The 57671-nt window shown below is 63.8% G+C and carries 52 protein-coding genes and 1 pseudogene (1 of these 53 only partly in view); 22 read left to right on the top strand and 31 right to left on the bottom strand.

Annotated features, from left to right (window positions below; genetic code table 11):
• A protein-coding gene (locus ACQP2D_RS27395) for a type IV secretory system conjugative DNA transfer family protein (protein ID WP_433678790.1) crosses the window boundary here: on the top strand, positions 1 to 813 show its 3' portion. The gene continues 1032 nt to the left of window position 1, outside the view; the window shows 813 of its 1845 coding nt (coding positions 1033–1845); its start codon lies beyond the left edge, outside the window; its stop codon occupies positions 811 to 813.
• Positions 810 to 1676, top strand: a complete 867-nt coding sequence (locus ACQP2D_RS27390; RefSeq protein WP_433678789.1) for a DUF4913 domain-containing protein — start codon at positions 810 to 812, stop codon at positions 1674 to 1676. Before ACQP2D_RS27395 ends, ACQP2D_RS27390 begins: the two co-directional genes overlap by 4 nt.
• Positions 1677 to 1823: 147 nt before the next feature.
• Here ACQP2D_RS27390 and ACQP2D_RS27385 read toward each other — a convergent pair whose 3' ends face one another.
• The 4 genes from ACQP2D_RS27385 to ACQP2D_RS27370 all read right to left on the bottom strand — a co-directional run bounded on the left by ACQP2D_RS27385 (position 1824) and on the right by ACQP2D_RS27370 (position 6185).
• Positions 1824 to 3863 (bottom strand): CHAT domain-containing protein, encoded by a 2040-nt coding sequence (locus tag ACQP2D_RS27385; RefSeq protein ID WP_433678788.1) that lies wholly within the window; start codon positions 3861 to 3863, stop codon positions 1824 to 1826.
• A 108-nt stretch (positions 3864 to 3971) separates the two neighbouring features.
• Complete coding sequence (locus ACQP2D_RS27380) at positions 3972 to 4319, bottom strand: hypothetical protein (protein ID WP_433678787.1); 348 nt, start codon at positions 4317 to 4319, stop codon at positions 3972 to 3974.
• A 59-nt stretch (positions 4320 to 4378) separates the two neighbouring features.
• Positions 4379 to 4816: a hypothetical protein gene (locus tag ACQP2D_RS27375; protein WP_433678786.1), complete on the bottom strand. Its 438-nt coding sequence runs from the start codon at positions 4814 to 4816 to the stop codon at positions 4379 to 4381.
• 724 nt (positions 4817 to 5540) lie between these two features.
• On the bottom strand, positions 5541 to 6185 hold the full coding sequence (locus ACQP2D_RS27370; RefSeq protein ID WP_433678785.1) for an IS110 family transposase: 645 nt from the start codon (positions 6183 to 6185) through the stop codon (positions 5541 to 5543).
• Positions 6186 to 6512: 327 nt separating this feature from the next.
• Here ACQP2D_RS27370 and ACQP2D_RS27365 point away from each other — a divergent pair, with 327 nt between their 5' ends.
• The 4 genes from ACQP2D_RS27365 (at position 6513) to ACQP2D_RS27350 (ending at position 7503) form a co-directional block, all read left to right on the top strand.
• The gene (locus ACQP2D_RS27365; protein ID WP_433678784.1) at positions 6513 to 6641 is read left to right on the top strand and encodes a hypothetical protein; all 129 of its coding nucleotides are present in this window, start codon (positions 6513 to 6515) and stop codon (positions 6639 to 6641) included.
• A 39-nt stretch (positions 6642 to 6680) separates the two neighbouring features.
• Positions 6681 to 6875, top strand: a complete 195-nt coding sequence (locus tag ACQP2D_RS27360) for a hypothetical protein (protein ID WP_433685780.1) — start codon at positions 6681 to 6683, stop codon at positions 6873 to 6875.
• On the top strand, positions 6796 to 7077 hold the full coding sequence (locus ACQP2D_RS27355; protein ID WP_433685779.1) for a hypothetical protein: 282 nt from the start codon (positions 6796 to 6798) through the stop codon (positions 7075 to 7077). The genes ACQP2D_RS27360 and ACQP2D_RS27355 overlap by 80 nt, the downstream gene beginning before the upstream one ends.
• 249 nt (positions 7078 to 7326) lie before the next feature.
• Entirely contained in the window at positions 7327 to 7503 is a 177-nt protein-coding gene (locus ACQP2D_RS27350) for a hypothetical protein (RefSeq protein ID WP_433678783.1), read from the top strand.
• Between the two features lie 43 nt (positions 7504 to 7546).
• Here ACQP2D_RS27350 and mobF read toward each other — a convergent pair whose 3' ends face one another.
• Positions 7547 to 13732 carry a MobF family relaxase gene (gene mobF, locus ACQP2D_RS27345; protein ID WP_433678782.1) on the bottom strand — a complete coding sequence of 2062 codons (6186 nt, stop codon included), beginning with the start codon at positions 13730 to 13732 and terminating at the stop codon, positions 7547 to 7549.
• A 449-nt stretch (positions 13733 to 14181) separates the two neighbouring features.
• Here mobF and ACQP2D_RS27340 point away from each other — a divergent pair, with 449 nt between their 5' ends.
• A complete protein-coding gene (locus tag ACQP2D_RS27340; protein WP_433678781.1) occupies positions 14182 to 14709 on the top strand; it encodes a hypothetical protein in 528 nt (175 codons plus the stop codon).
• 115 nt (positions 14710 to 14824) lie between these two features.
• Here ACQP2D_RS27340 and ACQP2D_RS27335 read toward each other — a convergent pair whose 3' ends face one another.
• The 3 genes and pseudogenes from ACQP2D_RS27335 to ACQP2D_RS27325 all read right to left on the bottom strand — a co-directional run.
• Positions 14825 to 15124, bottom strand: a complete 300-nt coding sequence (locus ACQP2D_RS27335) for a hypothetical protein (protein ID WP_433678780.1) — start codon at positions 15122 to 15124, stop codon at positions 14825 to 14827.
• Positions 15125 to 15201: 77 nt separating this feature from the next.
• A complete protein-coding gene (locus ACQP2D_RS27330; RefSeq protein WP_433678779.1) occupies positions 15202 to 16461 on the bottom strand; it encodes a hypothetical protein in 1260 nt (419 codons plus the stop codon).
• Between the two features lie 805 nt (positions 16462 to 17266).
• Positions 17267 to 17722, bottom strand: a pseudogene (locus ACQP2D_RS27325) (single-stranded DNA-binding protein); the annotation flags it as partial.
• A 215-nt stretch (positions 17723 to 17937) separates the two neighbouring features.
• On the opposite strand from ACQP2D_RS27325, the gene ACQP2D_RS27320 reads away from it, so the two are divergent.
• The 4 genes from ACQP2D_RS27320 to ACQP2D_RS27305 all read left to right on the top strand — a co-directional run bounded on the left by ACQP2D_RS27320 (position 17938) and on the right by ACQP2D_RS27305 (position 22097).
• Positions 17938 to 18978: a tyrosine-type recombinase/integrase gene (locus ACQP2D_RS27320; RefSeq protein ID WP_433678778.1), complete on the top strand. Its 1041-nt coding sequence runs from the start codon at positions 17938 to 17940 to the stop codon at positions 18976 to 18978.
• A gap of 22 nt (positions 18979 to 19000) precedes the next feature.
• On the top strand, positions 19001 to 19300 hold the full coding sequence (locus tag ACQP2D_RS27315) for a helix-turn-helix domain-containing protein (protein WP_433678777.1): 300 nt from the start codon (positions 19001 to 19003) through the stop codon (positions 19298 to 19300).
• 560 nt (positions 19301 to 19860) lie between these two features.
• Positions 19861 to 20763: an IS5 family transposase gene (locus tag ACQP2D_RS27310; RefSeq protein WP_433678776.1), complete on the top strand. Its 903-nt coding sequence runs from the start codon at positions 19861 to 19863 to the stop codon at positions 20761 to 20763.
• The gene (locus ACQP2D_RS27305) at positions 20745 to 22097 is read left to right on the top strand and encodes a hypothetical protein (protein WP_433678775.1); all 1353 of its coding nucleotides are present in this window, start codon (positions 20745 to 20747) and stop codon (positions 22095 to 22097) included. The genes ACQP2D_RS27310 and ACQP2D_RS27305 overlap by 19 nt, the downstream gene beginning before the upstream one ends.
• A gap of 12 nt (positions 22098 to 22109) precedes the next feature.
• Here ACQP2D_RS27305 and ACQP2D_RS27300 read toward each other — a convergent pair whose 3' ends face one another.
• The gene (locus ACQP2D_RS27300) at positions 22110 to 22601 is read right to left on the bottom strand and encodes a single-stranded DNA-binding protein (RefSeq protein ID WP_433685778.1); all 492 of its coding nucleotides are present in this window, start codon (positions 22599 to 22601) and stop codon (positions 22110 to 22112) included.
• A gap of 383 nt (positions 22602 to 22984) precedes the next feature.
• On the bottom strand, positions 22985 to 23218 hold the full coding sequence (locus ACQP2D_RS27295) for a DUF4314 domain-containing protein (protein ID WP_433678774.1): 234 nt from the start codon (positions 23216 to 23218) through the stop codon (positions 22985 to 22987).
• 1257 nt (positions 23219 to 24475) lie between these two features.
• Between ACQP2D_RS27295 and ACQP2D_RS27290 the strand changes: the two genes are divergently transcribed.
• Positions 24476 to 24856, top strand: coding sequence for a hypothetical protein (locus ACQP2D_RS27290; protein WP_433678773.1), 381 nt, complete (start codon positions 24476 to 24478; stop codon positions 24854 to 24856).
• Between the two features lie 144 nt (positions 24857 to 25000).
• Here the strand turns inward: ACQP2D_RS27290 and ACQP2D_RS27285 are convergent, their stop codons facing one another.
• From ACQP2D_RS27285 to ACQP2D_RS27205, 17 genes are all read right to left on the bottom strand, one after another.
• Complete coding sequence (locus ACQP2D_RS27285; RefSeq protein ID WP_433678772.1) at positions 25001 to 25555, bottom strand: AAA family ATPase; 555 nt, start codon at positions 25553 to 25555, stop codon at positions 25001 to 25003.
• Positions 25556 to 25792: 237 nt separating this feature from the next.
• Positions 25793 to 26029 (bottom strand): hypothetical protein, encoded by a 237-nt coding sequence (locus tag ACQP2D_RS27280; protein WP_433678771.1) that lies wholly within the window; start codon positions 26027 to 26029, stop codon positions 25793 to 25795.
• Positions 26030 to 26487: 458 nt separating this feature from the next.
• Complete coding sequence (locus tag ACQP2D_RS27275; RefSeq protein WP_433678770.1) at positions 26488 to 26763, bottom strand: hypothetical protein; 276 nt, start codon at positions 26761 to 26763, stop codon at positions 26488 to 26490.
• A 243-nt stretch (positions 26764 to 27006) separates the two neighbouring features.
• Complete coding sequence (locus ACQP2D_RS27270; RefSeq protein WP_433678769.1) at positions 27007 to 27948, bottom strand: bifunctional DNA primase/polymerase; 942 nt, start codon at positions 27946 to 27948, stop codon at positions 27007 to 27009.
• 370 nt (positions 27949 to 28318) lie between these two features.
• A complete protein-coding gene (locus ACQP2D_RS27265) occupies positions 28319 to 30238 on the bottom strand; it encodes a hypothetical protein (RefSeq protein WP_433678768.1) in 1920 nt (639 codons plus the stop codon).
• Positions 30239 to 30409: 171 nt separating this feature from the next.
• Entirely contained in the window at positions 30410 to 30580 is a 171-nt protein-coding gene (locus ACQP2D_RS27260; RefSeq protein WP_433678767.1) for a hypothetical protein, read from the bottom strand.
• A gap of 404 nt (positions 30581 to 30984) precedes the next feature.
• A complete protein-coding gene (locus ACQP2D_RS27255) occupies positions 30985 to 31251 on the bottom strand; it encodes a hypothetical protein (protein WP_433678766.1) in 267 nt (88 codons plus the stop codon).
• A complete protein-coding gene (locus ACQP2D_RS27250; RefSeq protein WP_433678765.1) occupies positions 31248 to 31643 on the bottom strand; it encodes a hypothetical protein in 396 nt (131 codons plus the stop codon). Before ACQP2D_RS27250 ends, ACQP2D_RS27255 begins: the two co-directional genes overlap by 4 nt.
• Before the next feature lie 5 nt (positions 31644 to 31648).
• On the bottom strand, positions 31649 to 32392 hold the full coding sequence (locus tag ACQP2D_RS27245; RefSeq protein WP_433678764.1) for a hypothetical protein: 744 nt from the start codon (positions 32390 to 32392) through the stop codon (positions 31649 to 31651).
• A 318-nt stretch (positions 32393 to 32710) separates the two neighbouring features.
• Positions 32711 to 33565, bottom strand: coding sequence for a hypothetical protein (locus tag ACQP2D_RS27240; protein ID WP_433678763.1), 855 nt, complete (start codon positions 33563 to 33565; stop codon positions 32711 to 32713).
• 286 nt (positions 33566 to 33851) lie between these two features.
• A complete protein-coding gene (locus tag ACQP2D_RS27235; RefSeq protein ID WP_433678762.1) occupies positions 33852 to 34484 on the bottom strand; it encodes a hypothetical protein in 633 nt (210 codons plus the stop codon).
• Between the two features lie 138 nt (positions 34485 to 34622).
• On the bottom strand, positions 34623 to 34805 hold the full coding sequence (locus ACQP2D_RS27230; RefSeq protein WP_433678761.1) for a hypothetical protein: 183 nt from the start codon (positions 34803 to 34805) through the stop codon (positions 34623 to 34625).
• Positions 34806 to 34911: 106 nt separating this feature from the next.
• Positions 34912 to 35112 carry a hypothetical protein gene (locus ACQP2D_RS27225; RefSeq protein WP_433678760.1) on the bottom strand — a complete coding sequence of 67 codons (201 nt, stop codon included), beginning with the start codon at positions 35110 to 35112 and terminating at the stop codon, positions 34912 to 34914.
• A 155-nt stretch (positions 35113 to 35267) separates the two neighbouring features.
• Entirely contained in the window at positions 35268 to 36320 is a 1053-nt protein-coding gene (locus ACQP2D_RS27220; RefSeq protein ID WP_433678759.1) for a hypothetical protein, read from the bottom strand.
• 353 nt (positions 36321 to 36673) lie between these two features.
• On the bottom strand, positions 36674 to 36955 hold the full coding sequence (locus ACQP2D_RS27215; protein WP_433678758.1) for a hypothetical protein: 282 nt from the start codon (positions 36953 to 36955) through the stop codon (positions 36674 to 36676).
• Positions 36956 to 36978: 23 nt separating this feature from the next.
• Complete coding sequence (locus tag ACQP2D_RS27210; RefSeq protein WP_433678757.1) at positions 36979 to 37200, bottom strand: hypothetical protein; 222 nt, start codon at positions 37198 to 37200, stop codon at positions 36979 to 36981.
• A 241-nt stretch (positions 37201 to 37441) separates the two neighbouring features.
• Positions 37442 to 39739, bottom strand: a complete 2298-nt coding sequence (locus tag ACQP2D_RS27205) for an N-6 DNA methylase (protein ID WP_433678756.1) — start codon at positions 39737 to 39739, stop codon at positions 37442 to 37444.
• Between the two features lie 335 nt (positions 39740 to 40074).
• Here ACQP2D_RS27205 and ACQP2D_RS27200 point away from each other — a divergent pair, with 335 nt between their 5' ends.
• The gene (locus ACQP2D_RS27200; protein WP_433678755.1) at positions 40075 to 40461 is read left to right on the top strand and encodes a hypothetical protein; all 387 of its coding nucleotides are present in this window, start codon (positions 40075 to 40077) and stop codon (positions 40459 to 40461) included.
• A 245-nt stretch (positions 40462 to 40706) separates the two neighbouring features.
• On the opposite strand, the gene ACQP2D_RS27195 is transcribed toward ACQP2D_RS27200, so the two are convergent.
• Entirely contained in the window at positions 40707 to 40961 is a 255-nt protein-coding gene (locus ACQP2D_RS27195; RefSeq protein WP_433678754.1) for a hypothetical protein, read from the bottom strand.
• A 210-nt stretch (positions 40962 to 41171) separates the two neighbouring features.
• Positions 41172 to 42104, bottom strand: a complete 933-nt coding sequence (locus tag ACQP2D_RS27190; RefSeq protein ID WP_433678753.1) for a hypothetical protein — start codon at positions 42102 to 42104, stop codon at positions 41172 to 41174.
• A gap of 873 nt (positions 42105 to 42977) precedes the next feature.
• Between ACQP2D_RS27190 and ACQP2D_RS27185 the strand changes: the two genes are divergently transcribed.
• The 5 genes from ACQP2D_RS27185 to ACQP2D_RS27165 all read left to right on the top strand — a co-directional run bounded on the left by ACQP2D_RS27185 (position 42978) and on the right by ACQP2D_RS27165 (position 49631).
• Positions 42978 to 43703, top strand: coding sequence for a tyrosine-type recombinase/integrase (locus ACQP2D_RS27185; protein WP_433678752.1), 726 nt, complete (start codon positions 42978 to 42980; stop codon positions 43701 to 43703).
• 90 nt (positions 43704 to 43793) lie between these two features.
• Positions 43794 to 45260, top strand: a complete 1467-nt coding sequence (locus tag ACQP2D_RS27180; RefSeq protein ID WP_433678751.1) for a tyrosine-type recombinase/integrase — start codon at positions 43794 to 43796, stop codon at positions 45258 to 45260.
• Positions 45260 to 46984 carry a hypothetical protein gene (locus tag ACQP2D_RS27175; RefSeq protein WP_433678750.1) on the top strand — a complete coding sequence of 575 codons (1725 nt, stop codon included), beginning with the start codon at positions 45260 to 45262 and terminating at the stop codon, positions 46982 to 46984. The genes ACQP2D_RS27180 and ACQP2D_RS27175 overlap by 1 nt, the downstream gene beginning before the upstream one ends.
• Positions 46981 to 49176, top strand: coding sequence for a site-specific integrase (locus tag ACQP2D_RS27170; RefSeq protein ID WP_433678749.1), 2196 nt, complete (start codon positions 46981 to 46983; stop codon positions 49174 to 49176). The genes ACQP2D_RS27175 and ACQP2D_RS27170 overlap by 4 nt, the downstream gene beginning before the upstream one ends.
• Complete coding sequence (locus ACQP2D_RS27165; RefSeq protein ID WP_433678748.1) at positions 49173 to 49631, top strand: hypothetical protein; 459 nt, start codon at positions 49173 to 49175, stop codon at positions 49629 to 49631. Before ACQP2D_RS27170 ends, ACQP2D_RS27165 begins: the two co-directional genes overlap by 4 nt.
• Before the next feature lie 26 nt (positions 49632 to 49657).
• Here the strand turns inward: ACQP2D_RS27165 and ACQP2D_RS27160 are convergent, their stop codons facing one another.
• Positions 49658 to 50212, bottom strand: coding sequence for a GrpB family protein (locus ACQP2D_RS27160; RefSeq protein ID WP_433678747.1), 555 nt, complete (start codon positions 50210 to 50212; stop codon positions 49658 to 49660).
• 170 nt (positions 50213 to 50382) lie between these two features.
• On the opposite strand from ACQP2D_RS27160, the gene ACQP2D_RS27155 reads away from it, so the two are divergent.
• From ACQP2D_RS27155 to ACQP2D_RS27145, 3 genes are all read left to right on the top strand, one after another.
• A complete protein-coding gene (locus ACQP2D_RS27155) occupies positions 50383 to 50628 on the top strand; it encodes a tyrosine-type recombinase/integrase (protein ID WP_433685777.1) in 246 nt (81 codons plus the stop codon).
• Positions 50625 to 50969: a helix-turn-helix domain-containing protein gene (locus ACQP2D_RS27150; RefSeq protein WP_433678746.1), complete on the top strand. Its 345-nt coding sequence runs from the start codon at positions 50625 to 50627 to the stop codon at positions 50967 to 50969. The genes ACQP2D_RS27155 and ACQP2D_RS27150 overlap by 4 nt, the downstream gene beginning before the upstream one ends.
• A 1496-nt stretch (positions 50970 to 52465) precedes the next feature.
• Positions 52466 to 53428 carry a hypothetical protein gene (locus tag ACQP2D_RS27145; RefSeq protein ID WP_433678745.1) on the top strand — a complete coding sequence of 321 codons (963 nt, stop codon included), beginning with the start codon at positions 52466 to 52468 and terminating at the stop codon, positions 53426 to 53428.
• On the opposite strand, the gene ACQP2D_RS27140 is transcribed toward ACQP2D_RS27145, so the two are convergent.
• Positions 53425 to 53964 (bottom strand): hypothetical protein, encoded by a 540-nt coding sequence (locus ACQP2D_RS27140; protein WP_433678744.1) that lies wholly within the window; start codon positions 53962 to 53964, stop codon positions 53425 to 53427. The two genes, ACQP2D_RS27145 and ACQP2D_RS27140, sit on opposite strands and share 4 nt — an antisense overlap.
• 679 nt (positions 53965 to 54643) lie before the next feature.
• On the opposite strand from ACQP2D_RS27140, the gene ACQP2D_RS27135 reads away from it, so the two are divergent.
• Positions 54644 to 57646, top strand: a complete 3003-nt coding sequence (locus ACQP2D_RS27135; RefSeq protein WP_433678743.1) for a M48 family metalloprotease — start codon at positions 54644 to 54646, stop codon at positions 57644 to 57646.
• Positions 57647 to 57671 lie beyond the last annotated feature (25 nt).

Below are 57671 nucleotides of genomic sequence, written 5' to 3'. Positions count from 1 at the left end.
GCCGCCTACGCGCGCATGGTGACCCCGCCGAGCCGACGGAGCATCAGCGCCCACGAAGGTCCCGACGAGCAGGTCATCGTTGAGATCGAACAAGCCGAGCCCACCCACGATCTGCCCGAGTTCGACCCACGCGCGTTCGTCCGGTCCACCGACACTTTGTATGCGTTGAGCATGGCTGGGCCGGACTCGGCGTCCCCGCTGACCGCGGCGCTGGTGGGACAGTTGCTGGAGTCCGCGCTCACCGTGGCGCGGGCGCGCCCGGATGGACGGCTGGCGGTGCCGATGCTGGGGGTGCTGGATGAGGCCGCAAATTGCTGCCCGATCGCGGCGCTGCCGGACTACTACACCTACGCCGGAGGACACGGCGTAGTGCTGCTGACCTTCCTGCAGGTCCTCGAACAAGGCAAGGACCTATGGGGCGAGAACGGACTACGGATCATCCGCGCGCAGTCCATCGAGGTCTACGGCGGCGGGATCGGTGACACCGAATTCCTCGGCCAATGGTCGGCGCTCAGCGACGAACACGATGTCGCCGACTACTCCCACAGCGTCGGCCCGGGCGGGATCAACCGCAGCCGCAGTTGGCGGGGCGAGCCGATCTTCAACGTGGCGGCGCTGGCGGCGTTGCCGAAAGATCGTGCGCTGGTGCGGCTGCCAGGGCACAAACCGGTACTCATCCGCAAGATCTGGTGGCAGAATACCGAATTCGCGGTGGTCATCCAACAATCCCTGGACCGATACGCCAAGGCCGCCTCATCGAAGGCAGCTGTGCTCACCGAGGTTGCCGCGCCGACCGGAGACGAGCCGCGATGACCGGCAAACAAAAGCGCACACCACCCCCGCCGAAGTACCGCGACTTCGTCACCTTCGCTCAAGCGTGGCTTTTGCCGGTTGTCAATGTGCGCTTGGCCGAAGGCAATCGGGAAGGCACCTACACATGGTGCCCGTTGTGGTGGAGCCATCGCGCGGTGTCGGTGCGGATCGCGCATCTACACCCGGCATTCGAAACCTCACGGGCCCGCACCGATGGGGGCGCGGTCAGCTCGTATCTGCTGCACCATGTCGACGCGCACTTCCGGGTGATCATGGACGCCGCCAACGGGCCCCTGCATCGCTGCACCCGCAAGACACATGTCGCGGTCCCCTCGCTCACAGCCGAACCGGTGCCGCCCGGCTGGTTCGGACTGGCGACACCCACGACACCGCCACCGCGACCGGCATCAGGTGAGGCCCCCGACCAACCGCCGCCATTGCGGTTCACCAGCTTCGTCGACTTCGTCGAACAATGGCTGCTGCCAGTGACATGCTTCCGCTTGGCGGGCAAGAACCGGGAGGGCAACCTCACCTGGTGTCGGCAGTGGTGGCGGCACAGAGCCGTTGCGGTGCGCTTCGCCGCACTGCACGCGGTATTCGAGGCCGCTCGCCGCAGCGACGACGGCACCGCGATGAGCAGCCTGTTCATCAACCACATAGACCTGCATATGCGCATGATCCTCGATGCGGCCAACGGGCCACTGTATCGATGCTCACCCGAACACCACAACGACATAGCCGCCTTGTCGTTCCGGACGGTACCCGAAGGGTGGTTCGGGATGCCCGGGGATGAGATCCCGGTCGAGGCGGCAGGATTCGGACCCGACTTCCGGATGCTCAGCGAGGCGTTCAGAACGTACTGAGTGAGCGTCCGAAAACTTCGGTCACGCCTGGGTGAGTCAGCGCGATCTCGTGATGGTGGTGGCGATGTGGTTCATTTCCTCGTGGTGGTCGGCCTGGACCTGTAGTCACGGATGCAGCGGCGGTGTTTGGTGATCCCCTGGTTGTTCTTACCAACGTCCGAACAGACACAGCCCGCCTGTCAAGGGGCGCAAGGCCGGGTCAAGCTGCATTGAGGCGGCCAGTACCGCTTGCGCGAACGAGTGGCCGTCTGCGTAGAGACAATATGCATCCGCGAGGAGGGCGCCGCTCGTGGCGTCATCGATCTCCCACATGCCTCCGAGTACTAGCGAGGCTCCGCCGGCGATGGTTGCTAGAGAAGCCGCGATGGAGTTGTTGTTCAGCGATGAGCGCCCAGACCAGCAGCAGCCGAGATTTACAACCGGGGGTAGCGGCAGTTCGAGAAAAGAAAGCAACGGGACTCGCGCGTGACCGAAATCGAACTCGAACTCCACACCGGATGAAAAGGATCCATGTGCGCCAATGGAGAGGAGGTCGAAGTTCGCTTCGACGAGCAGTGTTCTTAGCTCGGCAAAGCTCGTTGCAGAACGATAGTCGATCCGGTGTTCTCTGTGCAACGACGATAGTGCCAGGTGTTCCGCAGTCGCGCCTTCCATGTCTGGGTTGAAGAATGAAACCACACGCCTGAAATCAGTCAGTGGAGGTGGCTGAAGACGCATCGCTGCAGCGGCAGAGGGAACGATGGCGAATTGTGAAATGATAGAGGGAACGATTAGCATCCAAGGAAGTTCCCACGCAGTCGGGTCCGGCATTATGCAGACTCCGTGCGCGTTGTCGCTGGCCTCTAGCTTTTCGAAGATCAAATCTCCGAGCCAAGCCAACTCGCTCGGGTGTGCGGTCTCCGATTCCTCATTGAGCGTGCGGGTGAACATGGCGGCCTGTTGATGAGTTAGAGGTGTGTCTCGAACTGTGCAGAAGTCGTGGTTGGCTCGCAGTGTAAGTACCCTGATGTAGTTGCCGGACAAATCCGGTTCAGACGGATCGCCCACGTCATGGATGATTTCGACCCACACGAAGGACGTGTCGGGTAGGCACGTCTTCAGATCGGCCAAGCTGACCAACTGTGGATCGCGCTGCAGCGAGTCCACCATCGAATTGTCCGTCAGCGACTTAGTGACAGTGGCAAGGTCGTCCAGATTATGATCGAGAGCGACACCCATTCGAGTATCCGCAATAAAGTCAACGACCTGAGCGGCGATGTTCGATCCTGGGTATTCGAGATCCACCTTGGCTGCGGCAGTGCTGTAGTCGGCAAAGATATCGTCAACCGGCAGAAGGGGCTTTGCTTTACCGACGTGATCATTTGCCAGCCTGAGCATGCTCAGGCGAAAATCTGATGGAGTTTTGAGCTGCCCCGAACGTAGTTTGAATATTTCGGAGTAGAGCCGAAAGGCGCCTGTTTGCCCCAGAGTTTCTGCATCGCCAGTTGCCAAACCGAACCAGTGTGCGGCGTCCACGTAATTGCCCGCCTCGGCCGCTGCGGCAGCTCGCTTGATTGCGGATCCGCCCTGTGACTTCGCGCTCTCTGTCATCCACCTGAGAATCCGTTGTACCCGCCTGTTCGCGGGATCGGACCACTTGACAGCAAGTAATTGAGCTCGACACTCGGCGCGTAACCGTGTGAACTCGGATGGGTTTGTCCGAACTGCTGGAAGCTGCGTGTGATAGAATGCGAAGAGCGCCGTGTATCCTGGTGAATGCGAACGATTACCAGCCGCCTGCAAGACGCGCCCTAGCAATTCTGAACGCCCTGCGTCATGGGCAGCCGCTGCTGCAGCGCAGAGCGCTCTGGAATGGCTTTTCTTATCATGGGTGCGGTCAATCAGAAACAGGAGTGATTGGACTACGGCAGAAACTGTTGACGAGTCGACCTGATACGCATCGTGGTCATCCACACACTCGGCAAGAATCTCTAATGCCGAAGCATCGGAATTTTTGTCTCCAAAAGTGTCGGCGAAGTTCATGGCTGCAATGCCGTGCATTGCAACTCGGGCGCAGATCCGTGCCAGTTCCGATGCTGCAATTCCAACAACGATACTTGAAATCGAGTCGGCGACCGAAGGCCGTGCGGACTCGAGTAGGTCCAGGACAAATTCAGCGTCGTGCTTGAAAAAGGCCCGGCGTCGCATCAGCTCAAATGAACGATCAACGATTTTGAGCCGAGCTAGATCATCCTCGCCCAGCGAACTTAGTGATACTGGTTGTGAGGCGCTTCGTGCGGTTGAGCGAAACCGCAATTATCCTTCTCCATCTGGGAAGAGCGTTTTGGTCAGCATCTGTGTGATGGCGTCGACGTCGATTTCGCCAGTCACCTCCAATGTTACTTCACCACCAGGTCCTTTAGCAGAGATCGTTGTACGTTCCCCCGTGGTCGCTGCTTGCTTCGGCAGGAACTTGTGAATTCTGTTCGACACATCGGAAAAGGTTGAAGGTGCTTGAAGTATCGCCAGTACTGTGGTTGCCCCCGTAAGGACTGAAAATGCGATCTGCCACGTGCTGCGACGCGGCGGTGCTGGAGAAACGCCAGGAGTACCTTGAAGTATCTCGGCGAGTTCGATTGGAACAGTCACGCGAATGGTGGTCATATAGATCCTGGAGCAGTGATTGAATGATTGTGCGGAAAGTGACGAATCGAGGGAGTCAGCTACTTCGTTCGCCAACCGGCGACGCCGAATGAGAGTCCCGTCAGTCCGCTGATACCACCGACGATTATGGTGGCAACGGATGCGCCACCAGAGGCGACGGATGCGGTGATAGTGCCGACACCACCACCGGCGAATACGCCGAAAAGCGCGTAGTACAACTCTCGTTGTCGGCCCGCCCTCGCTGACGCTTTCGTGCGGTCGTCGAATGCCTGCTTGACGTCGCTGCCATCGAGTACAGTGCCGCCGCGTTGTTGCGCTACGCCCACAGCGGCAACGCCCAACTCGGCCGCGAACTGGTCTGTTAGCTTCAAGAGCTGTGTCAGGCCGTCGTCCGTGAGGCCGGAGGGCCCGCTGTGTCCGGCCATCGCCGCTTCGATCGCGCTAGTTGGATGAGGGCGGAGAGAACCGGAAGCGATCGGGAGACGCTGGGTTGTCATTCGGGATCCTGCCCGTTCTCCCTGTCGGACGTGGCCACAAGTTGTTTCAGTTCGGCCTCGCGACTCCGTTGAGCTTGTCGGAATCCGTCTGAGTGCTTGACTGGTGAGTCCTGGAGGTCGACAAGCTGGCCTACGAGATTACGGACGGCGTCGCGTGTGCTCGGGTCATCTTTGAGGCCGTCGAGAACGACTTCTCTACGCCCACTGGGCCCATCGACCGTCACACGTATCTCGGTTGGTAGCTTGCCTAGCGTTCGGCCCCACGCAATTCGGACGGCCAAGGCGAGGCCAGCAGTCGCCAGGCCCGGAATGATAGCTGTGACAACCTCATTCATCACGGGTATTACAGTACCGCACTAATGCCGCTGTGCACCTGAAAAGTACTGCTAGGCAAGAAGTTGATTTACCGCGCTGTATACGCTGAGCGCGTGGATCCGAAGGGGTATCGCTTCATTCGTATCGTGCCCTGACCTGTCAGCCCTAGGCGCAGAGCTCGGGATCGGAACGCGGCGGGCCGTGGCGCGTATGAAACCTACATGCTGGGTGGCGGTCGTCGACGCAGCGGGCCGCGTTGCTCCAGTTGATGTCTGCTTGGTCATCGAGGGCGTGGCTCACTCTCACCCCGCAGCCTTTCCCGGGTTATCGCCGGCGGTGACGATCAACTGGGCGGCGGTGTCAGGACCGACGCCGAGAGCTGAACGCAGAGCAGGACACAGAACCACGGTCAATTCGTTGAGCTCGCCGGTGAGGGTGTCAACCTGCTCGTTGAGGAAAGTGACTCGATCGGCGAGTGCCTTTGCAGGAGTGAATATTCCAAGATCATGGGCTCGGCATGAGCGCTGGGACGGGTGCGGGTGAGCTCGGCGATGAGCTCTTTGGAGGTGTGATGGCGGAATCTGGCGCGCACCGATTCCGGCGCGCTGACGAGCAGGGCCTTGATCTGGTTGATCGAGGCGGTGCGGGCCTTGACCGCCGAGCGCCGCGCACTGAGCAGTGCTCGGACCACGCTGGTCCGCTCGTCCTTGGGCTCTGACACACCATGCCCGGACAAGGCGGCCCGCGCTGCGGCATAGGAGTCCAGAGTGTCGGACTTACCTTTGCAGCGTCGCGCCGCACGATCCGGACGGCAGACCTCGACAACCGGAATACCCTCTGCAGCAAGGGCTCTGGTCAATCCAGCACCATAGCTGCTGGTGCCTTCCACCCCGACCACACGAGGAACGCCATGACGGCTGAGGAACTCGATGGCCGACCGATAGCCCGATTTGGTCGTCGGGAACTCCCGATCAGCCACCGGCTGACCGGTCACCGAGATTACGGCGAGATGGATGTGTCGACATGTGTGTCGGCGCCGCCGATGATCTCGCACGAGTCGGTCATGCTTGCTGGTTCTGCCTTCCGTGATGTCGGTGAAAGCGCACCGGCCGCGCGGACAGACAAGACATTGACGAGGCGAAACCAAGCCCCTATTAGGTCATCCCCACATAGCCGACATGCTCGAAGCGTTCCCGCCCGAGCCGGCGGACCAAAGTCAGGACAACCCAGCAGGGCGTCAGTCAGTGATAGAGCAACGACCTGAACGGGAACGCATCACATCATCAATGTCGGTGATCTTGGAATTCGGTGTATGTAGCGGCTGGCGGGCTGCCGCACTGCGAGGCACGAATACTGCTGCGTCCCTTGAAGGAACAGGTGAATGTCACTCGGACCCGGTCTGGCCAAGACGGTCCCGTTGCTGACGGTGCGGGTGGCCCGCGCCAGTAATCCCCGTGGCACCACGGCGATGTGGATACGTGATCGGCTCGAAAACCTCTGGAGCAACTAGGATTTCGCCGATTGGTATCCGCGCGACGGGCAGCCAGGTCTGTCCCCGGCCCAGCTGGCCACCGTGTGCGTGCTGCAGTACGTGCTGGACCTGTCCGACCGGCAGGCGGCCGAGGCCGTGCGCTGCCCGTATCGATTTCAAGTACGCGCTCGGCCTGGAGTTGGACGACCCCGGCTTCCACCACAGCGTGCTGAGCGATTTCCGCGACCGGCTGGCCGAAGGCGACCGCGCTGACCGCTTGCTCGATCTTGCTCTGGCCCGGCTCACCGCTGCCGGACTGGTGCGCGAGCGCACTACCCAGCGCACCGACTCCACCCACGTGTTGGCCGCGGTGCGCGAGTTCACCCGGCTCGAGCTGGTCACCGAGGCTGTCCGCGCGGCACTCAAAGAACTTGCCCGTTGTGCCCCGCATGTCCTTGACCGGTGTGGTCGATGAGGAGTGGGGACGCCGCTACGGCCGCCCGGTGCGCCTGGGCAAGAATCCGACCCGGCCCAAGACCAGGATCCTCACCGCCGGCGAGGACGCCTGCCGACTGCTGGAGCATCTGCGGGGCACGAGCCAGACTACCTGTCCGGCCCCCAGATCCAGGCTCTGCGGCAGATCGTCCTGCAGAACAACAACCGCGATTACAAAGGCCGCCTTTCGTTGGCGCACTGACGATGACGGCGGTCTGCCCCCTCGACCGTGGCGATCGTTTCTCCCTACGACATCCAGGCCCGCTACGCGCGCGGGGGACAAGTCACCAGGTGGAAGGGGTTCCTGGTCCACCTGACCGAAACGTGTGCACCCGAGGGCGCCAACGTGATCACCGATGTGGCCACCATCCCGGCCACCACAAACGATGCCCAGGTCCTTCCCTGAATCCACCCTCGCCTACAGCGTCGCGCACCGGAGATGGACAGGGCTAGAGACCGAGGTCCTGGCCGCGTGCCTCTGCCGCCCGTTCGTCGGGCGCCGGTGCGGTGGCTGATGAGGCCCGGGCGTGTCGGTGTTGGTCTTCCATCGCGCGCTGCCGCGGGGTCAGCTGCGCTCGGCGCCGCTGTTCTGCTTGCAACGCGCGCAGTTCGCGGTTGGCGTGTGTCGTGTCAGATTGCGATGCTGCGTTCGGGTTGCTGCGGATGTCGGTGTGCTGCGCGCCGGCAAGGACCAGGTCCCATCCTGCGGGTGGTCCGACGAGTAGCTGCGCGTCGCGATGGGCGTCCTGGGCGGCGCGTCGCGCAAGGTCTCGGTCGGTGATCAGTTGTCGCTTGTGGGCATCGGCGGCGGTGAGGGCTGCTTGGGCTGCCGCCAGATCTGCACGGGCACTGGCGGTTTGTCGTGTGAGGGCCTCCAGTTGTTCCAGGACGCGCTGAGCGGGGTTGGGTTGTCTGGTCAACTCCGCGGTGCGCATGGTGAGTGAGTCCATCGCCATCCGGGCAGCGGCGACCTCAGCGCGCCTGCGTGCACCTTGTCGACCTATCGCTTGGATTTCGTCGTTGACGGAGTCCACGGCGGCAACTGCAGCGCGGGCCTTCGCGATGGCGTCCGCTGCAGTGGTCTCGCTGGCGCGGTGATCGGGAACGGGGTTGTGTGCGGCGGGGCCGTCCAACGCCGCATCCAACGAGTCAGCGAGCGCTATCTGTTGGTGTACATCACCGATCCGCTGGGCGAGTTCGCTGTCGGTGAGCGCCTTCGGGGCATCCGGGGTGGCCGCAGCGATGTCGAGGCCGTGGTCTGTGATCCAGTCGGCGATGACGCGGCGTCCGGCGCGGCTGCGCATGCGGCGGTAGTCCCGGCGCAGAAACGCGATCGCATCGGCAGCAGATCGTGTGTCGGCGACGAACGCGCACCGTGCTCGTAGGTAGCGGGCGGGATCGTGGACGGGGATGCCGGGTAGTCCTTCAGTACGGCAGTCCGAGCACAATCCGTCGTCGCATTCGCTGCCCCGAGTGTGCTGATCGATCGCGGGGCGGTCCATGGTGGGCCGCTCCAATCCGCACCCGACACACGGCAGATCCCACGGGCCGCGCACGGAATCCGCGTCGTAGTCCCGGTATTCGGCAGACACCGTGGAATACCGGGACCGGGGATCGGCGGTGGGTTCGGCTGCGGCATCGACGTATTCCTCGTGTTCGGCGGCGGCGTCGATCAGGTATTGATGTGGCCGTTGGTCGAGGTATTGGTCGTGTTCGTCGAGGCGATCGTTGCGGCCCGGTTGTGGAGGCCGGCGACGTTGAGGATCGACCCAGCGGCGGCTGTCACGTGGCATGTGGTCGTCACGGCGGTAGGCCGGTGGGCGGTACACGCCGGGATCGGTGTCGGGAATGCAGGCGCGGATGAGTTCGGCGTGTTCGGGATGCTGCTGGGCCGCCCATTCCAGCTTGGCTCGGGCTATCGGGAAGGCGTAGGCGCGCAGGGTTGCTTCCACCCTGCGCATCATGCGGAGCTGTTCGTCGTTGGCTTGGTCGGTCAGCCTGGCGATCGCTTGGGCGAAGCCGATGCCGCCCGATCGGAACAAACCGGTGACGACAACGATGTCGTCGGACAAGTGTTCGGCGCCGGAGAGGTCAGCGCCGTCCGGTGCTGGGGTGTGGTGATCTGGCGCGGCGGAGTGAGCTGGCGCAGGTTGGGGCTCTGGTCCGGTGGTGGGTGGATTGTGATCGGGGATGGTGTGGGCGTCCTCGGTCATACTGTGCTCCACGTCGGGGGGGAGATCGGTGGCAAGGTCACCTGGTGCTGGGGGTGCGTCGTCGGGGTTGCCGGTGTCGTCGTCGAGGTCAGGGGGTTCGTCCGGCGTTGGGGGGTCCGGATAGGTCGGGACGTTGTGGATGATCGCGTCGATGCGCCATGCCAGCGCGATGGCGAACTGGTCGGGCCGTAGCAGGTCGCTGCGGTCGGCGCGGCCGCCGAGCAGCAGTTCGCTGGCGAGTTCGAGGAGTTCGCTGGGTGTCCACTGCGTTGGGTCGGCGCGTTCGATCGCGGCGACGACTTTGGTCCAGGCGGGGTCGGCCATGACCCGCTCGGCGGCCTCGTCTCCGAGGACCGCTCGCAGCACCGGCGTCCACTGTGGTGCGAGCCGCGCCGAGGCTGCGGCCGCTGCGGTGGAGTCCAGTGCGCTGGGGTCCAGCGGCAGCCGAGACCACAACGCCGCGGCGGGAAGCTCGTCGGGCAGTGGCCGCAGCGCGGCGGCTGTGGTGAGCATGGTCTCGACATCGATGCCGGCCCGGTCGGCGGTGTCGAGATGGTCGGCCAGAACGGGCCAGAACGCATCCTGGGTAATGCGGACGTCGATGCGTTTTGCCAGCGGCGCCCATGTGTTGACCGCGAGGTTGACATCACCGATAGCCTCGGTCACCCGCGCGGCGAGGTGTTGGTGATAGCGGCGTTCGGCGGCGGTGAATCGTGATGGCCCACACGGGCGCAGGTCCTGGGTATCGACCTGGCACGCCGCCCGCCACACCGCGATCTCGGCCAGGAGTTCGGGGTCGGTTCCCACCAGTGGCCGTGCCCACACCGGAGCGGTCGACGGGGTGAACTCGCGCGCTTGGCTGGTGATGGCGGCGGCTAGTTCGGTGATGATTCGCGCTCGCGCGGACAGGAATTCACCGAAATCGGAATCGGTGTCGATGCCGGTGGGGATGCCCGGTAGCCATGGCAGCGGGCCCGGGGTCGCTGAATGCGACCCGGAAACATCCAGGCGCCAGTCCAGCACTGCGGCGATGTTGTCGGCGGTGTCGAGTTCACGAGCACCGATGGCGGTGGACAGCGCCGCGATGGGGTCGCGTCCGCGCAAGGCGATCGTCGCCAGGTTCTGGCGCAGCACCGGGTATCCGGGATTGCTGGTCAGTGATGGCAGAACCCGTTCGACATCGGCGTCGAGTTGGGTCATCGCTTCCTCGCCGAGGGCGTGTTCGGTGGCCAACCCGAGCGCGTCGAGGAAGACGTCGGTGGCGTGTGCGAGCCGCAGCCAGGGATCGAGAGCATCGGCCAACTCTGTGTGGGCTGAGCGTTGCCCGCCGATGCGGCTGAGGATGCGGATCAGGACATCGACCGCGGTGCGGGGCAGCAGCGCGAGCTCTGTCCAGAAGGATTGCTCGGAGCCGTCGATCGCGGTTGTCACGTAAACGTGATTGGCCAGCCAACCACGGGTCAGCGCGACATAGAGCTGCTCACGAGACTCATGGCCGGTCAATGCGGTATGACAGGTCCCTACGGTGATCCCCTGCACCGCGTTGACGGTGGCCGCCCACCCCAACCGAACATGGGAGGCGACGTAGTCGCCCGGCAATCTGACGCGTCCGCCCAACTGGCGGCCCCTCATCAGGCGCGCGGCGGTGATCGAGCCGTCGGCGTGCACAGCGGTGACCACCCACTGATAACCGTTGCGCACATAGTCGTCGGCACCGAGGCGGATGCGGGGATTGTTGAGACCGGTGCGGATCGTGTCACCCACTGAAGCGCGCTGCTCATCGGCGAGGTCGACCTCCAGACCGCGCACACCGCCGGTTCCGGCCAGGCGGTTCTCGCGGGCGAGCTGGTTGAGTTCGGCGACGATCGCATGCGTCGGGGCGAGCATGATGGTGTCGCGGCCGGCGGTGTAGTCGGCCAACCATCCAGCGAAGGTCCCCTCGACCACAGCGGCGGGACTGCCGACATGGACTCGGCCGCGGTCGAGGTAGAAACCCAAACCGGCTGGATCACCCTCGCGCACAAGCAGACTCGCCGACCCTTCAGCGCGATCAGCGAACCGCACGACATGGGTCAGTGTTTGGGTCAAGTCCCCGGCCGCGTCGATCATGTCGATGACCGCGCCACCGGACTCGATGGCCGAGAGCTGCTGGTCATCGCCGATCATCCGTACCGTCGCGCCCCGCGAGCGCAGGAAGATCAGCATCCGCAGCCGGTCGGCGTCGGAGATCTGGATGTGCTCGTCGACCACGACCAAGGTGTCGGCGCCGATATCGAGCACCCACTGCGGCAACGACGGCGGAAGCGTCCCGGTGTCCTGCAGCAGCCGCTGCCGCGTGGGGGTGTGTTTGGACAGAACATCGAGTAGTTTGTCCACGGTCGCGACACGGGTTCCGATATCGTCGCCGAGCACACGCACCGACCGCGCGGTCGGTGCCAGCCCCAGCACCGTTCCGCCGGTCGCTATCCACGCGCCGACAAGGACTTTCATGGTGCTGGTCTTGCCGGTGCCAGCGGGGGCGTTGCAGATCTGGATACGCGCACCGGAGGTAGCGAAGCTGGCGATCGTGGCGATCTGGCCTTCGTTGAGCTGCCTATCGCGGTTGTCGGGGTCACGGTTGTAGGCGGCCGCTGCCGCGGTGACAACCGCCATGGGCACTGTGCGAGCTCCGGTTTCACGGGCCATCTCGATCAACCGGGCCTCGATATCGAGGACTTTCGGCGAGGTATAGAGCTGGGAATCGGCCGCGCTGTAGACCGAGGTGCCATCCGCGCGGCGGAATAGCGTGGGAGCCGAACGCAATCCGGGTTCGGCACGAATGTCCGGATCACCCCGAGCCAGGGAACGGCCCGGCGCCAGAGCAGCGTCGGTAACCGCGCGGGTCACCTGTGCCCACTGGAGCGGATGGATCTTCCCGCGGACCAGCCGCTCGACCTCGCTGCGCACATGGGTGCGCCGCCAGATCGACCGCTCAGCTGACACCGTCGCGATCACCCGGTCCGCGCACCGCGCGATCCACGTGTCATCGACGACAGCGCGGTGAACACTGCGCTGCCGCAAGGCGGTCGACAGCATCGCCGCCAACTGCGCGCGCCCGCCGAGGACCGCTATTGCTTGCTGGCGCCAGATCGCGCGCTGTTCGGCCAGCGACCGCAGCGGATGTTTGGCGGCGCGGGTGTCCAGCGTCGCCTTCTGCATCAGCCGATACATTTCGTCCGCGGTGGGTTCGCGACCGAGTTCGTGCTGAAACTGCACCGTGAGTTCGCCCAGGCGGGCCGTGATTGCCGCGTCGCGACTGGACCAGAACTCGTTGAGTCTCGGATCGACGCCGATGATTTCGCGGATCGAGCGTTTGGCGGGATCGGTGCCCGGTCGCTCGGCGAAGTGCAGACCCAGCATCGTCTCGAGATGCATCTCGAGCCGGGTGTTGTAGATCTCGCTGGCACACACCGCCGCCCGGTAGAACATCGTCCCGTCCAACGTGCGCCACAGGCCACCGTCGCGGGTACGGACCCGGTTGGCCACCACAACATGGGTGTGCAGATCGGGATCCCCCTGGCCTGCGTCAGCCCCAGCACGGGAATCGCGATGGTCGAATGTCGCCGCGATCAGCCCATCGACATCGACCTGGCGCACCCCGTTGCGGCCGAGACGGGTGTAGGCCGCGTTGGCTTCGAGGTAGGCGATCGCGTCCTGCACCGCCGCGTGGTGGGCCGCTTCGATCTTCTCCGAAATATGTCGTGGTGCGAGGGCCCACAACGTCGAGACCGACTTCACCGGAGAGAATGTCCAGTCGAATCCGGCGACGGCGGTGGTGCGCTGGCGGGAGGCGCGAGCAACCCACCCGGACAACTCGCGAACATCCAGCGGCGGGCGCCCGATCTGCTCGGCGAACATCGTGCGAGCGACCGCGGTGCGCAGGCGCGCCCGCTCCTCATCGGGGATCGCCGCGTACTCATCGAGTCCGAGCCCGACGTTGTAATCGCTGTATGCGAGCGCGCATCGCCGCCGAAACTCGGTGGCGCCACTGTAGATACGGAAAGGCGACCCCAACCGCGACGCCTGGCCAGCGGCGCGTTTGGCGTCTTTGCGTTTCGCGCCGCGACCGAGTTCGTGGGCGACGATCGTGTCTTCGATTGCATCGGCCTGCGGGTGGCGTCCCTCACCGAAGAGCGCCTTCATCTGCGCCTCGGTGACGATGTCTCCGGCCTTCACACGCGAACACTTCAGACGCCGGCCGCGATAGAACACCGTCAACCCATGAAGGCCCGTTCCGAGCCATCGTCCAGGTGATTCACCATGGGCGGAGTAGTAGTCCGACAACGGTTCCCGGCCACGGGAACCGTCATGAGCCGCGACATGGCGGGTGTAATACTCGTATCCATCGCCCGCGGTGATTTTGTGAAGAGTCGCGGTCACCATTCCATGACAGGCCGCGAATCACCTCGAGTACCAGGCTCTGCATTAATGCAGAAAGCATTAATGCGGAAAGCATAAAAAGGCTGTTATAGAAAAGTGCTGCCTGGATGCAAGAGGTCTGACCGGCGGAATGTTGGGAAAAAGAGGGGGAAGGTGGGCAAAAGGCTAAATTGTGTGTTGTTATGCGCGTTAGGTGAGTGACGAAGGAACAAGATTGGATGGAAGGAGGTGGCGAATACCGGTCGACCCGTTCGCAGAGGCCATGATCGGGGCTGACGTGGAGCCCGCCGCGAATTTTCCGCTGGGCGGAGCGGCGTCCGCCTAGCGGCAACGGCGGTGGAGCCATGCCGGGGTGACGTTCGCGGTGAGAACCCGAAGAGAGCTGCTCGGGTCCGTACCCTTCGGGGCAGGGGACTGGCGAGGCCCGCAGATCTGGTCAGTCAGGAGCAGCGATGGATGACAAGGCGGCGCGACGTGGAGGACGTCGACGTCCTGTCGTGGTAGCGCAGGAACTTGAGAACAGACGTAATCGCCGTTTGGACCGCCGCATAGCCGCACAGGAACGACAACTACGGATTGATGCCGCCGAAAAGCTGTACTTCGACGCTGTGGAGGCTATCGAGGCAGACACGACGGAGCTGGCAACGGAGATCACAGGGTGTGAGCAGTGCATCGTGGAGGCCACAGCCCGTTGCACAAGTTTGGTCGAGCAGTATCGTCACCAGCAATCCCGCGCGGCGGCCGCGATCCGCGATGAAGGCTGCACCGTCGACGAGGTGGCCGAAATCCTGGATATCCCCAAACAACAGACGCGGCAGATGATCGCCGAGGCACGCCATTTTGACCAGACGGGTCCGGCACGGGGCGTGTCTCAATTCACCCGGCTCGAACTTCGCCAGCGGTGCGGTGACACGCGTGAGAACGCGCGACGCAGCGCCCCGACCGATGTGGACACCGACAGCCATCTATCGGCCGGGTGACCAAAGCCCTACCGGTATCGATATCCGTAGCCTCCGGATGCGGTTGTTAGTTGGTGGTACTCAATTCGAGGCTCGGCGTGGCGGCGAGAAGAGTCCAGCCGCAGCCGTCGCACCGTTAGAAGCGCTCCTCGATCGCGACGACATCATCGACTGACCGTGACCGGTTGCCCGCGGCGTAATAGGTATCGGCGTGCACCGATTCGATCTGTTCGTTGAACATCTCGAATTGTCGTTCGAGGATCAGGGCGTCGTCTGCATTGGCGGTTTGGCTCAGATCGCGATACTCATAGGCCTGGATGTAGTCGATGACCGGGTTGTGGCGGGTTTCTCCGAAGCTGCGGGCGTTGAGCAGGATTCGGATGCGCACACCGGGTTCGGGGTGTGCGGATTCGGCGAGGGCGAGGGTGCGGGGCACGGTAACTCCTGAATCGGATGAAGGAGGGGCGGGGCATCACTGGTGGACGCCCCGCCCCTGTCAGCGGTGGAAAGTGCTCAGGCGGCTACGGCCTGCCGACGGTCGGGAACCTCGACGATCCCCAGATAGACCCGGCACGTGGTGCAGTGGTCATCGTCGTAAACGGGTTTGACCTGGAAGCAGCCTGCGCAGCGGCCCTGGCGCTGACCACGTCCGAGCGCAGGGCCGCGCTGGCGGGTGCGCTTTGGCTTCGGGGCTGTGGCGTCGTCGAGATCGACAGTGCCAGTGGTGAGTTGCCCATAGTCCGGGCTCATGCAGTCACGGATGATCGGCACTGCGGGATGGTGCGGCTGCGCGCGGATCACGCGATCAAGAATGTGATCGGCACTGCGCGGATAGTGCTCGGTGAAGTATGCGCAGCGCGCGATAACCAGGTCGCGGTTGGTGAATCCCTGCGGCAGCGGCGGCATTCCGTGGCGTCCGTCGGCGCGGCAGGTCGGGCACAAGCCGTCGTCGCTGCGCCAACGCCCGTCGATGCGATGCTTCGCGGCGCGGTTCCAGGTCCCGGGCCGTTCGATGAAGCACGACACACAGGGCCAGCCCACCAGCGCCGGAGTCGAAGCATGGTCGTAGTCGAGATCGTTGCCGTTCTCCTGAAACGGGTCACGATCGTCGGCCGCGACCCAGATCTTGGTGCGCTTCTGGGCCTGCCAATGGGTCTGTTCCTCCGAGATCGGGCGGTCACCACCGACGATCGCGGTCAGGTCGAGCTGTTCACCGACACAGCCGACATAGACCTGATCCCATTTCGCGCGGGCCTCCTCGGCGTCGACGACAGCGGTGCGACGATGAGGCCGCCCTTCCTCATGCCGCTGCGGCTGGTTGTGGTAGATCCGTGCCCGAAGCGCGAGATAGTCATAAGCCGCGGCTGCTTCGTTGTCCTCGAAGAGGCGGTTGGTGAAGTAGTCAGTGACGATCGCGGGCTCACCGATCTTGCCGCGCTCGCGGCGGTGCGCTTGGGCCTTGCGGCGACGCTCGCGGTATTTCTCGGGATTGTTGCGTTCAGCTTCAACTCGGGCGGTGACCGGCACGCTGGTCCGCATGCGACTCGGTCGGTACTGCTCACGACTGGGGGCTGGCCGCCATTCGGTGGCGTCGATCCCGCGAGAGTGGATGTCGAGGTCGTTGTCGCGATCGACAGCCTCGTACAGGTGCGGGTCAGCGCTGGGCAGGCACGCGTCGAGGTATGCGCGGTCGTCTGGATGGCACAGCTTGCGGAGGTCGGCGATCTTGTCGAGCGCCTTCAGGTAGGGGTGTGCGCTCAACAGATCGACCATCTTCGCCAACACCGTGTTGAAGCGCGCGCGTTGGCGTTCGTCGGTAATGGAGGGCACGAGCCGCTGTGGGTTCCACGGCGACGGTGCGTCGACGTCTGTCGCTGTGGAGTCGGCTTCGTCGGCATCGGTTCCGGGCGCGTCGTCGATACGGACTACGGTGCGATACAGATGCGGGTCGCCGAACGGCATGAGGGCGTAGAGGTGTTCACGGAACGATGGGGAGCTTCGCTTCCAGGCGCTGCGGAGCCGGATCAGGGCGTGATCGTAGCGGTGTTCGGTGAAGACGGTGGCCATGAACTCGGCGACGGCCAGTTCTTCGGGCGTAGCGAAGCGCAGCGCGGCCACCGCGGCGCGTCGGCCCTGGACGCGATTGCGGCCGAGCTGGTAGTCGATCAATGCAACGGAATCGAGGAAGGACGTACGCAACAGAGTGTTCCTGTCTCGGTGATATGCGGAAGCACCCCACGCTCGAAGCGGCATCTTGCGAAACGAGGGGTGGGCGGCTGGTCGGGCGACCCGCCTGAGGGCGTGAAGCCAGCTCGCACGGCGACACGCGGGAGGGAACGCGCCGATCAGGGCGGAGACGAATTTCCCGCGCTCACATGCACACCGTGCGTGTAGCGGGGTCGTCGCGCCCTGGAAATTCGTGTCCGACCCGGCGCGGGCCCGGACGCGTGGCGCTGGGCGAGCTGGTAGCCCTCGGGCAGGCGGGGCGACCGACCAGACGAACACCCCGGGCCGAACCACTCACCAACCCTTGGCGACAACGCTGGAACCGCAGCCGCCAGAGGGCATTCGGGCGAGATCAGAAATTTGATTCGCCGACGAGAGCGGCCGAGGCGGTCTGGTTGGCCCACGGGTCGTCCCCGGCGGGGGTGGCCCAACCGTCTGTCGTGGCAGGTTGGTTGCCGAAGCCGCCGCTGGCGTTGTCCGCGCCGCCGAATCCACCCGATGCGCTGGAGCCGCGTCGGGTCTTGTTGATCTTCGCCGTGGCGTACCGCAACGAGGGCCCGACTTCATCGACTTCGAGTTCCACGACGGTGCGCTTCTCGCCCTCGCGGGTTTCGTAGTTGCGTTGCTTGAGACGGCCGGTCACAATCACGCGCGAGCCCCTGGTCAGGGTTGCGGCGACATTCTCCGCGGCCTCACGCCAGCTGTTGCAGCGCATGAACAACGCGTCGCCGTCTTTCCACTCGTTGGCGTTGCGGTCGAACACGCGGGGAGTGGAGGCGACGGTGAAATTCGCGACCGCTACGCCCGCTATCGCAACTGCCGTGGGTTTCTCGGCGCCTCCTGTCCACTGGTTAGCTGATGGTCCAGGCCAGCGCGGTTCGGGCTGGCGTGATCGAAGTTCGATGGTTCGTCGGAATTCCTGACGGTTCTTTGGTATTCATGTCCGATGGTCTTGGTTAGTGAACCCGCGGTGGCGGGGTGGTGAGGCTTGCCGCGGTTCGTTCGTCCGGAGCTGTGCGGCGGTTGGTTTCGCCGCAGGAACTCGATGACTTCGAGCAGGAGCTTGTGGATCAGTACGCGTTGGCGTTCGCGGCCGCCGGGGTGACGGATGACCATATTGCGCAGGAACGTTCGGTGATCTTCGCGTTCATCAGGTTCCTTGGTCGGTATGTGTGGACGGCGCAGCCTCAGGATGCGGATAGGTTCCTGGAGCAGCAGCGGCGGGACCGAGCGCGTAGCACGGTGCATGCCAAGGCCGGGACTGTGGCGCGGTTCTTCGAGTTCTTGATCAGCCGCTATCAGGGTGAGATTCACGGTCTGACCGGTTATGTGGTGGTTCAGCCTGTCGATGAGTTCAATCGCCCAGCGAAAGCGGATTACGGTGGTGTGATCCGTGTGCCGCCGACCGAGGATGAGGTGGATGCGTTGTTCGGTCGGTGGCGCGAGGCGCTGCCGGAGGCGCGCAAGTTCCTGCCCGCTGCTCGTGACTATTTGGCTGCTTCGTTGTGGCGTCGAGTTGGTCTGCGCATCAGTGAGACGGTCCACCTCGATATCCGTGACTGGCGCCAGGATTTGGGGCAGCACGGCAAGCTGCACGTGCGGTTCGGCAAGGGCAGTATGGGGCGCGGCCCGAAGGCGCGGTTGGTGCCGACGATCAATTCGGCGGGCGATCTGTTGGAGTGGTGGCTGACCGATATTCGACATCAGTTCGGGGATGACTGGATAGATCCGGATGCGCCGCTGCTGCCGAGTGAGCGTCGGGACCGGGAAAGTGGTCGTTGTCTGCGTGTTGGTGACGACGGTCTGCGGAGCGGACTGGCTGGGGCGGTGAGGCTTTGGCTGCCCGCGTGGGAGGGGCGGCTGACACCACATGTGCTGCGGCACTTCTGTGCTTCGTCGTTGTATTCGCGTGGTATGGACATGAAGGCGATTCAGGAACTCCTCGGCCATGAATGGTTGTCCACGACAACTCGATACATCCATGTCCATGACGACCACGTCGAGACCGCCTGGGCGAGCGCCAATGATCGTGTCGCTTCCCGACTGATCACCGGAACGGAGTGAGCGCATGCGCTGGAACATGCGAATGAAAGCTGCCGAGCAAGGCATCTGGAAGTCGACTGAGATGCGGCGCCGACTCGCGGACGCCGGCTTGGAGATCAGCGCTGGGAAGATGTCGGCGCTGTGGACCGGTGTTCCGACCACGATCCGACTCGACGATCTCGATGTGATCTGTCACGTGCTCGGTTGTGAGGCAAACGATCTGCTGATTCGTGAACCGGACAAGGTCGCGGCCAGGCGACCCCGCAAGGCCGCCGACAACAGCACCGGCATCGCGACGATCACGCCACGTCTGGGCCGCAACCGGACATTGCCACCTGCATGACACCTCCGAGGACCTGTGTTGGGTGCGGGCAACGACCGGTCGCCACGCCCAGAGACCAACACTGCTACCGGTGCATGCCTGGTGGGCCTTTCGTGCCGCTGCCGTGTCGCAAGTGCGGGTCGACGCGTGACTATTACTCCGCTGGACTGTGCCAGCGCTGCCATCGATGCGCCCCGCAGGTGATCGACAGCTGCCGGGACTGCCTCGGCTGGGGCGTCACCCGCCATACGGCCTGGTTGTGTGAAGCCTGCCGCGGGTTGCGTCGCCGGTTCCCGGTGGCTATGCCATGCCGTTCGTGCCAACGGGTAGTCGCGGTAAACGCAGATGGAGTCTGCCGGTTATGTTGGCGACAAGTGGCAGGGAAACGCCCGCATGGCAACGGGCCGAGCGTGCTGGACGCTAGCCCGTGTTTTGAAAGTGCGCTGAGTGCGCCGCTGTGGGGCGCACTCAGCGGGGTGGATCGGAAGATGTTGTCTGCCTTGGCGTGTCGATGACCTGACGAGGCGAGGTCTCCGGTAGATGGTTCAGCGACAAAGAAGAACCTGAATACCGGAGACCTCGTGACCAGCGTATCGGTGGCGGGGCGAGCGGACCTGACCGACGCCCAGTGGGCGCGGCTTGTACCGTTGCTGCCTCGCGGTAAGAAGGCGGGTCGCCCGCCGAAGTGGACGAAACGGCAGCTCATCGACGGGATCCGGTGGCGGACCCGGTGCGGGACACCGTGGCGGGACGTGCCCGAACGTTACGGGTGCTGGCAGACGATCTACGGGCTGTTCCGCCGTTGGCAACGCGCGGGGATATGGGCATGGATGCTGAAAATGCTGCAGGCGTTCGCCGATGCCGCCGGAAAGATCATCTGGCGGGTGAGCGTGGATTCCACCATCGCCCGGGCGCATCGCCACGCCGCTGGTGCCCGCCATGACGGCCACGCGCAGGCCGAGCCGCCCGGCGGGGTCGAGACCGAGCCCGCCGATCACGCGCTCGGGCGTTCCCGTGGCGGGTGGACCACCAAGACCCACCTGGCGTGCGAGCAGGGCCGCAAGCTGCTGTCGCTGGTGATCACCGCCGGTCAGCGCGCTGACTGCCCGCAGTTCACCGCAGTGCTCGATGCGATCTCGGTGCCTCGCCTCGGTCTTGGTCGCCCGCGGACCCGCCCAGAGCGGGTGCGTGCCGACAAGGCCTACAGTTCCCGCGCCAACCGCACGCACCTGCGCGAACGCGGGATCAAGGCCACCATTCCGGTCAAGAAGGATCAAGCGGCGCATCGGAAGAACAAAGGCTCCGCCGGTGGACGGCCACCAGCGTTCGACCGCGAGGACTACAAGCAACGCCACAGCGTGGAGTGCGGCATCGGCCAGTTGAAGGAAAACCGTGCCGTAGCAACACGATTCGACAAACTCGCCGTCCGCTACCAGGCCACTGTCCGCATCGCCGCCATCAACCAATGGCTACGACACGGCTGAGGGCGGGCACCTGCCCGCCCTCACCCACTTTCAAAACACGGGCTAATAGTCAGGGCCAGCAGCTGTTCCTGGTCGATCTGTTCCGGGAGAGACGTCGACCTGCCCGTCCGATCACCTTCGAACGACCGAGTTATCGCAGCTATCCCGTCCCCGATCAGCAACTCACCGTCGTCGATGTGCCCCGAGACCTAGCGCGCGGACGCGAGCGCGGATTCGCTGATCCGCCCGATCCCGGGCTGGCGCACCAGCTCGACGAGGTTGCGTTCGCGCATGCCCGCAGACACGGCTGGAGCAAATCCAGGTTGGGCGATGCCCGCAAGGGCATCCGGATCCTGTTGTCGTTGCAAGACACTCCCGGAGCGGTCATCACCGCCAGTGAGGTCGCGCAGCTCGATCAGATTTCGATTGCGCTGCAACCCATTCGGGATATCCTCGCGACAGCGGGAATGCTCGACGACGACCGGGAACCCAGTGTCGTCGCGTGGTTCGCCCGCCAGATCGTGAGCCTTCCCGATCAGATGCGCGACGAACTGTCGACGTGGTTCGAGGTCCTGCGTGTGGGCAGCACCACCCCGCCTAGATCTCGGCCCCGAGCAGAAGCCACCGTGCGCGGTCAGATCCGTCACGCCATGCCGACGGTGCACCGGTGGGCTGCGGCCGGACACCAATCGTTGCGCGAGATATCTCGTGACCATATCCAGCAAGCGCTGCCCGCCAGCGGTTCTCAGCGTTCACTTGTCGGCCAGTCGCTGCGTTCGCTGTTCCGCATTCTCAAAGCCCGGCGGATGGTGTTCTCCAACCCGACCACCCATTTCCGCACCGGCAGACCAGAAACCCGTGTGCCGCTACCAGTCCCAGTGCTCCGGCTGCAAGAAGCGCTGATCTCCGATAACCCGGCCCGCGCCCTCATCGCCGGACTCGTCGGCTTCCACGCACTTCGCAGTGCCCAACTTCGATCCCTGGTGCTGACCGATGTTCGCGACGGGCGTCTGCATCTGCCGGATCGGACCGTGCTGCTGGCACCACCCGTGCGCAAACGCCTCTCGGCGTGGCTCAACCATCGAGCTGAGCGATGGCCCGACACCATGAACCCACATCTTCTGATCAACATGAAGTCCGGTGTGCGAACCGGGCCGGTCAGCAATGTATGGATCAACACGACCCTCGGCATGGCATGTCAAGCCATTCGCGAGGACCGGATCCTCTATGAGGCCATCTCCATCGGTGGCGACGTGCGTCGACTGTGCGACCTTTTCGGGCTCAGCGTCAAAGGCGCCGAACGCTATACCGATACCCTCCACCACCGCGACCTCGATGAGGAGGGCATCGGTTGACCGTAACGCTGCTCAGAACGGCGGCTCGCCGGTCCCACCGAATCCGGACGCGGCTAACACCGGTTCACCGGATTGCATTGCGCCCCAAGGATCATCGCCACCAGCGTTGGCGTTCGAGCCGCTGCTGTTTGAGTTGCTTCGGTTGACCCGTGAGATCTTCGCGGTCGCATACCGCAGCGACGGTCCGACCTCATCGACTTCCAGTTCGACGACCGTTCGCTTCTCGCCTTCGCGGGTTTCATAGGAGCGCTGCTTGAGCCGCCCACTGACGATCACCCGTGCGCCTCGAGTCAGCGACTCGGCGGCATTCTCAGCTGCCTCTCGCCACACGTTGCAGCGCAAGAACAATGCGTCGGCATCCTTCCACTCGCTGGTGTTGGGATCGCGATACCGCGGTGTCGAGGCGACGGTGAAGCTGGCTACCGCGACTCCTGCGGGTGTGAATCTCAGCTCTGGCGCGGCTGTCAGATTCCCTTTGACAGTAATGACCGTGTCGCTAGCCATGATGATCCTCCAAGGATTGTAGGGGACTGCGTTCTTCCCAGTTGCATAGGGCAGTAGGGGTTTTGAGGGACACACGTAGGTTCCCGAACTCATGGGTCAGATAGCCTCGTAGAAGGCAGCACATGCTTCAGTTCCGGGCAACGGCCACTTCGGAATTCGCGAACCCACGGGAAACGGGTGTGAATCGAAGCTCGGGGTCAAAGGTCAGATTTCCGATGACGGTTATCACGGTGTCGCCAGCCATAGTGGGCTCCTTCGAGGATGAGTTGCATTGAATTCGTGCATGTTCGAGGCAGCGACCAGTGGGTCAACGACTCGATATGGAAGCTGGAAGGGACCGATGTCATCGACGGTGAGCGTCGGTACGCCACTGCCGTTGTCGATCACGATCCCTGCTCACTGGACCCGGCGGGCTCGATGTCCTCGCCGCCGGTGTCGGTAAGGATTGCGAATGGATCGTCATCGAGCAGGATCAGTCGACGCCCGTTGTCCCAGTCGACGTCGATCTGCGAGTCCCGCACTTTGGTCACGGTGCCGGTGTCACCGACCGCGAGCGGGTCCGGGTCGTTGGGCATGATGCCGGTGATCCGGACGCGGTCACCAGGTTCGAGGTTCATCGGATCTTCCTTGCGGGTTGGGAGGTGCCCTGCGCGGTAGGGCATATCGGGGCGTGGGGGCGATGCCGGTCGTGCGGCGAGAGGGTGCGTCGGGGTCGCGCATGCTGTGGTGTGGGTTGAACCGGTCAGCCGGGATGCGCTGTGGCGGTGGTGAGTTCGAGTTCGGTGGAGCTGGTCATTCATCCGGCCCGGTCATCGCGACGCTTGGGGGAATGTCGGCCAGGTGTCGTGGGTGGTCAGCGTCTGCGGTGGTTTCGAGGGCTGTGCACGTGGCTGGTCACGGCGCGGCGGCGATGCCGGTCGGGTGTCGCGGGGCGCTGGTGGGCTGTTCGTCCCAGCGTGGGTGTGGTGATCGTGGGACGTGAGCGTGGTCGGCGGCGCGGTGACCGGACCTTCGGAGGGGCGACAGCAGCAATGGTGTTTTCGCGTTTGGCGGTGTTGATGCGGCATATATGCAGCAACCGCAGCACGCAGCGGCGGCCGGTGACATCAGTGCGTACACAGGGGCTCTGGACAGGTGCGTGGCAGCGCGGGTAGGGGCAGATGATGGTCAACTCGAGCTCACGTTCGGCGAGATCGACGTCAGTCAGGTTGACACGGTCGCGCACCGGCAAGGCACGCACGGACAGGGCAGGCATTCGGAATCCTTCCAGCGATCACCGGGAACGAGGCACGCCCCGCTGTTGCAGGCGCCTAGTGCCGGTATCGGCGTCATCACACAGGGATTGCACACAGTGCGAGGTCGCGGGATGCGCTCGTTGGACACGAGCGGAGAGTGCCGGTCGTGGTCGACAGGGGCGGGATGGGAGTCGCTCGCCCAAGGTGGACGCGGTGGCGAGTGCGCACGAATTCGCACACACTCCCCGCCGGTTGCCGCAGTGCCATGCCGGGCCTGTGGACACGCGCTGTGCCCAAGACAGGAACATGTGCCGCACACACAGCGCGGAATCCACTGTAGCGGTTCGCGATAGCTGTGAGCGAGAACAGGTCTCGTGCTGCGGCGTAAGCTGATCGGCAGGGGACTGGCGTGATCATCGGATCAGTCGGTCAGGAGTACTCGTGGAGGAACCGAACACCCATCGCGCTCGATCATCGCAACAGCCGTCGACGGCGGCGGTGCGACGCGAACAGCAGAGGCTGGCGCGTCAGCAACGTCATGCCCGCGCGCGAGAACGCCTGAGCCGCATCGACGCCGCCGAGCGGACCTATATCGACGCGGCTGTCGCGATCGAGGCAGCCGACGGTGATCTCGCGGAGGTGATCGCTGCGGCCGATCGCCGCGTGCAGGCTGCCCGCACACGCGCAGAGGAGAAAATCGGCGAGCACCAGCGAAGGCAGGCACACGCCGCGGCCGCGATCCGCGCCGAGCAATGCAGCATCAGTGAAGTCGCCGAGATCTTGCAGATATCGCCGAAACAGGTCCGGGATCTGCTCCGAACCGCCGACACCGGCACCGAGTTCGCGGCTCGCGATCCCGAACAGGATCCAGTCGATAGCCGTGTCGGCGAGCAGCCGCCCAACATCGACACCGAATCGCCCGAACCCTGGCAAGGCGAGCCGACGGACGCGACGGATTCAGGCGAAACCATCCCGACCGTGACGGGTGTTGTTACACCACAACAGTGGTCGTCGGGCTGAGTTGCAACACATGACGAATGCAGGTGAGTATCGGCCGAGATAGCTTGTACCGAGGGCAACATTCGGCTCAGGTTGGTCGAGTACGGTGTCGGCAGCGACACAGATCCGCGTTGGCCGGAGTGGCACTTGCGCAGTGTCGCCGGGTTACCGCCGGTTCTTCCGTCGGCGCTTCGGGTGTTCAGGGGCGGGCACGGGGCGTTCACCAACGCTGTGATCAGCCGGTGGGCACCAGGTCTCGGGCGGATGCCGTCGGTACAGGTCGCGGATGACCGGCGCAGGAACGCCGCGTCCTCCTGTCTGCTGGCGGCCAGCGACCCTGGCAAGGCAGGTCTCGAGTGGTGCGTGCACGTCGACCAGCACACACGCGATCGCGAGGGTCGCGGCCAGTTGCTGCCATCGGTGCACATATGCGGGGGCCAGGTTGGTGGAGTCGATGACGACGTTGAACCCGGCGGCGAGGTGGTCGAGCGCCTGCCGTGTTTCCAGTTCGGTGACGGTGTTCTCGTCCTCGATATCGAGGATGCCGTCGCGATGGAAGTAGATCTCGCGGATCGTGTCCCGACAGACGACCACTGTTCTGGGGGTGGTGGCGGCGAGGTGAGCGGCCACCGTCGACTTGCCCGACCCGGGCAGCCCCCGCAAAACCATGATCGTTGTCCCCAACGGCGTGGGTCTGTAGGGATCGTCGTCGCTGTTCATCGTGATACCTCTCGGGTCGGAAGTGCGCGCAGGCGGGAGCAAACAGCACGCGTGCGGGGATCGGACACGCAGGAACAGGTGTCCGAGTCGATCGGCATGCCGATCAACGCCGAATGGGCAGCCTCGCCAGCTGGTGTGCCGATCTCGGTGGGGTTGATGGCGTCAGGGCGGCATTCGCCAGTGGCGATGCCGCGTTTGAGTTACAGATCGACGAGTTCGTCGATGGCGTCTGGGGTCTCAGCGGGCACGAGACCACCGCCAGGCCATCCACCCGATTACGGCGAACCCTGCGGCCGCGCATATTGCGGCGGCCGGGGCCAGGCCGATCCAGGAGGACAGGAATGTGATGATGCTGGCGAGGCCAGCGATACCCGAGGCGAGGCCGAAGAGCGCGACGACAATGGCGACGGCTGTGGCTACGAATCCCGTTCCAGCGGTGGTGATTCGACGTCGGATTGTTTCTGTTACCCCCACAGCATCATGTACAGAAACAGGGCGATGATGTCGGCGATGGTCATGATGGTCGGTCTCCTTCTGTAGAGGTGGTGGTGATCTGGGCGGCCTGTTCGGCGTCCGGGCGGATGATGTCGTCGCGGATGAGTGCCACTCCGATTGGTTCGGGTGGGGTCTGTCATCTGGTGGGAGTGGCGTGCCGAGACGTTGTCGCCGGGGTGATGCCGGACACGTGCGCGATATCGACGGCGTCGACGAATCCGGACATGCAGACGATCACTGGACCAAGGAACCCGGGACCGCCGATGCTTGCTGAGGGTGCAGCGGCGTACATGGCCGAGTCGACGAACGACAGACACCTAGCGGACTAGTCGGGTGCGCAATGCGGCGGCGGCGCGCTGGGGGCGGGAACCCCAGATCCGGTTCAGGACACATTCATTGAGTAGGAAAGAAGCGAGGGTGCTTGAGGGTGATGGCCGCTAGCGATGGCAGTCCGCCTGTGCGAGTTCGGTGTCGGGCGCGGTCTGCAACACAACATCGGCGACGTCCTCGTTGTCGATTGCTGTGCGGAGTGCAAGATCGGATGCGGCCTGCTCGACGGTGTCGGATCCGCAGAGTTCAGGCAACGCGCGGTACAGGGAGTCGATGATCTGGCGGAGTCCAGCGATCACCTGCGGGCGTTGGTCGGCAGTCCAGGGACGGGCGGTGATGGTGACGTGACCGTCCGGGGTGGTGACAGTGATGGGTTCGCTCAATACGGTGTCCTGGATTCGGAGGTGTGGGCCGAGTTGATGCGCGGCCGTATCGTTAGTGGGCTACTGCACGGCGGGTGATGGTGGCTGAGGCTGGGGCGTACACGACGATGTGCCGGGGCACCGTCGCGGTCGGATGATGTTTGGTTGGTTCAGTTGCTGGTCCGATTGATCCGCACGAACCGACCTATGTGATCGGCGCAGCCGACGAGTTCAGTTGTGGCCGTGTCGGTTACGGAGCAGTGATCACGGTGTGCGCAGCGTGATCTGGCGCGAGTGCGCGATGCCGTGGTTGAGGCCATCGGTGATGGTGCGATCGGCTTCGGTGTCGGTGAAGTCGTCGATGCCGATGTGGGTGCTGGCGGCGTCGTAGAGCACGGCGTAGGCGGTGCTGTAGTCGAGGATCCCGAGAGCGAGTGGTTGTCTGTTCTCGTCGAGGATGTCAGCGCCGACAATGCGTCCGAGGGAATTCGCTGCCAGTAGCAGGATGGTGTGACGTTGACCGCGTGGCGCGGCACGGACCCGATCGGCTTGGGCGCGTAGTGCGACTTGGACGTAGCGGTCCGCGCGGTCGATGTCGACCGGTCGCGATGGCCGCCGCGTAGGTAGGGGCGGTGGTGTGAGCTTGGTGATCAGCCATGCAGGCAGCGGTTGAGGTGGGCGCGGATCGATGACGGTGTAGTTGCCATGGGGCAGCACAGATCCGGCGGCGACGATATAGCCGCCGTCGCCGCGGGTGTCGATGCGCCATCCCACGGTGCCAGAGGTATTGGGTAGCCGGATCGTGGTGGGAGCACGGAAGTACAGGTGCAATCCCGCGGAAGGTGTGGCCACGGTGTAGGTGCCGCCCGGGAACGAGTGTCCGGCATCCTGGGCGATCGCGGCGAGGACTTCGCGGCCGTGGGCGAGTCCGGCCCATGGTGTGGGAGCCTGCTCGCCGTGTGATGAATCGAGGTCGATGACGTAGAGGCCGCTCGGCGCGCAGGCGATGCCGACGTTGTAAGGGCGTTCGCGCCAGATCCGGCGGACCTCGTCGGGATCGGCGGTGGCGTGGTGGAGCCAATGCTCCTCGTAGGCAGGGGTCTTCGCGAGTGTCCGCAGCGGGAACACATGGTGTCCGTGTTCGGCTGCGGTCAGGGCGGCCTGCATCAGGCGTGCGCTGCGGCGGCTGCGACGGGAGGCAACCATGTCGCCAGGGTGGCGCGAACCCGGATGTGTCCGACCGCTGTCGGATGCGGGTCCGGTACTCGCCCGGGGCCTCGAAGAGGAATGTGAAGACATCAGTGGCAGTCGAATCGAGAAGGCGATCGCCGGCGCGGTGTGCCGAACCGGCGATCGCAGACAGAGGCAGAGACTGCCGGACATGGGAAAGGAGTGCACTGACCGAAAACTTTTGTGCCACAGCGGTGATCGCTGACTGCGGTAGCCGTGTAGCTGATGTTCGGAAGAACAGCGAGACAGCGTGATTCCGCAGCCAGCGCTGTAGGTAGGAAGAACGCCCACTCGGTCACAGCCGACAGGCAGCCGTTCCGCCGCGACGGAACGGCCCTGTCGGGTTTCAGGCTGCCTTCGGCGATGCAAGCTCCTCGTCGCGCACGACAGCCTCTTGCCGGTCGGAGCCCTCGGCCCCGAGGTCCGGGCCGGTGGTCGTGACCGGATCCGATGTATCGGTGGTGGAATCGGTCTCAAGTGTGTCCTGATCCTTCGGGGCGGCGGGTTCGGTGTCGCCGTTGTAGACCTGGTCGGCGGTGAGTTCGCCGGTGAGGATGTAGTCGAAGGGCGCGCGGTTGTGTCCGTGCGTGGCGAGCAGTTCGATGTAGGGCTTCCACAGCGGTTCCCGGACGCCGCGCCAACCCTTGGCCTTGGATTCACTGACCTCGAGGTTGGGCAGGATATCGGCTTCCATCGCGGCGACGACCCGCAGAGCGGCGTAGAGCAGACCGTGGTTGTCGCGGGCCTTCACACCGCCGCCGACCGGTGCGTCGGACAGGTGCTTGCCCAGTTCGGCGGCCAGTACCGAGGTGGTGTAGCGCTCGAGCAGGGCTGACTTGCCCACCACCATCCCGATCAGTTCACCCATTCCCGCCGGTATGGTCTTCTTTCCAGTGAACCAGTTTTCGCGGACGAACTTGCGCCGCCGGTTGGCCGCGGCAACGGATTTGGTGTTCAGCGCCCGGACCCGGTTGACGTCAGCCGCGCGTTGCCGGTCTCGCTCGGCTTCGCGTTGCTGGCGTTCATGGCGCTCCTCGATGGTTTCCGTCGGCTGGTCCGCGGCGGTGCCGCTGACGTCGTCGCGGGCATCGCTGTCGGTGGACTCGGGGAAGCTGGCCTCGTCGACGGTGAGTGCGGCAGCGTCGGGGTCGAGGCAGAAATAGCTGGGGTAGAAGCTATCTTCCTCACGCACGTGCCGGGCGTGGACTTGGCCGTTGCTGGCTTCGGCGTCGGGATTGGCGCGGGTGAAGTCATCGATCCGATCGGGGGCGATGAGCTCACCGGTGTCGATGTGCACGATCCGCTGGGTGAGAACGACGGCGAAGGCATCCGGCTGCGCGGCGGCGTCGACTTCACCGGCCCGGTCACCGCTGGCTGTGAGCAGCAGCTCGAGGGGCCAGCAGTCGAGTCCCTCCGGTATTTCGTCGACGACGTGGAAGCCGCGGTCGGCGTAGTCGGTCACCGCCGCTTCGTAAGCGGCGGCCACCTGGATCCTGGTGGCTTCGGCCTCCGCGCGGGCGGCCTCCTCGGCGGCGCGGGCCTCGTCCTCGGCGACCATTTCAGCGAAGACGTAATCGAAGTTTCCATCGAGTTCGGCCTGGACGAGCCGGTGGCGTCTGGGGTCGTTGGCGTAGCGATCGGCGTCGGCGGCGTGGAAGATGTCGAACTGGTGGTCCATGACCGCAGCGGTCGCGGTCGCCGATTTCGCGACCTTGCGATATGCCCTGATTTCGCGGGTGGTCAGTCCGAGGTTCTCGCGCACTTCCTTGTCGGTGGCCTTGACCTCGAACAGTGCCGCGGTCGCGGCGAGTCGGTCGGCGTCGTCCTGGGTGACACGGTACTTGCCGGTGGAGAATTGCATTCGCACACGCGCGATCACGCGCTGCTTCTCGTCGGCCTCTGTGTCCTCGGGCAAGGCGATGATCCACGCCTTGCGGACCTTCTGACCAGACTCGCGTGCCTTGACTGCGGCGCGCTGCAACGCGCGTGTGCGGTGCCAGCCGTCTTCGACGACGAGGCGCCCGTCGATGACACTGACAATGATGGGGATGTCATTGCCGTTCTTGGCCAGATCGGCGTCGAAATCGGGATCGTCGGGCTTTTCGGGTCGGTTAGGGCCGCGCACGAGTTTCATGGGTTCGGCGAAGTAGGTCGGATAGGCCAGCTCGAGCCCCTCGAGGACCTCCAGCGCGCTGGGCGGGTTGCCATCACCGGGAGTATCGGGGATTCGATCCTTGAGGGCGGGTTCGAGTTCCATGGTGGTCATACAGTGTTTCCTTCCTGACGTAGACAGGTGGCCATGTGGCCGCAAATGGACTGAGCTGAACTGCGAGGCTCGAAGGATTCGTGGTGGGAGTCTCAGGGATTGGCCCTGATCACTGGATCCACCGGCCGGCGTGTGGAAGACGTGTTCAGGGCGTTGCCGTTCTCTCCGTGTTCAGAAGGGGCGCACGACGGCGGTGAACTCGGTTGATTTGTCCGCGTTGATCTGGCTGGCGATCTGGTCGGCTCTGGCCTTGGACAGGATCGCGGCATGTACCTTGCGATTCACCGTCTTGCCGTCCGGGGTGAGACGTCCCAATAGTTTGCCGTTCTCGCGGACAATCACGGTGTAATGATTGTGCCCTGGGGTGTTATCTCCACATTTCCAACCACATATTTTTTCCATTGGCTTTCTCCAAGTAACACGTGTGCATATTTCGCGGCGGATTCGCATCCCAGCACGATTTCAGGGAAGTCCTACCCGCCGAACGATGAAGAGGCTGCAGTCGATGCGACGAAATGCAGGTCGTGTTGGATCAGAGCGGTGCCAGGTAAAACAGGCCACGACATCGTCGAACGGGCGGTCCCACTTCGTCGACACAACTGCGCCACTGCTCAGCACACTGGATACCGCTCTACACGAGCCTCGACCAATTCGATCCCAGGCCGCGTATCTGTCGCATCGACAGAGATCTTCGGCCGGCCGTTTTATTCGTTGTGCAGCCGACATGCTGACGGGCTCTGAATTGCTCAGTGGCCGAGGAGTTCTGGCCACTCCTCGCGATATTCTGCGACTAGGGTAGCGGTGTCGGTGTCGTGGTGCATGTCCACCAATACCGCCCGCATCCCGGCGCGATCCAAATTCGACACGCGCTGCGCCAGCTCCGCCAGGATCGCCTCGCGTGCGAGATCGTGCACGGCAGCATCGGGCAGCTCGGCGTTGTAGGGCACGCTCACCTTCGCGTGCCAGAACCCGAAACCGTCCGCCCACGTCGAAACCTGCATCGTTTCGCTCATCGTTTGGCCGCCTCGGGGAACAGCAGCTCAATGGTGTACTCACCAGATGGACTGAGCGCGAACACATCCCGGCCACCTTCGGTGATCGTGAGCGTGTGGCCGGTCGCTCGCATGTCCGCGATGCAGGCCTTCGCCTCTGGTACTCCGACGAGTTCGCGGCATATCTCGATGCCGCAGTTCGTCGTAGCCCTCTGCACCTTGAGCAGACAAACCGTGCCGAGCGCGCGAAGTCGAGTCTGGACATACCACCGCGCACCGCGGATCTTGTGCACGACGTGCGCTTCCCGAGCTTCCTCGTCGCACTCCTCGAAGTCGCGTTCCTCGCCGATGATCGCGTAGTCCAGCACCGCCAGCATGTCCAGCAGCCCGGTACGTTCCTGCTCGATATCCACCACGCTCACGCTGCCCGCGCGAGACGGGACCGGCGAAGGTCGAACACGTAGTCGATGCTGCCGTTCGAGATGGTCACCCTCGTGTCGAGGCGCACCATGATCCACTCGGCGATCTCGACCGCACCGAAGTCGACCGACGAGACATCCTCAAGTCTCGGATATCCGCCATCACCGGCCTTTTCGACGATGCCGCCGAACACCAGCTGCTCGATGATCTTCTGGGCGTACTCGCTCAGCTCGTCGACACCGATCGCCTCACGGATCGCGTTCTTGGTTTCGTGGCACCCGTACTCGCGCCACTGCTTCACGATCACGTCCTGACAGGAGCGTGAATATAAATCACTGTCCAGGATCGTCCCGTTGGAAAGCGTGGCCAGGACGTCCAGCATGTCCGTCGGCGCGGGACCGTCCAGGTCGATGACGATATGACCCCTCGGGCCGAAGGACCGTGCCAGACCGGGCCAGCTCCACATCAGATAGCGATGGTTGCCGATCTCGATCGGGTCGTTGAACCCCAATACGTCGGACGAGCACGTGTTCTCGAACATCAGAAACTCCCCGCCGACGCGGCTCCCATGCTGTGTCTCGTCTGCGTCGACGATCTTGCGCTCCGGTGCCGAGTCGATGACCTGGACCACGCTGGCCAAACGTTTGGCCCAGTCGTCGCCGAACTCGCAGACGAGCACATAACGCACCGAACGAATTGGCTCGGTGTTCTCGTCCACAATTTCGGACAGCAAACTCGCCATAGTAAATCCTCCAAGCAGAAAGTCCCGTCAATTCGACAGGCCTGAACTGAACAGATTCCGCCACGCAGTCATGCGGACTGCGACCGCTTCTATGCCCGCGTACATTTCTTACGGCGGCATTCGAGTTCAACACTGGAAACGTTCCGCGGAGTCGTATCCCCTGGTCAATACCGTCAGTGAATTTGCGCGTACGACCACTGTTCAGCTCCGGAATTGCGTCATCAATTCGCCTATTTAGGCACCGAGAGGCGCAGCCAGCTCACACTAGGTTTGAATGGCGCCGCGCGCGTCGCGGCGAGCCGAGGGATGCTCGGGCGATCAGACCGCCAGCGCTGCCCGGGCCGCGGAAACAGCGTCGGACGCGAGGAGCTGTCCGACGAAAGCGGGAGCCGCCGTGGAGTGGGGGTACCACGACTGGGCCGTGCGCTGCGGGTGGCGGAGTGCATCGGTGACCACAGCGGGGTCGGCGTCGGGTCGGAATACCCGCAACGCTCCGGGGGCGATGGCGAAGTTGGGTCCGACCGCATCGTTGAATACGACACGACATGCCTCGTCGACCAGCACGACGGTCGCCAGTCCTGCACACGCGCGCGCCGTTCCTGCGGCGATCCCGCCCAGGGTTCTGTGGTCGCTGCGCAGCGGCATGACCTGGTTGAGGTACTGGGGGCGGCGCAGCCGCCTGAACAGATCCGGCACGCTGCTCATGACAACGATCGGCAGACTTCGCCCGAAGCTGGTCACCTGTTCGGCCAGGGCTTCTCCGGCATCGGCGCCGCGCATCACCGTCGGAGACACGGTGAGAAGGTCATCGGCGACGCGTGGCCGCACACCGCGAGCGATGAGCTGCTGCACCAGCCACGGCGACCGAAAATGGCCGTGCCGATCCTCATCATCGCGGTGAATATCGACAGTGATCCGCCCCGGTGAGTCCTCGGCGAGGGGACCCAGGCCGTGCATCGCGGCGCTGACCTCCGTAGTCCGGTGGGTCCCGTTCCGCAGTATCTCGGTCAAGCTGGCTGCGAAGTACAGCCGTCCTGGCGACTGCGCGGTGTGGTGGGATGACCGCAGAAGTCCGCGGGGCGCTTGCGACGTCCACGCCTCGAAGGTGTCCTCGACCAGCGCGCAGACGTTGTCGGAGTCGTCAATCCAGGACATGGTGAACGAGTACGGCATGACAAGTGCTCCATTCGATGGTGGATGGTCGGGGTGGCGAGCAGGTGAAACTGTGGTGGTGATTGCCCTCGTTGCGGCTGCGATTCGCTGGGGTCACCGACGAGCACGACGACGGTGACGACCGAACAGTGGTGATCGGATCCGCCGTCGGTTTGCTCGGTTGATGCGTGGCCCTTCGGGCAGGGCAGCCGATGCGCGTGGAATTCGAACCTGGTGTTGCCGTCCGTGCACAAGTGCAGTCGAGCACCAGCGATGAGGACTACTGGATGGTGGCACCCGGCAGTGTTCAGGTGGCGAACAAGACCATTTGCGCCTCGTCGTGTGGTTTTTGCGGTTGCGGTCGTGGGTCGCGGTGGTCGTAGCGGTGGTCATCCCACGCCTCGACATCCTGGAAACACACCCCGCACCACGGATAGGTAGCCCCGTCGTCACGGACATCGAGCACGTGCTGGTGGGTCCGGTAGACGCACTGGCAGCCCTCGCCGGCGCGGCATTCGCGTTCGCCGCCGTCGGGATGGTTCTCATCCCATTCGCGTCGCGCGACGTCTTCGTCGTCGAGGACAGCAGAGTCGGCCAATGCGGTGAGTACCGTGTCGAGTGCGGCCAGTGCGGCGGCATCATCTCCGCGCACCACGAGCGTGCGGATGGTTCCGCCTGGCCACAGGTCGTATCGGAAGCTGACCCCGAACGCGGACACCTCGTCGATGCGGGATTCGGCGACAGCGAAATTCGACTCGTTCACCGGGGTGTCACCCCGGTCGTTGATGCTCAGCGGCGTGGTCAACTCGAACCAGTCATGGCGACTATCGCGGCGGGTCCACCACATGTTGTCGCAGTCGTGGCCGTGCGCGCGCAGCATCGAGACCAGAGGCATTGCCTCGGTGATTCGTCGAGCGCGACGTGTCCTCGCTCCGGTCATCGAAGCCTCCTCAAATAGGTTGGTGCGCTGAATATTTGACGCGATCCACCCGGATGCCGGTGGTGGCGAATCCGGCCGGCGGGGGGTTGGGTTGGGCCTTCGCCCGTCGAGTGGCTCGGCGGGCGAAGGCCCCGGGACTCAGTCGCCGTTTCCGCCGACGGTCCACGCGCGCTTTGCGGCACCGGGCCGGTTCGTGCGCGGGTGGTCAGCGAGGATCGTTGCGGTGATGATGTCGTTGCCGACCTCATTCCCGATCGAGGTCAGGTCGTGGTCGGGAAGTGGAGCGGTGAGGGGCGGGAGAAGTTGAGCGTGAACAGTCATGGGCAGTCCTGATCATGTGGCTGGGCGTAAGCAGGTCGGTTGGCTGGCATCGGAGCCCGCGGCGGGCCACGTGCGGTGGGAGCTGATCCGGTCCGGAGCGTGTCGGTCACAGCGACCGTGAAGGTTGGGTGTCGAGCAGGATCAGGGTCGGATCCGCTGGCTGTGTCGACGAAGCTCTGTCGCCGCCCCCGGGTCGGGTCGCCGACAGTGTGGTGACGGTGCCGATTTCATCGATTTCGTGGAGTTCGCGGTCGTCGGTCATGTCACTGCACATCTGGGCTTGGTCGCCGAGGTTCGGTATCCCCATCACGCGGTGCAACCTTTCTGAACGGACGGAGTGCCGCTGCGGTATCTGCATGCGGTGCTGTGCTGTGCTGTGCGGTTGCGGTTGCGGTTGCGGTTGCGGTTACCGGCGCCGGGTCGATCCGCGACCATGGCCGAAGTGCCGTCGCGGTGGGCCGGTCAATTGAGCAGAGGGACGGTGTTGGGGACCACGGCGTGCCATTGACGGCGGTCGCCGATGGGGCGTCGGGCGTGATCGGCTGGTCGGCCGGTCGGTGCGTGATAGAAGCAGCCGCGGGCGTATTGACGGCCGTCGGGCAGCGTCGCGATCTCGGACGCGGTGTGGTTGGTGCCCAACAGCATTGCGCCGGTCGAGCGCCTGGTGATCGTCGCGTGGGCGTGACGCAGCTGGCTGCTGGTCAGCCCCGGTATGGGGATGGCGAACATGTCACCTTGGCGGGACGTGTGGCGGCCCATCGCTTCGGCCAGTCGCACGGGCTCGGGTTTGAGTGCCTCGAGCGCGTCCTCGATCGTGTCCGCGTCGCACGTCGGCAGCTGGCACAGAAAATAGGAGCGGGTGTCCTGGTCGTCCCATGAGGACAGAAACAACGCCCGCGAACGTCGACCAGCCTCGAAGTTGTCGTAGTCCGCAGCGAACAATGCTTCGCGATACTCCGTGGGGAACCATCCCACGGCCGGTCCGGGTCGACGGGTGTGCCAGACATACTGATCGCCCAAACGCCGCACCTGTTGACCGTCGGCGTTCCAGACCAGATCGGTATCGGCCACGTCCCGGGCCGGCCCGCCACGCCAACGCGTTTCGTGCGCGGTGGTGATGACCGCACCAGGCGGTGGCTGGTCGCCGCAGCGGCGGCGCCATGTGTGATTGCGCCAGTCCAGCACCCGAATGGACTCTTCCACGATCCTCGCTGCGGTCAACGCGCTGAACGGCGCGCGAAGGGTCGGGACGTCGCTGGTGTAGTGATCGAGACTGCGCTGAGTGTGGCACTTGTGTTTGCCGGTGGTCCGGCTCCAGGTGTCGTCATTGATCAACACCACCCGCGCCCTGCCATCGAGATCGCGGAAAACCCGCGCCAGCGGGAAATGCGACCCGTAGGAATACAAACTGTCTCCACCGATCCATACACTGCGGGTATGGACCCGGTGAGCGCGGTCGTCTGGTCGGCGGACGTGGCGGGCGAAGGTATCGGTGACATCGCGATTACTGGTCATACGGGGCTCCTCACGCCGGATGAGATTCGCGTGCCCACGCGAATCGGTTTATCGCGCAGGACAATTGGTGTCGCAGCGCTGCGCTGAGACCGCTTGACGAGAGAGACGAACTGCCCGTGGCGCGCCGCTCGACGGTGAGTTCGACCGGTCAGTTAGGCCAGCTGAGCGACAGCGAAGCCAGGTTGCCTATACAGCAGCATCGGACGAAGGCGGACGAAGAGGAAGCGCACGACCGAAAAGCATTGTGCCGCTATCGATATGCCTGCTTCTCCTACGACTCACAGGAGGATCATCGTCAGGGGGTTCTGTGGTCCCCGCCTCGGACGGAACCAGCCAGGATCGATGTGGCGGTCTCAGTCGGTCGTGGCTATGTCGTCGAGGACAACCAATTTCGCTTCGGCGATGGCCTGCCATCGGCGGTAGTGGTTGGCCTCGTCACTGAGCGAGATATCCGCTGTGCCCTCAGGTTTTCGGAGTCCGGCTTGTTCCTCTATGCGGGTGGCGAGCTCGTCGTAGCGCGCGATGGCGGCGGTGAGGTCGCGGCGTGCTCGCCGGATTCGGTCTGGTGGGGCGCCGAGTCGTTTCAGAAGATCCCGGAAGTTCTCGGCGGCCGTGTGGGCGTCGTGTTCGTACATGCGGCATCGCTTCTGCTCGTCCCCTAAAGGAATGTCTTCTCGTCCTCGACTTTCGAGCTGATGACTCGGGCGAGACCGGCGTTGAAGTACTGCGGGTTATCGGGGTCGTACGATCGGTAGGCTGACCGCAGGTTCTGGTGGGCATCCTTGGCGAGTGCTTGCCCGAAGATCTGCGGATCGACTCCGTCCGGAACATCGACGTTCAGATCGAATGTCAACTCCATGGTGAATGTCTGGCGGGTCACGGCTTCCCTTCATCGACGCCTGTCTGCGTCGAGGTGATCGGTGGGATTCGGTGTGTCGTGTCGGTGATCAATATTTTGGGCTGCTCGGATGTCAGAGCGAATCCGACAGTCACGCTCGGGATGTGGCCTCAGCTGTTGCTGATCTGCATGATCGGCGCCCAGCTTTCAATCGGGACAGTTTTCTTTTGGTGGATGAACAGAACGGGATGTGCGGCGCTGTGGGGGGAGTGCCAGAAGCGAGTCAGCAGCCGTTGTCGGTGGCCTTCACGCGGCCGAACGTGCCCTTCATCTCTCGCAGGATCGCCAGGATCTTCTCCTCGCTGGCGATCATCTCGTCGAGAATCTCGTCGGGATCGCGGTATTCGAGTTGATGGAACGTTGTGAAGTACCGGTTGGCGGTGTGGATTTGGTAGGCCAGCCTGGTTTTGGTCGGCTCGGCCCACGCTCCGGGTATGTGCGGGCGGACGTGGTGGTCGAGGTATTGCTCGATGAGCCGCTCGCTGTGCTCGGTGTCGATGATCATGGCCGTGTCCGGGGTGTAGCGAAGGTTCGCCTCCAGTGGCACCTGCTCGGTGTCGGACCAGTCTGTGTCGGTGACCGGGCGGCCCATGTTGTCGAGCATTGGTGCGGCGTCGGGATCCCAGACACGTAGTGCCGTCAGGACAGCTTGGTGGACGGGGGAACCTTTGACACTGGTGCCGGCGAGCAGTTCGGCAACCCGGATGCGTGCCTTCGACTGATCGGTCAGGACTTGGTCGGGGGTTCTGTCGAGTTTGGCGAGCACAGCGGCGAGCATCTCGTCGGGGAGCTCGCGCAGCTGCGGATGGTCGGCGACTGTGGCGCGGGTAGCGGGGGTGATCTCCCAGCGAGCGCGCATGGGGCGACGGATTTTGATGTGGAGATGGCCGAAGGCGTGATTGGGCATGATCTTGACGGTGGCGCTGTCGGTGAAGTCGCGGTAGTCGGCCACGATCGCCGCGATCTGCTCGGTGGGCAGTTCATGCTTTTTGGAGCCGAGGCGACGTCGGGCCTTGGTGGCGCGGTCGCGGGCGTCGATGTAGGCGATCCGGCCCTGGCGGGCGTCGGGTTTGCGGTTGCTCAGGATCCAGATGTAGGGCGCGATCGCGGTGTTGTAGAACATGGCCTCTGGTAGGGCGATGATCGCGTCGAGCCAGTCGTTGTCGATGATCCACCGCCGGATCTCGGACTCACCCGATCCGGCGGCACCGTTGAACAGTGCCGATCCCGAGGTCAGGACCGCGATGCGGGAGCCGCCGTCGGCAGCGGGGCGCATCTTGGCGATCATGTGTTGCAGAAATAGCAGGGTGCCGTCGGTGGTGCGCGGAATGCCCGCGCCGAATCGTCCGTCGAACCCGTCGCGGGTGTGTTCGGCGCGGATCGGCTCGGCGATGCGCCGCCAATCCACACCGAATGGCGGGTTGGCGATCAGCAGGTCGAATCGTTGATCCGTGAACGCGTCCGCGGTCAACGAGTTGCCTAATGCGAGCTGACCCGACCGCCCCGACATCAGTTGCTCGGCGGCGGCGATCGAGTAGGTTTGCGCGTTGAGTTCCTGCCCGCACAAGATCAGGTCGGCATCCGGGTAGTGCTGCCGCAGACGATGGTGGGTCTCGGCGAGCATTCCGCCGGTCCCGGCGGCGGGATCCAGAACACGAATTCGATTCGGGTGCGCGGGCGGGTCGGCCAGCAACAGATCGACCATGAGCGTGACGACTTCGATGGGGGTGAAATGTTCCCCGGCGGTGTCGTGGGAGATCTCGCAGAAGCGCCGCAGCAGTTCCTCGTAGAGCAAACCCATTTCGATGTTGGAGAACCGGTCCGGGTGCAGATCCAACCGTGGGTCGGTGAACGCGCCCAGCACGGCGCGAACCAGACCCGCCTGATCCAGGCGGGTGATGTGGGTGTCGAAGTCAAAGTGTCCCAGCAGTTCTCGTGCCGACACACAAAACCCCGCCAGATAGGTGCGCAGCGCGGCGGCCGGGTCGGCAGCGGCGAGCACGTCGGTGAGCGAGCTCAGCGAGCAGATGTTGTAGAGGCCTTGGGTTTCGGCCGCAGCAGCGAGCAGGTCCGGGCGGTCGCCGTGGATGGCGTAGGTGTCGAGCACCGCGCGTTTGGTCGGTTCCAGCAGGAAGTCCAAGCGGCGGACCATCGTTAGCGGCAGCACCACCATCAGGTACTCCGATTGTTTGTAGTCCCCGCGTAGCAGGTCCGAAAGTCCCCACAGGAACGCCGAGTGATTGAGCACCGCGACTGACGGCTTCGCCGAGTCGGCAGGTGCGACGCCGGGCCGCGGTCCCTCGGCGATGGTGCATCCAAACCCGGTGAGCAGCGCGCGAACATCGTCAACGCTCGTGCGGCCGAGACGGCTCGCAGGCGTGTTCGACAGGGTCCAAGTCCGCCCGTCCGCGGACAGCGTCCAGTCTGGATGGGCGGCAAGCGCGGCGTGCGCAGGGGTATCGGGGTTGAGCCCGGCGACGATTATGTGGTCGCCGTCTGCTGCAACGGTCACTTCGGACACGAGATACTCCTTCGATCGGGAAATTGGGAATGGTGTTTTCCCGTGGGAAGCCCCCTGCGGCCGGTGATGCGGAATCGATGAGGCCGTTGGGCACACTGCGAACCGCACCTTTTCGGGCGCGGTGGAGTGGAACCCATGAATCGGACCGCCGACATCGTCGAAACGGGAGAGCCTGAGCGTCACAGCCGTCGGGTCGAACTGAACGATGTTCAGGTTTGGCCGGGTCGCGGATGCAGGGTGCGGGAAGCCGGATGGTTCCGTCCATTTGACTGGCTCTGGCGCGCAGACCGGATCCTGAGCGCCGCTATACGCCTATCAAGTGAGGAGACGAGCCGGTGAGCCCCTTCCGTCGGAAGGATCGATCGCTGAAGCAGGAGCCGAACTTAAGTAACGCGGATCATCCGGGCTGTGTTGTCTCGGCCGACGCAGACATTTATCAGAAACCTATCTGTTCGGCCGGACGGTTTGACGACGTCGAGCCACAACTCGTCGGCCACGAAGCCGACAGAGCGGTGACTTTCTGTATTGTTGTTTCGCCGCCACAACAGCATGAGTCGATCACCTTTGGCGAGATGCCGCGTCACTGTTGCGATGTGATCGGTTTTCGCATAGTGCCGCATGTGGAAGGCGTAAACTTCAGCGCACGTGATGGCGGGCTGTTCGTAGTCGACGACCGATCCATCACATGGAATATCGCGACGCTGTTCGAAACCGGTCGATGAGTTACATTCGCCTACAATGGCTCTGACTTCTGTACGCCCATCGTGCGTCGAGAATACGAGATGGTCCGCACTCCGTAGAGCGCGAATCTCGTCCGCCGTCAATGCATGTTCTGCCGTTGTGTTACTTCCCATGATGGCTCCTTAGGTCTGCCGGAATGCCGTCGAATCGCGGGCATCGTGGGCATCGTTCTGTCCAACCACACGGGGCCAGGGACGTTGCATCGCGGGGGTGTCGATCGCGATATTTAGTTAGATCCTGCGGTGGTGGCGTTGTCGGTGTCAGCGCCTGTGACATACGCGTGCATTTTCTTCAGCAGCTCTTGACCTTTCGGTTTATCGAAATCGATGAACGTGGGCCACTCGCCCGGAACGGCTCTGCGGAACTGCTGAAGACGCAAGTCGACGGTGTACCCCTCGAATTCGCGCAGCATCGCCACACCGGATTCCTGTATCGGTTTGAACGCGGACTCGCAGCGGTGGCAAATCTCGATGTGCTCCATTGTTTTCCTTTCGTCAAGGTGGTTGATGATGTGGTCGCGCTTCGACTGTCTGTGTTCGGGCCAGCCGAGTTTCGTCGTCGACGACCTGTTGTTGCGAAGGCCGTGCGAGCCGAATATGTCAATCGCCTGTTCGTTCGGCGTATGGCATGGTCCGTGTGGTCGTCGCAGGCGATCGTGATCGTTGGCGTGGTCGTCCCGACACCGTCAGTTTTAGGGGCGGATTTCGAGGTCGAGGTGTTCGTGGCTGTCGTCGGTGTCTATGACCTCGAGGAAGTGCAGGCGTCGCCCGCGGGTGTCGGCAACCTGTACGCCGGTTTCGTTGACCAGGAACCGCAGCCCATTGCTCAATACGATCTCGGTGTCGTGCTCGGCGCCCCTGGCAGGGGTGATCGACTCGACTGCGATCGCCGGGCAGCCAGCGTTGATCCACCCACCCATCAGGTCGTCCAGTTCTTGCCGCAAGGTGTCGCGGCCTCGACCGAGTGCTTGCTCGCGCAGGGTGATCAACTGTTCTGCGCTAGGCCCGGATCGCACACCGAGCGGCAGCTGCGGCGACGCGCTGTTCGAATCGGGGAACCCCGCGAGGTATACGAAGGCGATGTCGCGGAGCATCTGCGCGGCGATCTCGGCGACGGTGGCAACCGAGTGGCCGGGCGAGGGCGGCTGCGGCAGCGGAGTGGCAACTTGCCTGCGCGGGTTGGCGTCTCGCTGGGAGAAGCGCAGCACCCGGGACAGGACGGTGTTGAGGTGGGCGGTGATGGCGTCCAACAGGTGGAAAAGCCGTTGCTGGCCGTCCTGCTGCTCGGTGAAGTTGGTGAGGTCTTCGAGTGCGGTGAGTCCGGTGTCGGCGATCTCGAACCGGGCATCAATCATCATCGACAGTGTCAGTTCACCGTTGTAGGTGACGAATCCGTCTTCGTCGCAGCTGAACGCGGCCAAGACCACCAGGTCGGTGTTGTCGATGTCCAGCCGCCACAAGGCGTCTCCACCGGGAGCGGTATGCACCAGGTCGCGAACCAGACGGAGTCCGTTGTCATCCTCGGTTGGCTGCCACTGGTCGAGGCGTTCGGCGATGTCGGCCGTTGCGCCGTCACGCTTCAGGTCAGCGGTGACGCGATCGCGATAGTAGAGGAGCGTGGGCATCAGCAATATCCTTGAGTTGCGGGAGTGAACTGGAAATCGGTCGGGCCCAGCTAGACGGCCGGGGCCATGAAAGGCATTGCGCAACATCGCGGATCAGCGTTGTTTGAATGCGCTTCAGTGACGAAGCAAGGCTCAAGAACCGGTGTGACGAGCCGCCTCGGCCTGCTTGGTCGCCGTGTGTGCGCCCCTCGGCGAGTGGCGTGGTCATCGAAAGTTGGGGCGATGGCACATCCCGCGCGCCATATGGTGGTCGGGCCGGGCATGTAGATGCGGCCCGCATGGGGATGTATTCAAGTTGATGCCAGGGCCGTGGGCGGGGAGGTGGAGAACTGCTTCACGAGGTGGTGTAGGTGGTCGGCGGCAGTCATGTCGAGTTCACGCAGGGAGTCGGATGTGTTTGTGACCCAATGTGTTTCGAATGCGGGCTTTTGTTTATCGGCTACTAGGGCAGGGGCGGCGACGTAGAAGCACTCCACTCACCCTCGGAAGTCGCATCAGCTGGGAGAAGCTGTTGGGGCGGCGCGGCGAGATGGGTCGGTCGCGATGGACGTCTCTGTCGAATTCTATTGGTTTGCAGAGGTTTTGACCTGCGGACTTGACGTCATATCCCGTTTGATCGAAGATTATCCCGTTTAACGGGAGGTGATCGTGTTGCGAGATGACGTGCCGGAAGGTGCGGCTCGGCTGGTGCTGGCCTCGGGTGTGGCGCTGATCCGTCCGGAGGAGGCTGTGTTCGAGGCGATGCTCACCGGATGGGCGCGCCAACAGTACGGCGGTCGTGGGTTGGGGCGTGCATGTGTGCAAGGCAGGCTGGGTGTGGTCCGTCGGTTCGTCGCATATACGAACGAGTTTCCGTGGAACTGGTCTTCGGCGATGGTCGACGAATGGTCGGCGCATCTGATCGGTGAGTTGCATCGGGCGAGGTCGACTCTGCAGCAGACGCAAGGCGCGTTGAAGCTGTTCTGCGAATTCCTGCTCGACCCGCGATACGGCTGGGCGCAGGAATGCGAGGAGCGGTTCGGCACGCATCCTGTGCAGGTGTGCCATGAGGACAACATGGCGCGGCACCTGGCGGACTACCGGGGTGATCCTCGGCGCCGTCCACTGACACGGGAGGAGTTGCAAGCGTTGTTCGACTACGTCGACTCACGTGTTGAACATGCCGTGCGCGTGGGACGTAAGGGCGCACTGACGGCCTACCGTGACTCGACGCTGTTCAAGACGGTGTACGGGTGGGGACTGCGGTGCACCGAAGCGTCGCGATTGGATCGTGCGGACTGGTATCGCAATGCCAAGGCAGCAGAGCTTGGACGGTTCGGGATGCTGCACGTCCGGTACGGAAAAGGTAGTCGCGGTTCGGGTTACAAGCGGCGCGAAGTCGCCAGTCTGATGCCGTGGGCTGTCGAGGCGGTAGAGGATTACCTGTCGAACATCTGGCCGCGGTTCGGACGCGCAGAGCATCCGGCGCTGTGGCTGACCGAGCGGGGAGGACGGTTGAGCTCGGGCGAGATCGACGACCGGTTCGGGATGTATCGCGACGCGGTGGGCCTGGACAAGAAGCTGTCACTGCACTGTCTTCGGCATTTTGTCCCCGCTTAGTTTTCGTGTTGCGATAACTGTCGATTTGGTTGCTGTCCTAGGTGTTTGGGCGTTGCGGTGGGGCGGGTGGTGTTTCTACCGTGTCCGCTCGTGATTCTGACGTTCTTCTCGCCGCAGGGGTGGGAGTCCTGGGAGCTGGGCTCGCGGCCGTTGATTCCCGAGCAGATGCCGGTGCTGGTCGACGATGATCTGTTGTTCGAGGACGGGCCGGGTGCTCCGCGAGCGACGGTCGTGGTGAACCGGTGGCTGCGGATGCTACCGGCGACCGGGGCGCCGTCGCCGAATTCGTGGGAGGCGTATGCGCGGGCGGTTAGGGACTGGATGGTGTTTCTCGCCGAACATGGTGTGGGCCTGTTCGATTCGCGGGAACGGCTGAAGCTGGCGCTGGGCCGGTACGCCGAATATCGGGCCACCGGCCCGATCGAGCGGCGGTTGGCGGCCAGCACGTGGGGCCAGCACATGAGCATCCTGTCGTTGTTTTACCGGTGGGCGCTCGAGGAAGGCCTGGCGCAGGCCGAACCGTTCACTTACCGCACCGCGCGGGCTCTGTTCCACGGCACCGGCCGCGAGGTGAGAGTGAACCTGGCGGTGCGGCGGGCACCGAAACCACACGTCACCATCAAATACCTCGAACCGGACTTCACTGGGTTGTTTCTCAACGGACTGCGCGGTCTGGCACCGGACGGCGTGCTCGACACCGGCTATCACGGCCGGGAACTGGCCCGCAATGGCGCGATCGGTGAACTCGTCTTGGCGAGCGGGCTGCGGCTACAGGAATTCACTTACCTGCTCGTCTACGAAATCCCGCCGCTGCCAACCACATCCACCACCGTCCCGATTCCTTTCCGGGTGCCGTCGGGGATCACGAAGGGCCGCAAGTTCCGCACGACCTGGACTTCGTATGAGGCGCTGGCGGCGGTGCATCGGTATCTGGAGTTGGACCGAGCGGTCACCGCCGAAAGCTCGTCGTGGCGGCCGCGGCGCGGTGAGCCATTGCTGGTGAGCGATCCGGATGCCAGAGGCGGTCGCATCAACGGTGTCCGCCGGTCGTGGGAGTCGTTGACGCCGCAGGAGCGACGGCGGCTGGTCGCTCCAGATGGCGGATCATGCCTGGTGGCGTTGCGTCACGACGGTGGCCCGTTCACCGCGTGGGCGACGCTGTTCGAGCGCACCGCGAATCGGTTGCGCGCTCGGTTCGAACCACGGTTCCCACACGTCCACCCGCACCGATTGCGCCACTCGTTCGCGATGCGGACGCTGGAATATCTGGTGACCGGGCACTACCGGCGAGCGGCGAAGCTCGTGCGCGACACCGATGCCGACGCGGCGCTGGTGTTCTACCTGACCAAGGCCGATCCGCTGCTGGTACTGCGCGATCTACTCGGGCATTCCTCGGTGCTGGTGACCGAGAAATATCTCAAACGCCTCGATACGACACGGATCTATCGCGAAGCCTACGAAACCGCCGGTGCTGCAGAGGGATTGATCGGCGATTCCGCAGCCCAGGCTGAAGCCGACGCCGAGTTCACCGACGAGACCGAAAGCGAGATCGGCTGATGCCCGCCGCGGTGACCGACGAACCGTTGGGGATTTCGTGCGTGTTCAGCGACGGCACGGCAGCGCGGTTCCAGCTCGACGGTCTGCCCTGTCGAGTGTTGGTGCGGGATCTGCTGATCGGGTTGGTGGAGCTGATCCATCCGCACGGCACCGTGAACGCGGCCGGGTCGGTACTGCACTACGAGCAGTCCATCCGCCACCTTGCTCGCCATCTCGACAGGCGCGGATTCACCGGTGGAGCAACAGATTTGACCCGACCGATGATGGCCGAGTATTGGATGTCCACCTCGGGTCCGAAGGAAGCCTGCACGCGGCGGATGCTGCTGGGCTTCCAGACAGCGGGCGGGCGGCTGGATGCCAGGTTGGCGGAGCTGGCGGCCGGGCACGCGTTCAATCCCCAGCGCAATCATCACCAGTTGCCGCCCTACCCGGAAACGGATTGGCAGATGCTGACACACACCTGCCGCGCGATCGTCGACGAAGCCTACGCCCGACACCGCGGCGCGCTGGCCGCGGCCGAGCGAGGACGTCACCCGCGCGAACACGGCTGGACGCCGGAGAATCTGCGCTGGCTGCTGGTACGCATCGGCCCAGTCGGCAAGGTCGCATTCGGTGAGCATCTCGGGTGCTCGGAGAACGTGGTGCAGCAGCGCGGTAGTGTCCTCGACGCCAGTCGAGACCTGTTCCCGCGTCTGGACACGGTGATCGCCTACAAGCTGCTGTTCGGCATCTACTCCGGCATCGTCCCCGACGGAATCGACGATCTTGTCATCGACGATATCGATTGGGCCGGGGATTCCACCATCCTGCTGTCCTACATCAAGGGCCGCACCGCCGCCGAGTCGCTGAACCTCCCACGCAATGCGGTCCGGCTGCTTGAGCAATGGTTGGCGCATTCGGCGCTGCTGCGCAGCCACGCCGACCCGGCCGCACAGCGCCAATTATGGTTGCGGCTGAACAAGCCCGGCGGGACAGAAGTGCGGGCGAAGGCCGGTGGCGCCGCGCGCATGGCGATTCAGCGGTGGGTGGTTCGCCACAACCTGATCGGTGTCGACGGTCGACCGTTGAAGATCCACCGGTCCAGGATCCGCACCACCTTCCACGCGTCGCGGGACAAGACGACCTGGGCCGGACACGGACGCGCCACGATCGACCCCAACCACACCCCGGAAGTCGAGGGCGACCACTACCTGACGGCGACCACACCCGCACAGCAGCGCATGGTCGAAGCGATCGTCGAAGACGCCCAGCACGACCTGCTGCGCCGGGCGCACCCGCCGACGATCGTCACCGAGGAAACCGCGGTCGCGTTGGCGCTCGACTACCCGAAGTTGGTCACCGAGCTCGGTCTCGACGCCACCGTGCTCGCCGAACTCGTTGGCGGGCAACGAGATGTGTTCACCGCGGCCTGCGCCGATCAGCTGTCGGGGCTACATGGCCCGAAGGGCAAACCCTGTCCTGCCCGGCCATGGATCTGCCTGCTCTGCCCGCTGGCGGTGTTCGCGCCCCGGCATGCGGGGAATCTGTTGCGGCTCAAGGCATTCTTCGCCCGCCAGTGGCAGCAGATGCCGTCGGCTCAGTTCATGGCGGTCTTCGGCCCGTATTCGGACAGGATCAACCACGTTCTCGACCGTTTCGACCCCGCGGTGCTGGCCCGCGCCGCTTCCACCGTCGGTGACTGTGACACCGAAATCCCCTTGCGCCCAGAGGAATCCACACGATGACCGTCACCGCTCACACCGCTGGGCTGCCTTCGAGGTCCCCGTTCACCGGCGTCGACATCTGCACCGAAGCGGGTCTGTCCCTGCCCGACGCGGCACGCAGGCCGGTCTTCGACGACGATTTCTGGGACTTCACCGAGGTGATCGGGTTGCCGGTTCAGATGAGCAAGGTCAGCCGCCGCTTCGACTTCACCGGGATATCCGACCATTGCTGGCGGCAGGTCGCCAAGGAACAAATCCTCGCCATGCTCGCTCCACGGCACGCCGCTGTCGCATTGCTGGCCCGCGGCTATCGCACACCACTGCACCTGATCACGGCAAAAGCCCGGCTCGATGAACTCATCCGGTTCTTCGGCTGGCTCACCGGTCGAGGCGTGACCGCTCTGGCCGCGATCACCGACCCCGACTGCGAGGACTATCTGGCGCACCGCCGCTATGTCCTCGACGACGACGGACGCGTTGTCGGGGAGCGTCAGCCCGCCACCCGACGAGCTGCGGCCCAGGTCATTGTCGACCTGATCAACCATCGAGACCTGTTCACCGACGATCGCGTCGCGGCGAACCTGCGTCCCTGGGGCGGGGCGAACCCGTCGACGGTTGCCGAAATGCCCTGCGGGGTAGGGCAAAACAAGACACCCCCTCTGGACGACACGGTGCTGCGGCCGCTGCTGGCGGCCGCAACATATCTGGTCGATGTGATCGGTCCGCATATGCCCGAGCTCGCCCGACAGGTCGCCGACGCTGACCGGAAGTGGTCGATCCGCCACGGCGACCACACGCCAACCGGACGGCTGCCGATCACCGAGTTCAAGCACCTGCTGGCCGGCTACCGACGTCGGCGAGAACCGTTGCCGCTGTTGCCCGATCACACGGTCCAGCGGCGAATAGCCCAAGGCTGGTCACCGGAGGATCCGTTGCTCGCGGTCGCGTTGGGAACCCTGGCGCGGCAGGCCGGGTTCACCCAGTTCATGCTCGGGTGGCTGCCGCAACTGCGTGACCAGATCGAGGCCGCCCTCGCGGTTGTCGGCGCAGAAAAGCCGTTCGCCCGCAACACTGTTGGCGTCAAGAACGCCGACAACAGCACTCAGGTCGCCTGGACGATTCCGCTCGATCGTGAACAGGCTCTGGCCGTGGTCGGAATTGTCCGCACCGCCGCGATAACGGTCCTGGCCGCCGTTTCTGGAATGCGGTCGAGTGAGCTGATGGAACTTCGGGTCGGCTGTTGTCGGCCACCCGAACACCACGGCCGCGGCCTGGTGCGCTATCGGCTGGCCAGCCGCGTGATCAAAGGCCAGCAACTCGGCGGGATCCCCGACGAATGGATCGTCATCGAGCCCGCTTACCGGGCCGCCCAACTGCTCGAACAACTTCACGAACATCCCGAGCCCGGAACCGCGCTGCTGGGCCGGTTCGCCTTCGACGTCCGCCGCACCTGGCTGCGGAGCTGGGTCAACGGACCCGCCGGACAGCGGCTCGGTCTCGAACCGATCCCCGACACTCCGGTGAGCCTGCGCGCGCTGCGCCGCACCCTCGCCATCGAGTTGGCTTACCGGCCTGGCGGGATGCTGGCCGCGAAATGGCACCTCAAACACATCGCCGTCGCCACAACCGAGGGCTATGCCTCCAAACCCGGTGGTGCCCAAGCCGAACTACTGGCCGAGGTCAACAAGCACGAAGCCGACCGCAACCTCGACCTGGTCTGGACCGAGTTCCGCAACTACCAACAGGGCATCCCGCCCGCCGGACCCGGCGCCCGGGAACTGACCGAGTTCTTCACCCACATCGACGGCAAACTCACCGACCCCGCTGCACCGAAAACCCAAGCCAGCGACCGGGAAATCCTCAACCTACTCACCAAACGAGCCCGCACCCTGCATCTCGGTGCCGCGAACTACTGCTGGTTCAGCGATCCGTCCCGGGCGCTCTGTCTCAAGCTCGCCGGCACCCCCACCGCCGACCGGCCCTTGGCCGGGATGTGTGACTCGGCGCGCTGCCCGCAAGCCACCCACCATCAGCACCACCGGCCCATCTGGGCCGAGCACGCCGAACAGACCAAAACATTCCTCGGCGATCTCGGCGCCACCCGCCGCGCCGACAGGACCCGCCTGCAAGCCGACTACGACCGAGCCATGCGCGTCATCGAAGCCATCGACGCTGCGGCTGCCAACTACGACTCGAGCACGGACAGCGAATGAGAATTACTGCTGCACAACGTATTCAGAACGAGAACCGCATCCGAGCGGCGATGGACCGGCTGCTGCGCGGCGAGATACCTCCCGGCGGAGGATGCGATATCAAAACCCTCGCACTCGCAGCCGGGGTCGACCGCACGGCCTTCTACGGCAGCCGTCCCTACGCGCATCTCCGCACCGAGTTCGAGCACCGGCTAGCGCAACTCCAGCAGGCAGGAGAAGTCCTTGACCCGAAAGTCGCTCAGATCGAACGCCTCAAGACAGAGATCGAGAAGCTGAAAAAGAGCCTCGCCCAAGCCAATTCGACAATCCAGGAACTCACCGACACCCGAAACCAAGCCCTGTCCCGGATCGCCGCCCAGCATGAAGAAATCCAGCGCCTTCGCACCGGCCACACCACCGACATCAACATCACCCGGCTGCCATCTGCCAGGCAGAAGATCATCGGACCATGCTGATCCGCACCGAATCGGCAACAGCCCAGTCAGTGCCGGTTTCCGCCGAGTCTGAGCGCATCCGCGATGAATCCCGCCTTCGCGGTCGTATAGCTCTCGCGGTCATGCCCGTGCTGGTCGGCCAACCGCCGTTTCAGGTGTTCGTACTCTTTCGCCAGCTGCTCGTCACGCCGCAGCAAGTCGCGGAAGGCGATCTGCCGGGCCCAGCGCGGGTGACCGGCGGTGATCAAATACAGGTGCGCAAATCGGTGCTGTCCGGTGACGTCTGGCTTGACGAAGAAACGACGCCAAGACCGACCATCCAATTCCGGTGCCACATAACACCATCCGTCGGCGGTGAGTCGTTCCGCCGCCTGAACAACAACGACATCCGGATCGCTCACCGAGGCCATGAGATCGATGATCGGCTTGGCGGCCAGCCCGGGAACCGCTGTCGACCCAACATGCTCGACGCCATCGACCAGCCACGACGCCAGCAACTCGATCAACCGGGCACGCTCGCTCTCCGCCCGATCAGCCCAGCGAGGATCGTGCGGATGCACCTTCGCTTCCTCATACGCCCACGCGGGGACAGCATCATTCACGAAGCCACGCTAACGCGCACAACCGACATTCGAACGACCGCAGCAGACCGAGGATCGAATCCGCCATCACTCCGACTAGGCAGTGATGTCCGTCACACGCCCGGTTTGGGAATCGCGACACCGGCCATTACGTCGGTCACGGGCATGACCGCCACCGAAAGGCCACGACAATCGCCACACGAACCCGACCGCACACGGCCACTGCGGAGACAAGACGAGCGTATGTGACTCACATGGTGGAGGACGGTGTGGACCCGAAGTTCATCCAGGCGCAGGTCGGCCACGTGTACCAGTCCACGACAAGCATCTACACATCGGTGAGCGGCGATTTCGCCAACACCATGATGCGACAGGCGATAGACCTGGCGCGGCTGCGGGAACAACCGACCAGCGGGAAAGGAGACGATGAGCGGTGACCGAGAAGCTGGACTATCGCTGGAATCTGCGGGAAGTCATGGCCATGCGCGGGTTGTTCACGACGATCTCGTTGCAACCGTTGTTGGCCGAGTGGGGAATCGAGCTATCCTCAAGCCAGATTCACCGGCTGGTGACCGAGCGGCCAGAGCGGCTGAGCCTGCGGGTGTTGATGGCATTGATGGTGATCCTGGACTGCTCAATGGAGGACCTGATCGAGCCTGTCGCCCGGCTTGGTGTCACCGGGCACCGCAAGACTGCATCCGGTGAGAAACCGGACGCTGAATCCGGCGTAGGCTCGTTCCGGCCCAAGCGTGCGCGAATCGTGCGACCGGAGTCATGACGGATCGGTCGGCCGATGCAGACGGCGGGCGGGTACTTGTCGATCCGGTCGGCGTGATCACCGATGTCGTCACGACAGTGGAGCCAGCGCTGAGCGAGGCCGCAGTGCATGCCGCGATCGAGCAGGCAGCAACCAATCGGCCTGCCCGTCGGAAGTTGGCTCAGGCGTTGGCTCACGACCGAGATTTACTGATCTCCGGCCGCCCGGAGGGACCTGTGTCGGTAGGGCGACTGATCGCGGCGCTCGTGAAGGCTGGCGCGAATTCTGTTGTATTGCCGCGATGCGCGGACTGCGGCAAGCAAAACCCGTTGCCCGCCCAGGTCGGTCAGGTGCGGATCTGCACTGGCTGCGACGCCAAGCGTCGTGCGGCCCGGGTGGCATGCTCCGAGTGCCGGCGGCACATGGTGGGCCGCTACCGCGACCGTCACGGCGGGGCATTGTGCGCGGGCTGCGCGCCGAAGGACGACCACCTGGTGCTCGATCAGGTGTGCTCGGTGATCTGCGCGAGCATTACCGACCTCGATTCTCCTGCTGTCAGGCGCGCGGTGGCTACGACAATAGGACGGCCGCACTACCAACGCCGGTTGATGTGGGAGTTGGAGGAGCACCCGGAATTGTTGACCGGCGATGGCGCGCAAGGAAGTCCGCGGCTTGTGGCTGTGTTGGAGGCACTTGCCACAGCGGGGTCACGGCAGGTGGTCGTCCCGCTGTGTCCGCTGTGCGACCGGTTGCTGCCCTTGCGTCACGCCCTGGACGGACTACGTGTGTGCCAGCGCTGTTATGACCGGCGACACTATCAGCGCTGTTGTCGATGCGAACGCGACGCCAAGGTGTCGGGCCGCGCGCCTACTGGTGAGCCGTTGTGCCGGAGCTGCTATCAGAACGAGCCGATAAACCACGAAACATGCGCGATCTGCGGCCGTCGCCGAAAGATCGCTTCTCACAACGACATCGGCGAACCGGTGTGCGACACTTGCACGACCGCTCCGCTCGCCGAATGCGGAGTCTGCGGACTGGTGAAACCGTGCTTCGGTGCTGCCGCTGGCGCGCCGCGCTGTGAAGCATGTGCCCGCCCCATCGAACCCTGCGTCAAGTGCGGCAAAAATCTGCGCGTCCACGTTCGAACACCAGACGGCGGGCCGGTCTGCTCAACGTGCCACCGCAAGGATCCTCGATGGTTCGCCACCTGCACATCATGTGGGGTGACAGAACGACTGCACCACCGCCGGCTGTGCAAACACTGCGCTGCCGAGGCGGCTCTCACCGATCTGCTCACCGGATCGGACGGGAACATCCGTGCCGAACTGCAGCCGCTGTGCACCACGCTCATGGCCGGGGAACCGCAGCAACTCCTCGGATGGCTGGGTAAACGTGGCCGCCTACCCGGAAATCCGACAACCGCCGAGCTACTGCGGGGCCTGGCGACTGGCGAATGCGCGATCAGCCACGATGCCCTCGACGCCCGATCCAGCAAGCAAATCGAACACCTTCGGTCGGTGCTGGTCTACGCCGGAGTGCTCCCGCCCCGAGACGAACGCGTCGCAGCGCTACAGCGCTGGATCACAGCCAAGCTCGACACCATCAGCTCGAAGGACGACCAGCTGGTACTGCGATCCTTCATCACCTGGCACTGCCTGCCTCGACTGCGGCGCAGCCTGGACTCGCGCCCTGCGTCAGCATCGCAAATCAACGGTCTGCGCAATCGCATCAGCACCGTGACGGAATTCCTCGGGTGGCTGCGAGAACGAGGACGAGCACTGCACGACGTCGACCAATCCGATGTCGATGAGTGGCTGACGACCGGCCCCAGCACGCGCTACCATCTGCGTGCGTTCGTTCAGTGGGCGGCGCGGCGCGGGCACGTCGGCGATGTGGTTGTCCCAGTCCGCAAGTCGAGGCAACATACCGCTCCGATCGACGCGGACCAGCGATGGGACATGGCACGGAATCTCCTGCACAACAATGAGATAAGGCTGCCATATCGCCTAGCCGGCCTCCTCGTGCTCCTATACGCACAGCCGATGGCGACGCTCGTGGAAATGACCGTCGATCAGGTCATACGCGGCGACGACGGCGTCTACCTACGACTCGGCCCGCTGCCGTTGCACCTACCCGAGCCGCTGGACGCTCTCATGGTGCAACTGATTGAGGAGCATTCCGGTAAAGCATCGATTGCTCGAAGGGAGCGGTCTATGTGGCTGTTTCCGGGCGCGCAACCCGGCCGGCACATCAGCTACATCCAGATGGTGACTCAGCTGCACCGTATAGGCATCCACAGCATGCCGACGCGGGCAGCGGCGCTGCTCGACCTGAGCGCACAGCTACCGCCGACGATCGTCAGCCGTTTGCTGGGTCTCAGCGTCGCGACAGCCGAAGCCTGGTCGCACGGCATCGGACAGGGGACATACGCGAGCGTGATCGCACGGCGAGACGGCATAGTCGGTGAAGCGCGAGACTAGCGTTGGGTCGGACCGGCTTCGGGGGAACCGTCAGTATTCTCCTGCGGATTCGTACAGCCTAGGGCAAGTCTGGCGACCACGGAGTCGGCGATAACCCTCGACTGGTCAGCATCCAAACCGCGTTCCTCAGCGAGCTCGAGCACGCGCTGATGAACCTCGCTGAGCTGTGCGGAGGTCAGCGCAGGGATTGTCACCGGGTCGGCTGGTCGGCGCAACAGCTTGCGCACTGAGGTTTTCATCCCCGTGATGGCCGCGTTGGCCGTGGCAGTCCCGAATTGCTGCGCGGCTTGGCTCACCGCGAGCCAGACGACTGGAGTCGCCAGCGTCGCGACTTCAGCCAAGCCGAAACTCAATGGTTCACCGCGGCGGTCGTAGCGCTGCAAACGCTTGACAACAGCCACATCATCGAGCCCGGCAAGCGCCTCTACGAGCGGCAACTCCGCTGGAGCGCAGTCGGCGATCACAAACCTCACCACCTCACGCACTAAGAGAGCCTGCGTCGCAACGGTGTTGGGGTCGGCATTCCCATCGTTCATCGAAACCCCTTGGCTTATATCTCGACTACGTCAGACTAGGTTACGGGTCCTCGTGCCGGCATCGGGCGCCTGAAAACTTGCCGGTCGTAGACCCCCGGAAGCATCTGTGGGCGAACATTTTCGAGTCGCGTGAGGTACCAAGTGGATTTGATGGATGACCCAACCTATCGTAATTGGTCGCAGGCGCAGGGGGTACGGTGAAACCCGGGTCCGACGAGAGCCAGGCGACGGACGAGCCCGACGATCGGCGCGTTTTCGATGTCGTCAACGACGTGATCGCGGCGGTGGCACCGGAAGAGCTGTCCCTGTTGTCGAGTATGCGGCAATTCGATGATGTGGAGGTCGGTCGGCGGCTGGTGCATCGAAGGTTGTGGGACGACCCACTCGGTTTCGGGATGACCGAGAATGTTGTGTTGGTGACCCCCATTGCCTGGGCTGTGGTAGCCGAGCAGGTGTCACGACCGATAGCGCGGATCTCGATAGGACGACTTCGTTCGTTGATACGTCAGAAGTGCGGCGCTGATGAACCCACGTCGGCGGCCACGGATGAGCGCGACATGCCTGCTGTCCGGGATCGGGCCCTCACGTTGGCACGACACGCAGGAATGCCGGAAGCTCGCGTGGAGCAACTCGCCGACCAATTGGTGCACCGGCTCGACCCACATTACCGCGGCTGCGAATGACTCCCAACTCGGCTGCCGAGGCGGCGCGAAGTGCCAAGCCGGATATCGATGAGCAGGTACTGGCTGCCAATACGAGGCAACGATTCTACTTGCTGCTCGTGCTGTTTATCGCCGAGAGCATCATGGCAGCCACAGATATCAAGTTGAGGTTGGTAGGTTCGTCGAGTACCGGTCAGCGTTGGCTACCATACGCCGCGCCCGCGATGCTGATCGTCATGGCGGCAGCTGTCTACTTCTGGATGCCCGCCTGGCGACAGCGCCGATCCCGGGTTGCCGAACTCGCGGACCTCCACGACGACGGACTCGAAAAGACCCTCGACGACCTGGTCAGTTTGGCCGGTATCAATGCCCGGCCGCGGTTTGTCGTTGATCGTTGGGCTCCATCCACGGGTGCGGTGGTGTTCGGGAACGATAGCAAGCCCACCATTCGGCTGAACGGCGGCCTGATAGTCGAGCACACCCTGGCCCCGAAGCGGTTTCGCGCCGTCGTCCTGCACGAACTCGCGCATGTCCACAACCGGGACGTCGGCATCACGTACTGGACTGTGGCGATGTGGCGGGTGCTGCTCGTCGCGGCAGTGATACCGAACGCAATACTGCTCGTAGCGATGCCGACACCCGGTGATGGCGGAGCGGTCACGGTCATCCAGCAAGTCACGGTCGTGCTGTTGGTATATCGAACGCGCGCAGAGATTCTGCAGGCCCGGGAGACCTATGCCGATCGGATGGCAGTTCATGGGTGGGGCGCGGACCCGGAAGCGCTGTTGAGCGTCGGGCACGAGGTAGCTGGTCAATGGCTGCAAGGCAAAATGGCATCGAAGATACTGCAGGGTTGGCGAACTCATCCGTCCTGGTTGCAGCGTGCACGTTCGCTGACGGCCCCGGACGAGTTGTTCGTCTTGCGCCCAACAACACTCCTTGCCACCGGATTCGCGGCCGACGTGGCGTGGTCGCGGCTTGCGGCTGAGTTCCGGGCGGCCAACTCGTGGCTGGGGATGGCACACGACGTCGTCATCGCCGGGCTGATCGTCAGCGTGGGCGGTGTCGCGCTCTGGCGAGCGATCGTGCACGCAGCGCTCACCAAACGCCGCTCCCCCGCAGGATGGGCCGTGGGTTTCTGGCTGGGCTCAGGGCTGGCGCTGGGTGAACTGACGAGCCTTGCCGCTGCCGAAGGCAGGTTCCCACCCCCACATCCCGAATACCTCGCCGTGCTCATCGCCGTCGTCGCACTCCTGATGGCATGGGCCGCTCAATTCGCCGAAATGCTCATCGCAACCTATCGGGGCAAGAGCCTGCACCGCCCGATGGCCTTGGGACTGACCGCACCCTGGCTCGTACTTGCGTTCGGGCTGCAGTGGTGGAACAACAAAACCTCCAAAGGCTGGGACTTCGCGGTCGACGCCACCTTGGCAAATGCGCACCTACCCACTAACGACGCACCCTTACTACTGAAGACGACGGCAGCCTTGACCGCATTACCCGGCAGCGACCAGGGATTCAGCGGTTTGTGGTGGTCAATACCGTTGCTTTGGGTGATCCCGCTACAGCTATGGTTCACCAACCTACCCGCATCGAGAGATCATCTTTGGCGGATAGTCTGGCGTGTGCTCGACAGCAGGGCGCCGTTCGACAGGCGTATCACGGGCCTAGTTCTTCGTTTACCGCCATGGGTGCGTTCATCGCTGATTGTGGCCGGGTTGGTGCTGCTGTGGTTGGCAGCATCGGCTTTTACCGTGGCGTTGATGTTCTCAGTAGTCTTCTCCATGTCGAAATACGGACAGATACCGGCTCTGATTGCCGCCGTGTGGATTTCTAGTGCTGTCTTCACTGTTCGTGAACGAATGGGACAACGCGACGAACGACACTGGGCGAACCGAATGGAGCCAGAATCGGACATTCGCGCTCGGGGCATACCCGACCTGCGGTGGGTGGTCAGGATCGGTGCGGTGGGCGGGACGGCATCGATCCTGGGTTTGCTAGCGGAGCCTCTCGTGCTGAGGTCGGTAGTTGAAACCTGGGGCTGGCAGGTACGCAGCGAGATAGTGCTGGTGTGGGTCGTGCTTGTGGTCGGCATATCTATGATTGCTGTGGCCGTAGTCGCCGCGATCGCGGCCAACGGTCGCATTCCCCTCATCACAGCGCTGATCGCCGCCGGCGTAACCGCTATCGTCGGCATCACCGGCCAGTATCTCAAGGGCACCATGGACGGCTGTCTCGGACCGCTGAACAGCCTGAAAACTAACTGCACATGGGATCCATTGCGATACCTGTCGCTGACCGAGAGTGCCCTGGGGTATGTGCTGGCTCCAGGACTCGTGCTCGCGGCTTCGGCGGCCGCCGTGACCAGCGAAATCTGTCGAGCACTATTCCCGCGTCGTCGTAGCGCGACGCCCAGCGATGAGCCATCGACCTCGCCGACGCCATTTCGGCCGGTGTTCATAGTGAGGTTCGTCAACTACACCGCTATCTACGCCGTCGCGTCCATCACCGCGCTAAGCACCGCAGCCTTGGGTGCTCCAATGTCCCGCGTCGCCCTGCTCTATCAGTACCAAGCCTCCCCGACCGGCCATATCCGAACCGGCGCATACCCCAAGACAGACGGCATGGACTACATCGATGAGAACATGGAGTCCATAGGGGATATCGTCGTTGACATTTTCAAGCGCACGTACGACCGACGTAAGAATGCCGACCTCTGGCCAGGCGAGCCACAAGCTTACCTGCCTTGCGACCAACTGAGCGATATCGCTGACACCGCAGAAACGAATTTGCCGTTGTACTACCCGCCCCTGGCGGCCGATCCTATGTGGGACAGCTACCTCGCGACTATTCGAATAGTCGCCGACGACTGCCGATTCTTGGACCAGGCAAGCACCTCCGACGAGTTCAATAGAGCCTGGGACACCATGCAGGCCGATTACGATGGCACGACATGCGCCAAGGGTACCCTCACCAATAACCCCTTTTACAAAGTTGAATCCAAATTTGCTGGGTGTTGAAGTGCACGATAGCTTGTTTAGGAGC

It is taken from the genome of Nocardia sp. CA-119907 (assembly GCF_050955995.1).
In the GTDB taxonomy this organism is placed as follows: Bacteria; Actinomycetota; Actinomycetes; order Mycobacteriales; family Mycobacteriaceae; genus Nocardia.
The sequence above is the reverse complement of the archived record's forward strand: the minus strand, read 5'-3'. Positions and strand labels throughout refer to the sequence as shown.

Bases quoted from the DNA above. Each gene is read 5' to 3' on its own strand.
- ACQP2D_RS27390 (WP_433678789.1), top strand. From the start codon at position 810: ATGACCGGCAAACAAAAGCGCACACCACCCCCGCCGAAGTACCGCGAC.
- ACQP2D_RS27385 (WP_433678788.1), bottom strand. From the start codon at position 3,863: ATGCGACGCCGGGCCTTTTTCAAGCACGACGCTGAATTTGTCCTGGAC.
- ACQP2D_RS27380 (WP_433678787.1), bottom strand. From the start codon at position 4,319: ATGACCACCATTCGCGTGACTGTTCCAATCGAACTCGCCGAGATACTT.
- ACQP2D_RS27375 (WP_433678786.1), bottom strand. From the start codon at position 4,816: ATGACAACCCAGCGTCTCCCGATCGCTTCCGGTTCTCTCCGCCCTCAT.
- ACQP2D_RS27365 (WP_433678784.1), top strand. From the start codon at position 6,513: ATGTCACTCGGACCCGGTCTGGCCAAGACGGTCCCGTTGCTGACGGTG.
- mobF (WP_433678782.1), bottom strand. From the start codon at position 13,732: ATGGTGACCGCGACTCTTCACAAAATCACCGCGGGCGATGGATACGAG.
- ACQP2D_RS27340 (WP_433678781.1), top strand. From the start codon at position 14,182: ATGGATGACAAGGCGGCGCGACGTGGAGGACGTCGACGTCCTGTCGTG.
- ACQP2D_RS27330 (WP_433678779.1), bottom strand. From the start codon at position 16,461: ATGGTCGATCTGTTGAGCGCACACCCCTACCTGAAGGCGCTCGACAAG.
- ACQP2D_RS27315 (WP_433678777.1), top strand. From the start codon at position 19,001: ATGAAAGCTGCCGAGCAAGGCATCTGGAAGTCGACTGAGATGCGGCGC.
- ACQP2D_RS27305 (WP_433678775.1), top strand. From the start codon at position 20,745: ATGGCTACGACACGGCTGAGGGCGGGCACCTGCCCGCCCTCACCCACT.
- ACQP2D_RS27300 (WP_433685778.1), bottom strand. From the start codon at position 22,601: ATGGCTAGCGACACGGTCATTACTGTCAAAGGGAATCTGACAGCCGCG.
- ACQP2D_RS27295 (WP_433678774.1), bottom strand. From the start codon at position 23,218: ATGAACCTCGAACCTGGTGACCGCGTCCGGATCACCGGCATCATGCCC.
- ACQP2D_RS27285 (WP_433678772.1), bottom strand. From the start codon at position 25,555: ATGAACAGCGACGACGATCCCTACAGACCCACGCCGTTGGGGACAACG.
- ACQP2D_RS27270 (WP_433678769.1), bottom strand. From the start codon at position 27,948: ATGGTTGCCTCCCGTCGCAGCCGCCGCAGCGCACGCCTGATGCAGGCC.
- ACQP2D_RS27265 (WP_433678768.1), bottom strand. From the start codon at position 30,238: ATGACCACCATGGAACTCGAACCCGCCCTCAAGGATCGAATCCCCGAT.
- ACQP2D_RS27255 (WP_433678766.1), bottom strand. From the start codon at position 31,251: ATGAGCGAAACGATGCAGGTTTCGACGTGGGCGGACGGTTTCGGGTTC.
- ACQP2D_RS27245 (WP_433678764.1), bottom strand. From the start codon at position 32,392: ATGGCGAGTTTGCTGTCCGAAATTGTGGACGAGAACACCGAGCCAATT.
- ACQP2D_RS27240 (WP_433678763.1), bottom strand. From the start codon at position 33,565: ATGCCGTACTCGTTCACCATGTCCTGGATTGACGACTCCGACAACGTC.
- ACQP2D_RS27235 (WP_433678762.1), bottom strand. From the start codon at position 34,484: ATGACCGGAGCGAGGACACGTCGCGCTCGACGAATCACCGAGGCAATG.
- ACQP2D_RS27230 (WP_433678761.1), bottom strand. From the start codon at position 34,805: ATGACTGTTCACGCTCAACTTCTCCCGCCCCTCACCGCTCCACTTCCC.
- ACQP2D_RS27225 (WP_433678760.1), bottom strand. From the start codon at position 35,112: ATGGGGATACCGAACCTCGGCGACCAAGCCCAGATGTGCAGTGACATG.
- ACQP2D_RS27220 (WP_433678759.1), bottom strand. From the start codon at position 36,320: ATGACCAGTAATCGCGATGTCACCGATACCTTCGCCCGCCACGTCCGC.
- ACQP2D_RS27215 (WP_433678758.1), bottom strand. From the start codon at position 36,955: ATGTACGAACACGACGCCCACACGGCCGCCGAGAACTTCCGGGATCTT.
- ACQP2D_RS27195 (WP_433678754.1), bottom strand. From the start codon at position 40,961: ATGGAGCACATCGAGATTTGCCACCGCTGCGAGTCCGCGTTCAAACCG.
- ACQP2D_RS27190 (WP_433678753.1), bottom strand. From the start codon at position 42,104: ATGCCCACGCTCCTCTACTATCGCGATCGCGTCACCGCTGACCTGAAG.
- ACQP2D_RS27185 (WP_433678752.1), top strand. From the start codon at position 42,978: ATGGTCGACGAATGGTCGGCGCATCTGATCGGTGAGTTGCATCGGGCG.
- ACQP2D_RS27175 (WP_433678750.1), top strand. From the start codon at position 45,260: ATGCCCGCCGCGGTGACCGACGAACCGTTGGGGATTTCGTGCGTGTTC.
- ACQP2D_RS27170 (WP_433678749.1), top strand. From the start codon at position 46,981: ATGACCGTCACCGCTCACACCGCTGGGCTGCCTTCGAGGTCCCCGTTC.
- ACQP2D_RS27165 (WP_433678748.1), top strand. From the start codon at position 49,173: ATGAGAATTACTGCTGCACAACGTATTCAGAACGAGAACCGCATCCGA.
- ACQP2D_RS27140 (WP_433678744.1), bottom strand. From the start codon at position 53,964: ATGAACGATGGGAATGCCGACCCCAACACCGTTGCGACGCAGGCTCTC.
- ACQP2D_RS27135 (WP_433678743.1), top strand. From the start codon at position 54,644: ATGACTCCCAACTCGGCTGCCGAGGCGGCGCGAAGTGCCAAGCCGGAT.